Here is a 54,779-nt window from a genome sequence, read left to right on the forward strand (position 1 = left end):
GCTGGGAGGTCTGGGAAGGTTTGCAGGCGCTGCGGATCGACATGGTGGTGCAGCGGGCCGAAGGACGCAGGAAGCGGCTGCTGATTGCCGATATGGATTCAACGATGATCCGGCAGGAATGCATCGACGAGCTGGCCGACGAGGCGGGGGTCGGCGCGCATGTGGCCGGGATCACGGCGCGGGCGATGAATGGCGAGCTGGACTTCGAAGGCGCGCTGCGGGAGCGGGTCGGGCTGTTGAAGGGCCTGCCGGAAGCGGTGATCGGGCAGGTGCTGCGCGACCGGATCACGCTGATGCCGGGGGGGCCGGTCCTGCTGGCGACGATGAAGGCGAACGGGGCTTATGCGGCGCTGGTGTCGGGCGGGTTCACGGCCTTTACCTCGGCGGTGGCGGCGAAGCTGGGGTTCGACGAGAACCGGGCGAACACCCTGCATGTCGAAGGCGGCGCGCTGGTGGGGACAGTGGCCGAGCCGATCCTGGGGAAGGAGGCCAAGCTTCAGGCACTGAGGGAGATCACGTCGCGGATGGGGATCACGCCGGATCAGGCGATTGCCGTGGGTGACGGGGCGAACGACCTGCCGATGCTTCTGGCGGCGGGGACGGGCGTTGCCCTGCACGCGAAGCCCCGGGTGCAGGCGGAATGTGAGGCCCGGGTGAACCACGGTGACCTGACGGCGCTTCTGTACCTGCAGGGGTATGCGCGGGACGATTTCGCGGCGTAGGGTGGGTGGCAACCCACCTTTCGAAGCGGGGGCGGTGGGTTGGCACCCACCCTACAACCCGCCGATGGCGTTGGAGAGGCGGAAGCTGATCGCCTCGGCGATGTGGGGTTTGCGGACAGCTTCGCTGCCGTCGAGGTCGGCGATGGTGCGGGCGACGCGCAGGACCCGGTGATAGCCGCGGGCGGAAAGGCCCATGCGTTCGGCCACCTTGCCGATCAGCGCCTTGCCTTCGGCGTCTGGGGTGGCGTGCTCTTCAAGGGCAGCCCCTTCGAGATCGGCGTTCACGCGCAGGTCGGGGGCGTCGGCGAAGCGGGCGGTCTGCCGGTCGCGGGCCTGGGCGACGCGGGCGGCGATGGTGGCGGAGGCCTCGCCCGACGAGGGCAGATCAAGGTCGGTGAAGGCCACGGGCGGGACTTCGACGCGAAGGTCGAAGCGGTCCATCAATGGCCCCGAGATGCGGCCGAGGTAATCCTCGCCGCAGGCAGGCGCGCGGCCGCAGGCGCGGTTCGGGTCGGAGAGGTAGCCGCATTTGCAGGGGTTCGCGGCGGCGATCAGAAGGAACCGGCAGGGATAGCGGATATGGGCGTTGGCGCGGGCGACGACGACGGTGCCGGTCTCGATCGGCTGGCGGAGGGTGTCGAGGACGGTGCGGGGAAACTCGGGGAACTCGTCGAGGAAGAGGACCCCGTTATGGGCGAGGCTGATCTCGCCGGGTTTCGCCCCGCGCCCGCCGCCGACGATGGCGGCCATGGAGGCGGTGTGATGGGGTTCGCGGAACGGGCGGTCGCGGGAAATACCGCCTCCGGTGAGGAGTCCGGCGAGCGAATGGATCATCGAGGTTTCCAGCGCCTCGGGGGCTGACAGGGGCGGCAGGATACCGGGGAGGCGGGCGGAAAGCATCGACTTGCCGGAGCCAGGCGTGCCGACCATGAAGAGGTGGTGCCTACCGGCGGCGGCGATTTCGAGGGCGCGCTTGGCACGTTCCTGGCCCTTCACCTCGCGGAAGTCGCGAGGGGAGGTGGTGCGGGTGACCTCACCCGCCTCGGCTGGCTGGAGGGGCGCGCGGCCGGTGTAGTGGTGGAGCACATCCGAGAGGGACCCGGCGGCGAGGACCTGGGTCGCGCCGACCCAGGCAGCCTCGGCGCCGGAGGCCTTGGGGCAGAGCAGGGCGCGATCCTCGACCGCTGCGGCCATGGCGGCGGGAAGGGCGCCGGCGACCGGGATCAAGCGGCCGTCGAGCGACAGTTCCCCAAGCGAGACCACGCCTTCGACAGCGTCATGCGGGATGATGTCGAGCGCGGCAAGAAGGGCGACGGCGATCGGCAGGTCGAAATGCGAGCCTTCCTTGGGCAAGTCGGCGGGGGAGAGGTTCACTGTGATCCGCTTGGCGGGAAGCGCGATGGACAGGGCCTGAAGGGCCGCGCGGACGCGTTCGCGCGCCTCGGATACCGCCTTGTCGGGCAGGCCCACGAGGCTGAAGGCGGGCGCCCCGGCAGCGATGGCGCATTGCACCTCGACCAGGCGGGCCTCGACGCCTTCGAAGGCGACGGTGTAGGTGCGGGCGGTCATGCGCCTGCACCTGTGGCGGCCCCCCACCCCCATCCCCTCCCCACGCGGGGGAGGGGAGGTGCCAAATGCCCGGCGTTGATGCGAGGGGAGACGGCGGAGCCTCCGACGGGAATATCTGGGCAGAAAGGAAGGTGCGGGGGGCGCTGCAAAGGCGTTGCGGCGACGTTCCTGCGATCCGACAGCTTCATCCGCCCCACCCGATTCACCTTGGTTAACGGGTAGGGCGGAAAGGTTTACGAGTGGTAAAGCGCCATGAACTGCGGCCAGGCCTCGGGGTCGGCTACGGTCTTGTCGCGGCAGAAGGCGTTGCAGAACCCGAAGCGGCGGCCGTACAGCGCAAGGGCGTGGGTGACGGGTTTGCCGGAATAGGGGCAGGTGGCGTTCTCGGTCTCCAGCCCCTCGACGGCCTGCGCGGGCAGCCGGACCGGGCCGGGCCAGTCACGGCGGGGATAGTCGCGGCGGTAGAACTCCTGGTCCGCGCCGTCGACCATGCCCATCGCGCGCCAGCGGCGGAAGCTGGGGTGAGCGAGGTGGGCGTTGACGTACAGCATCGCCTCGGGCCCGACGGGCAGGTTGTAGGTGGCGATGCGGGTGGCGACAGGGGCGAAGAAGGCGTCGGCGGCGGAATAGGCGCCGCAGAGCCAGGGGGTGGTGGACCCGGTCGTCTGGCGGGCCCAGGACCAGAGGGTTTCCAGGCGTTTGAGGTCGTCCAGCACAGCCTGCGGCGGGTGGCAGTCGGTGTAGCTGACGCGCAGGTTCATCGGGCAATGACTGCGAAGGGCGGTGAAGCCCGCGTGCATTTCGGCTGCAAGGACGCGGGCAGTGGCGCGGGCGTGGGGGTCGGATGGCCAGAGCCCGGCCTCGGGGTGGCGGGTGGCCAGTTCCTCGGCGATGGCGATGGTCTCGGGGACGACGGAGCCATCCGGCGTGCGCATCGTCGGGGCGGTCTTTGCGGGGAAGTAGTCGCGCAGCATCGTTGCGAGTTCGTCGGTGTAGAGCCGGGCGCTGTGGGTCTTCACGGGGATGCCGAAAGCGTCGAAGAAAAGCCAGCCGCGCAGGGACCAGCTGGAATAGGCGCGGTCGCCGATCACGAGATCATAGGTCATGTCTGTTGTCCTTTCCCGGGCATTCAACCGCAGGCGGGCGGCGAAGGAAAACGATGAATTGTGTCGGAGGCAATCACGGCAGGTGATTGATCGCGTGAACCACGGGCGGGTCGAGCGTCAGCCGCGTTACCGACAGGTTGTCGATCCGGTGCGCGAAGGCCTGAAGCGGCGTAAGGCCTCCGGCGCGCTGGAGCGCGGCGAGGATCGGGCCGAAATGCGCGACGACGATGATGTCGGGCGCGGTGCCGTGCAGGCGATCGAGCGCGGCATGGGTGCGGCGCGTCAGCGCGTTCCAGCTTTCGCCGCCGGGGGGGCTGATGTCGCCGGGCTGGTCCCAGAAGGCGCGGATCCGGGCGGGATCCTCGGCCTCGACCTCGGCGAAGCTGCGGCGTTCCCATTGGCCGAAGTGGATCTCGCGGAAGGCGGGGTCGTGGGGCAGGCGGGGCCGGGAATGGAGGGCGTCGGCGGTGGCAATGGCGCGGGCGAGGTCGGAGGAGACAACGGGCGCCTCCGGCGGAAGATGGGCGTTCAGCCGGGCAAGGGCGGCGCCGTCGGAAAGGTCGGCAGCAAGGTCGGTCCAGCCGATCATCGCCTTGGCATGGGTGGGGCCGTGTCGGACGAGCCAGAAGCGGGTCATGCTTTTGCGTGGCATGGACGGGTCACGGCAACTGCCCCTTGAGGACCATGGGCAGGCCCGCGATCACCGTGACGACCAGCCCGGCCTCTGCGGCGAGGCGCTGGTTCAGGCGGCCCTGTTCATCGCGGAAGCGCCGGGCGAGCGCGTTCTCGGGAACAATGCCCCAGCCGGTTTCGTTGCTGACCATGACGACGGGGGCCGCGCAGGCGGAAAGTGCGGTCAGAAGCTCCCCGGTCTTCGCGTTGAGGTCATGGTCGGCAAGCAGATGATTCGTCAGCCAAAGCGTGGCGCAGTCCACCAGCACAACCTCGCCCGGTTCGGCCCTGGCGAGCGCGGCGGCGAGATCCAGCGGGGCCTCGACCGTCAGCCAGTCGGCCCCCCGCTCCTGCCGGTGCCGGGCGATGCGGTCCCGCATTTCGTCATCCCAGGCTTCGGCGGTGGCGATGTAGCGGCGCGGGCTGTCCGAGGCTGTCACCAAACGCTCGGCAAAGGTGGATTTTCCCGATCGCGCGCCACCGATGACAAGGGAAAGGGCAGGAAGTGATCCAGTCACGAAGAAGCCTCGTAAAGAAGGGCAAGAACAGGCGGAAGCGCCGCAGTCAGCCCATCCAGGAGGTCATCATGGCACTTGACGGATACTCTGACCAGACGATGTCGCGCCAGGCGATGAAGGCCGAGCTGCTGGACGCGGAGACCGAGCTTCGTCTCGCCTATGCCTGGCGGGACCACCGCGACGAACAGGCGCTGCACCGGCTGATCACCGCCTACATGCGGCTGGCGATCAGCATGGCGTCGAAGTTCCGCCGCTATGGCGCGCCGATGAACGACCTGATCCAGGAAGCCAGCCTTGGCCTGATGAAGGCGGCGGACAAGTTCGACCCCGACCGTGGCGTGCGGTTTTCGACCTACGCGGTCTGGTGGATCAAGGCCTCGATCCAGGACTACGTGATGCGCAACTGGTCGATGGTGCGCACGGGCTCCACCTCCAGCCAGAAGGCACTTTTCTTCAACCTGCGCCGGGTGCAGGCGAAGCTCGAGCGCGAGGCGAGCCAGCGGGGCGAGACGCTGGACCAGTACCAGCTGCGCCAGATGGTGGCGGCAGAGGTGGGCGTGCCGGTCCATGATGTGGAGATGATGGAAGGGCGGCTCTCCGGTTCGGACTTTTCGCTGAACGCCGCGCAGTCGTCGGACGAGGACGGGCGCGAATGGATCGACGCGCTGGAAGATGAGGGCATGCAGGCGGCCGAGGCCGTGGAAGGCGCGCATGACACGAGCCGTTTGCGCGGCTGGCTGGTCAAGGCGATGCAGCAGCTGAACGCGCGTGAACGTTACATCGTGGCCGAGCGCAAGCTGAAGGACGAGGGCCGCACGCTGGAATCGCTGGGCGAGGAACTGGGCCTGTCGAAGGAACGCGTCCGCCAGCTGGAAGCAGCAGCTTTCGCCAAGATGCGCCGCAGCCTTGAGGGCCAGTCGCGCGAGGTGCTGCATTTCCTGGCCTGAGGCTTGACGCAGGCCAGGGCGGGGCGGATCATCCGGGCAGGGAGGGACCCCCTCTGATGCCCGGGCCCACACTGACTGCCGATCATGTTGCCCGGGTTCACCGGGACATCCCGGACGCCGGGCCGACCCCGGGCGTCGCGCAACAGACCGATGCCGATTACGCGGAATGGGTAGAGCGGACCCTGCGCGACGATCCCTCCCCCGACCGTCCGATCCAGCTTTTCGCCTATGGCTCGCTGATCTGGAAGCCCGAGATCGCCCATCAGGCGGAACGTCCGGCGGTGGCGCGGGGCTGGCACCGGTCTTTCTGCCTGCGGATGAACCGCTTTCGCGGGACGGTGGACCAGCCCGGCCTGATGATGGCGCTGGACCGGGGTGGGCAGTGCCGGGGCGTGATCCTTGAACTCCCGCCCGAGGACCGTGGCCTGCAGCTTGACCGGCTTTTCCGCCGCGAGTTCACAGTGAAGCCGATCAACTCGATGCCGCGCTGGCTGAGGGTGACGACCCCGGACGGACCGATGGTGGCCCTGGGCTTCGTGATGAACCGCGCCTCGCCGTCCTACGCCGGGCGGCTGGCGCCGGAAGAGGTGGCGTGGACGCTGGCCCGGTCCTGCGGGCATTGGGGGACGGGGGCCGAGTATCTCTTGAACACCGTCACGCAGCTTGAGGCGCGGGGCATGCGGGATGCGGGGCTGTGGCGGTTGCAGGCGCTGGTGGCCGCAGAGATCGACCGGATCGCACCGCCCCAAAGCCCGCGCGCTTGAGTTTGGTCCTTCCGGACCCTACACGTTGGGAACGGTTACGGGGGACCTGCCGATGCTGGCGGACAAGCGTGTGCTTCTGATCATCGGCGGCGGGATCGCGGCCTACAAGGCGCTGGACCTGATCCGTCGCCTGCGCGAGCGCGGGGCCTCGGTCCGCGCGGTGATGACGGCGGCGGCGCAGGAGTTCGTGACGCCCCTGTCGGTCGGGGCGCTGACGGCGGACCATGTGTTCACCGACCTCTTCGACCGGCAGGACGAACAGGACGTGGGCCATATCCGTCTTGCGCGCGAGGCCGATGTGATCGTGGTGGCGCCGGCGACGGCGGACCTGATGGCCAAGGCGGCGCAAGGCATGGCGGGCGATCTGGCCGGTGCGGTGCTGCTGGCGACCGATGTGCCGGTGCTGATGGCCCCGGCGATGAACCCGGCGATGTGGGCGCATGCCGCCACAAGGCGCAACCATGCGCGGCTTCTGGCGGATCGCGTGCGGTTCGTCGGCCCGAACCGGGGCGAGATGGCGGAAAGCGGCGAGGCGGGCGAGGGGCGTATGGCCGAGCCGCTGGAAATCGTCGCTGCGGTGGAGGGTGTCCTTGGTGGCGGGCCACTGGCCGGGCGCCATGTGATCGTCACCTCGGGTCCCACGCATGAGCCGATTGATCCGGTACGCTACATCGCCAACCGGTCCTCGGGCGCGCAAGGCACGGCGCTGGCGGCGGCGCTGCGCGATCTGGGCGCGCGGGTGACCTTCGTGACCGGGCCTGCGACCGTGCCGGCACCCGGCGGGGTGGAGGTCGTGCGAGTGGAAACGGCGCGCGAGATGGCCGCGGCGGTCGAGGCGGCCTTGCCTGCCGATGCCGCGGTGATGGCGGCGGCGGTGGCGGACTGGCGGGTGGCCAATGCTTCCGGCCAGAAGATGAAGAAGGACGGATCGGGGAAAGCGCCCGCGCTGGAGTTCGCCGAGAACCCGGACATCCTCGCCACGGTCTCGAAAGGAAAACAGCGGCCGCGCCTGGTGGTCGGCTTTGCCGCTGAGACGACGGATGTGGTGGCCCATGCGACGGCCAAGCGGCAGCGCAAGGGCTGTGACTGGATCGTGGCCAACGATGTCTCGGACGGCACTGGGATCATGGGCGGCAGCGAAAATGCGGTCATCCTGATCTCGGACGAAGGGGTCGAGGCCTGGCCCCGCATGGCAAAGGATGCCGTCGCGCGGAAGCTTGCGGCGCGCATTGCCGAAGCGCTTGCGTGACGCAGGGGTCGGAGCCTCCGGCGGGGATATTTGGGGACGAAGAATGAGCCAAGACATGCGGCCGGTGGTAAGCGTGGTCTGGGAGGACTGGGCGGACCGGTCCCTGCCCTTGCCGACCTATCAGACGGCCGGGGCGGCGGGGGCTGACCTCTGCGCGAACTTCCCGCCTGACCGGCGTGAGGCGGGCCTGACGCTGCAACCGATGGAGCGCGCGATCTGCCCGACGGGCTTGCGCGTGGCGATCCCCGAAGGCTTCGAGATGCAGGTGCGCCCACGCTCGGGCCTCGCTTCGAAGCATGGGATCACGCTGCCGAACACGCCTGGCACCATCGACAGCGACTATCGCGGGCCGCTGGGTGTGTCCCTGATCAACCTGGGGACTACGCCCTATGTCATCCGCCATGGTGACCGGGTGGCGCAGGCCATCGTGGCGCCGGTGGTGCGGGCCGCGTTCGACCTGGTGGAGGTGCTGGACGCGACCGAACGCGGGGATGGCGGCTTCGGGTCGACCGGGCGCGGGTAAGGGCGGGGATGTTCGGGCTTCTTGGACTTCTGACAATCGTGGCGGTCGCCTGGTTCCGCGGCTGGAACCGGCAGTTCGGCTATGCCGCCGCCGCGATCTGGTGGGTAGCGATGCTGCCCGCCTATCTGACCGCCGAGAGCGACCGGGACCCGGCCGGATGGATCAAGTTCTGGGGGGCGGTCGCGGTCATTGGTCTTCTGGCGGTGGGATATGGCGAGGGTGTCCGGCTGCTGAAGGCACGGAAACCCGGCGCAGCGGAACCGCCGAAACCGGCGGCCACGTTCAGCGACGCGGAACTTGGCCGCTATGCCCGCCACATCATGCTGCGCGAGATCGGCGGGCCGGGGCAGAAGCGGCTGAAGGCGGCGCGGGTCCTGGTCATCGGGGCAGGGGGCCTTGGGTCGCCGGCGCTGATGTATCTGGCGGGGGCCGGGGTCGGCAGCATCGGGGTGATCGACGACGATGTGGTCGAAGGGTCGAACCTCCAGCGGCAGATCATCCATGCCGACCAGCGGATCGGGATGCCGAAGGTCTTTTCCGCCGAGATCGCGATGCGCGCGCTGAACCCTTTCATCGAGGTCAGGCCCTACAATCGAAAGCTGACCGAGGCGATCGCCGCCGAGCTGGTGGCCGGGCACGACTTGGTCCTTGATGGGACGGATGACTTCGACACGCGCTACCTGGTGAACAGGGTTGCGGTGGCGGCAGGGGTGCCGCTCATTTCCGGCGCGCTGACGCAGTGGGAGGGTCAGCTTGGGCTTTACGACCCGTCGCGCGGCGGGCCCTGCTATGCTTGCGTCTTTCCCGAACGGCCCGCGCCGGGGCTGGTGCCGAGTTGTGCCGAGGCCGGTGTCGCCGCGCCCCTGCCGGGGATCATCGGGGCGATGATGGCGATGGAGGCGGTGAAGCACCTGACCGACGCGGGCGAGACGCTGCGCGGCCGCCTGATGATCCACGATGCACTTTATGCCGAGACGCGGGTGATCGCCGTCAAGCGGCGCGCGGATTGCCCGGTCTGCGGTGGGGTGCATCAGTGATGCGCTCCGGCGGTACCGTGGCCTAGAGGTCCTTGCAGAGACGCAAGGAGTCGAGGAGCGCCGCGTGGATGTCGCGGCTCGCGACGGCATCGCCCACCTTGTAAAGCCGCAGGCCCTGCCCCGCCAAAGGCTGGGCGGAGGCCTGGAGAAGCGCGTCAAGGTCGGTAACCCCCCGGTTCACCGCATGGGGCTTCAGCGCGTCGAAGAGGGCCGTCATCGGCTCGGTCCCGCATTCCGCGACGACCATGTCGACCTCGCGGACTTGCTCTGGCCCGCCGTATTCGTGGGAAAGCCGGGCTGACAGGCGGTTATCTGCGCGGGTAACCCCGGTCAGGGCGGTGGCGGTGGTCAGGACGACCCCCGCGCGGGCGAGGTTGCCAAGGTAGATCGGGTAGGAGGACCCGCCAAGCTCACGCCCCACCAGCCGGTCGGGGGTGCAGATTTCCACCCTGCAGCCGCGGCGGGTCAGGAATTCGGCCAGCGAGACGGCCTGATGCCCTCCGACCTCGTCATGGATCAGGACATGGCGGCCCGCTTCGGGCGGGCTGGTCAGCGCGTCCCAGCCGGTGGTGACCAGATCGCCGCCGGGGATGTCCTTGCCCTTGGGCAGGCCGCCGGTCGCGTCGATGACGATGTCGGGCGCTTCGGCGAGGATGGTGTCCGCCTCGGCCCAGCAGTCGTAACGAATGTCGACGCCGAGGTGAGCAAGCTCGGCCGCCAGCCAGTCCGCGATCCCGGCAAGGTCGCGCCGCCAGGCGGCCTTCTCGGCGAGGCGGATCTGGCCGCCCAGACGGCCTGTCGCCTCCATCAGCGTGACATGGTGGCCGCGAAGCGCCAGAACGCGTGCCGCCTCCATCCCCGCCGGGCCGCCGCCGGCGACGACGGCACGAAGGCGGACGGGCGCGGGCGCGATCTCATGCGGCAGCCAGGTCTCGCGCCCCGTGGCGGCGTTGTGGAGGCAGACGGCGTCCTTGCCGGAATAGACCCGGTCGATGCAGTAGGCCGCGCCCACGCAGGGGCGGATGCGGTCCTCTTGCCCCGCCAGCGCCTTCCGCACGATCGCCGGGTCGGCGATATGGCCGCGCGTCATACCGACAAGGTCGACCGCCCCGCTTTCCACCGCATGGGCGGCGGTGCCAAGGTCGGTGATGCGGGTTGCATGCAGGACCGGCAGGCCGATCCTGTCGCGGAAGGCCTTTGCCATCTGCATCCAGGGCGCAAGCGGAAGAGCCATGCCGGGGATCACCTGGGCGATGGAGGCATTGGTTGCCCCGCCCGGGCCGATCAGGTTCACAAGGTCGATCAGCCCTTCGTCGCGGGCCGCCATGGCCACGGCCAGGCACTCCGCACCGTCCGGCCCGCCTTCGCTGCTTTCGTCCGGGCTCATCCTGAGCGAGACAATGAAATCCTCCGGCCCGGCGGCCCGGACGCCGCGCAGGATCTCCATCAGGAAGCGCATCCGGTTTTCCAGCGTCCCGCCCCATTGGTCCTCGCGCCGGTTGGCGGCAGGTGAGAGGAACTGTCCCGGCAGGTGCGAGGTGACGAAGACCTCACACCCGTCAAGGCCCCCCTCGGCGCAGCGGCGGGCGGCGGCGGCATAGTCGGCAAGGACGCGCGCGATGTCTTCCTCCTCCATCGCGCGGGGCATGGCGTGGTGGGCGGGGTCGCGGATGGCCGAGGGCGCAATGGGGGCAATCCAGTCGCCCGCGTCCCAAGCGGTGCGGCGGCCCATATGGCTGATCTGGCACATCAGGGCCGCGCCATGGGCATGGATGCGGGCGGCGAAAGCCTGGAAATGCGGGATGATCCGGTCGTTTGATACGTCGATCTGCCCGTAGATCGAGGTGACGTCGCCCGAAACGATGGACGAGCCCCCGAACATCGTCAGGCCGATGCCACCCCGTGCCTTGGCCTCGTGATAGGCCTGATAGCGGGGGCCGGGCAGGCCGCCCTCGGCATAGCCGGGGGCATGGGCGGTGCTGGCGATGCGGTTCTTCAGGATCCGCCCGCGCAAGGTGAGGGGCTGGAAAAGCGGGCGCAGTCCGGCGCGGACCTCAGGCATCCAGCGCCCCGCCCTCTTCCTTCCGGCGGGCGACGAAGGCGGCCATTGCCTCGATCCGCGCGGGGTCGACCGGGGGCGGCTGGTAGGTGTCGAGGAGCGCCGTCATCGTCTCATGCGCGCGGGTCAGCGCCTGCCGCGACCCCGCAGCCGTCCAGGCCCCGAAGTTCGACCAGTCGGACAGAAGCGGCACGTAGAATTCGCTGGTATAGCGCGCCATCGTATGGGCCGCGCCGAAGTAATGCCCGCCGGGGCCGACCTCACGCACTGCGTCAAGGCCGAGGCTCGCATCATCCACCGTCACCCCGGAAAAGGCTGCGTTCAGGCCCTGCAGGATTTCCGCGTCGATGATCATCTTTTCCGGGCTGGCCGAGAGCCCGCCCTCCAGCCAGCCGGCGGAATGCATCACGATGTCGGCCTGACCAAGCTTGGCCCCCATCAGCGCGAACATCGTCTCATAGACCGCCTGCGCGTCCGGCGCGTTCGAGGCGTTGCCTCCGGACGACCGGTAGGGCACGCCGTAGAACCGGGCCAACTGGCCCGAGATCACGGCGGCCTTGAAATACTCCGGCGTTCCCATCGCGGGCGCCCCAGTCCGCATGTCGACGTTCGAGGTATAGGCGCCATAGATCACCGGCGCGCCGGGCCGCACCATCTGGGCAAAGACAGTGCCCGCCAGCGCCTCGGCATTCTGCTGGGCGATGGCCCCGGCCAGCGTGATCGGGGCCATGGCACCGGCCAGCGTGAAGGGCGTGAAGCAGACGCATTGGTTGGCTAGCGCCATCTCGATCAGCCCGTCCAGCATCGGCGCGTCATAGCGCAGGGGGGAGGAGGAGTTGACCACGGTATAGCACTGCGGGCCCGCGTGAAGCTGCTCCTCGGTCAGCCCGCGGCCCAGCTTGATGAGTTCCAAGGCGTCAAGGATGCGGGTCGCACCCAGGCAATAGGGGTGAAAGACCTTGTCGGTCAGCGTCAGGTAGTCAGTGATGCAGTCAAGATGCCGGGTCGCGGCGGGCAGGTCCTGCGGTTCGACCGGATAGCCGCCGTAGAAGCTGATGACGTTCAGGCTTTGCCCCAGCTTGACGAAGCGGCGGCAGTCTTCCTGCGTGCCGGGGCGGCGGCCACCCGCAAGGTCGTTCACCTGCGGGGCCGAGGAGACGCAGCCCCAATGCGTGAACCCCTGGCCGATGGGCAGGTCCTTCGCCGGATCGCCCGCGCGTAAGGTAAAGCTCTGCGGGGCCTTCGCCACCATCGCCATCACCAGCGCCCGGTCAAAGCGCAGACGCTCGGGTTCCGGCCCCGGTGTCGCCCCTGCGGCAACCGCGATGGCGCGGGCGCGGGGGGAGAGGAAATCCATCCCGATTTCTTCAAGGATCGTCAGCGAGGCCTCGTGGATGCGCTCCAAGGCGGCGTCGCTGGCCATGGCAAGCGGCGGGGTGGCATGGCGGGGGCTGCCCCAGGGCGCCTGCGGGATGCGCGCGGCGGCGGTGCGGGCGGTCGACTGGGCCTCGCGGCCCCGGCGGCGGGGGGTGTCCATCACATCTCCCACGGGAAATTGTCCAGCCGCACCGGGCCATCGCGGGTGATCAGCACCTGGGTTTCCAGCTTGATGCTTTCGGTTCCGGGGGCGGCGATCAGGCTTTCGACGCAGACGACCATGTTTTCATGGAACTGCCCGCGCAGGTCGCCAAAGCTGCCATCGACATCGACATGCAGGGGCACCACCGGCCATTCGTCGACAAGCCCCACACCGTGGATCGCCAGCGAATAGCGGAAGGGCTGGTGCTTTTCCGGGATCTTCCAGCTTTTCGCGTTGAACTCGGCAAAGGTCATGTCGGCGCGCAGGATCTCGGTGTTCTGCTGGATCTGGTCCAGTGCCATCCGGTAAAGCCCGCGCTGGGTCGCGGTCATCGGGACATGGCCGCAGGTCCAGGACCGGCTGAGGTCGGCGCAATAGCCGTAGGGACCGATCATGTCGGTGTCAAAGCTGATCATCTCGCCCGCCGCGATCACGCGGTCAGAGGCCTCCTGATACCAGGGGTTGGTGCGCGGGCCAGAGGAGAGGAGCCGCGCCTCGAACCATTCGCCGCCGGACCGGATGTTCTCGTGGTGAAGCTCGGCCCAGATCTCGTTCTCGGTCACGCCCGGCTGGCTTGCGGCATGCATCCGCCACATGCCGCTTTCGGCGACACGGATCGTCCAGCGCATGAGCTCGATTTCCTCGGGCGATTTCAGCGACCGGGCCTTTTCGGCCAGTTCCTGACCGTCGATCACCTCGATCCCCAGCGCCTCCAGCGCGCGAAGGCCAAGGGGATCGAGCTTGTCGGCCGCGATGCGTCGGTTGCCCCCGCCGTGTTCCCGCAGAAGCGCGTCGATCTCGGACGCCCACAGCCGCGCGCGCGCCTGAACCTCGCTGTCCGAGATCATGTAAAGCCAGGTCGTGGCATTGCGCACCTCGTCCACCCCGGCGCCGTTCCGCACCATGTGGCCCGAGCCCTTGTATTCATGCGCGATGGCCGGGCCTTCGCCGAACAGAAGGGCATAGCGCGTCGCCTCGCGCGTCGACCAGATCTGCATGTTGGTGTAGTCGAAGGCATAGCGGATGTTGATCGGCGAATACATCAGCATCGCCGCGCAGTCATGCGCCACCACCTGCTCGCGCATCCGCCTCAGCCGCCAGGCGCGGGCCTTGTCTACGACCGATTGCGGGATCGGCGATTTCAGGGGCTTGCCGAAGGCGTCGATGTTCAGGAACGACCGTTTCAGCCCGTCGCTGAGTTCAGGGATCACGTCTCCAGTCTGCGGCAGATGATCGTCCACCTTCTGTCTCCCCTCCCGTCGTTGCTTGGGAAGGGTAGGAATTGACGTGCTTGGCCTCAAGGCCAGAAAAACTGCATCAGGGCCAGAAAAATTATGGCCTTTTGCGGCTACCCGTCCAGCCGCCCCGCCAGGTCACGCAGGGCCGCGACCAGGCTCGCCAGGCGTTCCTTGCGGCGGGCCGACCGTGGCGTGACGATGCAATAGGCCCGCGGCATCGGCATGCGGCCGGGGAAGGGCGCGACGAGGCGGCCCTCGCGCAGCGGCCCGGCGGCAAGGGACATCTGGCCGAGGGCGACGCCCATCCCGGCCAGTGCCATGTCGATCGCCAGTGCCGGCATGTTCGCCGCCGGGCCGACGCCCGGGCGGGGCTGGCGGGGCTGGCCGGTGTGGGCGAACCAGTCGGCCCAGGTGGGATAGGCCCAGAAACTGGGGCTCCACCAGGTGTGGATCAGGGCCTCATCCGGAAGGTCCTGCGGGGCCCCGCCCGCAAGCCCGATCCGCCGGGCGACCTCGGGCGTGCAGACCGGGGTCAGCCGGTCGGTGAAAAGCGCGCGCGAGTCATGGTGGGGGTAAAGGTGGTCGCCGTAAGTGATCCGGAGATCGACCCCGCGATCCTCGAAATCCACCGGGTCGGGTTCGGCCCGGAACTCGATCCAGCTGTCCGGGACACGGGCCGAAAGCTCGGCAAGGTGGAGGGCGAGCCAGCGGTGGGCGAGCGAGTTGATGCAGCTGATCACGATCCGCGACCGCGCCTCGCGCTTCTCGACATGATCGGCGGCGGATTGCAGGGTGGAAAGGGCGGCGGAGCAGTCGGCGAAGATGGCCGCGCCGACCTCGGTCAGCTCAACCCCGCTGGGGAGACGGTGGAAGAGGGCGGCCTCGTAGAACGCTTCCAGCTTGCGGATCTGCAGGCTGACGGCGGCGGCGGTGACGCCCAGCTCCTGCGCGGCGGCAGCAAAGCCGCCGTGGCGGGCGCTGGCCTCGAAGGCGCGGATGGCGTTCAGGGGCGGCAGGCGTCTGGGCATGGCTAGCCCTTCACCACCCCGTTCGCCCGCGCCACGAAATCGGTCAGGTGGGGCACGTAATCCTCCGGTCCCGCGCCGCCCTGGGCCACGGCGGCGGCAAAGCTGTTCTTCGCGGCGCTGGCCATCGTGGTGGTGACAGTGGCGGCGTTGGCCATCGATTCAAGGTAGCGGAGGTCCTTGTAGGCGTTCGTGAGGGTGAAGCGGTGCGCCTCGCGGTTCCCTTCCAGGGCGTAGCCCATGAAGGTCTGGTAGAACCCGCAGTCCATCCGTCCCCCACGGATCACAGAGTCGAAGGTCGCGGTGGAGATGCCGACCTTCGACGCCAGGGCCAGCGCCTCGGCATAGATCGCGGCGTAGCCGAGAGAGAGGAAGTTGTTGAGAAGCTTCATCCGGTGGCCGTCGCCGACCCGGCCGATATGGACGATCTTCCCGGCCCAGGTGGCGATGACGGGCTGGATGCGTCGAAACACCCCCGGTTCCGCCCCGACCATGCAATCGAGCGTCCCGGCCCAGGCCTCTTTCGGGGTGCGCGAGAGGGGGGCGTCGGCGAAGTGGACACCCCTTTGGCCAAGGTCCGTGGCGAGGCGCTCGGTTACCGTGGGGTCGGAGGTGGAGCAGTCGACGATCACCGTGCCGGGCTTGAGATGCGGGGTCATCCGGGCGACCGCCTCGGCCACCTGGGGCGAGCCGGGGAGGGTCAGGAAGATGATCGTCGACCGGGCGGCAAGGTCTTCGATCGCCGCCTCGGTGGCGCCGCGCTGGATCAGGTCATCGACGGGCGCGCGGTTGCGGTGGGCGGTGACGGTGAGGGGGTAGCCCTTCTCGACGATGTTCTTGGCCATGCCGTGGCCCATCAGGCCGGTGCCGATGAAGCCGATGTGTTCCTGGGTCATGGGGGTCTCCTTTGCCGGGAAAGTTGGCGCAGGGGGCGCGGCTTGGCAATCCCGGGCTGCGGGCGGGAGGGGGAGGGGAGGGGCTGACCACAGTGGTCAAAATCGGACAATTTAGTGATTACAATGGGTTGTGCGTGGGCGTTAGGGGTTTGTTAAGAGGTGGTAATGAGGTACGTGGCCCGACCCGCCGGTGGTGCGCCCGACTGAGGGTGGGCGGGGCCTTTCGTTTCACAGGAGTGCTGGGACAGGTGGAGCCGTCTGCAATTAGGCAAGGATTGCGGTTTGGTTGGCAGGGCATGGGTCCCCGCTTTCGCGGGGATGACAGGAGCGCGGGGTGACGGCGGATATCGCCGGGGTGGCGGGGGAGAGAGTCGGGCTGAAGCCCGACCTACGCCCTCGGGGTGGGGGCTGTTGACTCCCCCGGGTTTGTGTCTATAAGCCGCGCAGTCCCGGAAGCGATTCCGGGGCTTTTCATTGGTGTTGGTGGCTTCCGCAAGGAATGACCTGTCGTCCCGGATCACGTCCGGGAAGAGGACAACGCCCTTCAGAAACGCATGAAGGAGATCAGCGGTGACCAAACGCACCTCTGCCAAATACAAGATCGACCGCCGGATGGGCGAGAACATCTGGGGCCGTCCGAAATCCCCGGTCAACAAGCGCGAATACGGCCCGGGCCAGCACGGCCAGCGCCGCAAGAACAAGCTTTCCGACTTCGGCACGCAGCTGCGCGCCAAGCAGAAGCTGAAGGGCTATTACGGCGACCTGACCGAAAAGCAGTTCCGCAAGATCTATGCCGAGGCCGAGCGCGTGCGCGGCGACACCGGCGAGATGCTGATCGGTCTTCTCGAGCGCCGTCTGGATGCGGTGGTCTACCGCGCGAAGCTCGTCCCGACCATTTTCGCCGCCCGCCAGTTCGTGAACCATGGCCATGTGCTGGTGAACGGCAAGCGCGTGAACATTGCCTCCTACCGCGTGGCGGAAGGCGATGTCATCTCGGTCCGCGAGAAGTCGCGCCAGATGGGCCTGATCCTGGAAGCGATCGCGCTGACCGAGCGTGACGTGCCGGATTACCTGGAAGTCGACCACAACAAGATGACCGCGAAGTTCGTCCGCACCCCGGGCTTGGGCGACGTGCCCTATCCGGTGCAGATGGAACCGAACCTGGTCGTCGAATACTACGCCAAGAACTGATCTGTTGCGGTGCGCTGTAGCGCACCCTACGATCCCGGGGCCGCGCCGCAAGGTTGCGGCCCTTTTGATTTTTTGCCCGCGGGGTAGGCATGACCGAGAAGCAATCCGTCGAAGCCCGGTTCGAGAAGGGGCTCTTCGCCAGCCGCTGGCTGATGGCGCCGATGTACCTTGGGCTGGCGGTGGCGCTTGGGATGCTGACCATCATCTTCCTGAAGGAGCTGATCTACTACATCCCGCAGGTGCTGGAGATGTCGGCGGAGAAGATGATCCTTGTGGCGCTGACGCTGATCGACCTGACGCTGGCGGCGAACCTTCTGTTGATCGTGATGTTCTCTGGCTATGAAAGCTTCGTGTCGAAGTTCGATTTCGACGCGGGCGCGGACCGGCCGGGCTGGATGGGCAAGGTCGATTTCGGCGGGCTGAAGATGAAGCTGGTCGCGAGTATCGTGGCGATCTCGGGGATCCATCTTCTGAAACGGTTCATGGAGATCAGCGACCTGGATACTGCGACCACCTTTGGCGAGACCGAGATGTACTGGCTGGTGGTCATCCACCTGACCTTCGTCGTCTCGGGCGTCCTGCTGGCGCTGATGGATTGGCTGCAGGCGCGGTCCTACAAGTAGGGAGGCGACGATGACGCATCTGGTGCACGCCCGGATCGAGGGCGCGCTGGTCATGATCGGTTTCGGCTCGATCGGGCGCGGGGTGCTGCCGCTGATCGAACGCCATATCGGCTTTGACCGGGCGCATTTCACGGTGATCGAGCCGGCCGAGGACTATGCCCATATCCTGCGGGATTACGGGATCCGGCATCTGCCCGTCGCGCTGACGGAGGGGAACTTCGCCGAGGTGCTGCGGCCGCTGTTCCCGCAGGGGCGGGGGATGATCGTCAACCTCTCGGTCGACGTGGATTCGATCGAGCTGATGAAGCTCGCGCAGGAGATGGGGGTTCAGTACATCGACACGGTGGTGGAGCCCTGGCCGGGGTTCTACTTCGGGTCAAGCCTGCCGAATGCGGACCGGACGAACTATCCCCTGCGTGAAAAGGTGCGGGCCCTGGGCAAGACCTATGTCGGCGGGCCGACGGCGGTAAGCTGCTGCGGGGCGAACCCGGGGATGGTGTCCTGGCTTTTGAAAGAGGCGCTCTTGCGGCTGGCGGCGGATACCGGCGTGGCGGCCGATCCGAAATCGCGCGAGGATTGGGCGCGGCTGATGCAGGGGCTGGGGGTCAAGGGCATCCATGTGGCCGAGCGCGACACACAGGTTTCGGCGCAACCGAAGCCGCCGGGGGTGTTCGTGAACACATGGTCGGTCGATGGGCTTCTGTCCGAAGGGTATCAGCCTGCGGAGCTGGGCTGGGGCACGCATGAGAAGAAGCTGCCGCCCCACGGCCACGCCTTCGACCACGGGCCGGGCTATGCGATCTGGATCGACCGGCCGGGTGCCGACACGCGGGTGCGGAGCTGGTGCCCGGATGTGGGCCCGCAGTTCGGTTACGTCATCACCCATAACGAGGCGCTGTCGATCCCCGACTACTACACGGTCTGGGAGGGGGGCAAAGCGGTCTATCGTCCGACCTGTCACTATGCCTATCACCCCTGCAACGACGCGATCCTGAGCTTGCACGAGATGAACGGGGCGGGGCAGCGCCAGCCGGATCAGCATATCCTTACGGTGGACGAGATCGTCTCGGGCGGGGATGACCTTGGGGTGCTTATCTACGGCCACGCCAAGGGGGCGATGTGGTATGGCTCGCGCCTGTCTTGCGAGGAGGCGCGGCGGCTGGCGCCCTATCAGAACGCGACGGGGATGCAGGTGACGAGTGCCGTCTTGGCAGCGATGGTCTGGGCGGTGGAGAACCCGAACGCAGGCTTTGTCGAGGCGGACGAGATGGACCATGTCCGCTGCCTTGAGGTGCAGCGACCGTATCTGGGGCAGATCGCCTGCCATTACACCGACTGGACGCCGCTGCAGAACCGGATCAACCGCTTCGCCGAGGACCGCGACGAGGACGACCCCTGGCAGTTCACGAACTTCCTTGCGGTCTGAGGTCCGGGCTGCCTTGGCCTTTCGTCCGGGTTGAACCCTCTGGCCATGCGCGGCTTTGACGGGTAAACGGGGCGGGACTCCGGGGGCCAGAATGAACGACCAGATCAAGCCGCAGCCAGGCATCCTTGACATCGCCCTTTACGAGGGCGGCAAGGCGCATGTCGCGGGCGTGGCCAATGTGGTCAAGCTGAGCTCGAACGAGAACCCGTTCGGGCCGTCGGACAAGGCGAAGGATGCCTTTTCGCGCACGGTCCATTCGCTGCACCGCTACCCCGTCACCGACCACGCCGACCTGCGGGCCGCGATTGCGGAAGAGCATGGGCTGGACGCGGGCCGGATCATCTGCGGGGCGGGATCGGACGAGATCATCACTTTCCTCTGCCAGGCCTATGCCGCGCCGCGCGATGAGGTGGTCTTCACCGAGCACGGGTTCCTGATGTACCGCATCTCGGCGCTGGCGGTCGGGGCGACGCCGGTCGAGGTGCCGGAGCGCGAGCGCACGGCGGATGTCGATGCGATCCTCGAGGCCTGCAATCGCCGGACGAAGCTGGTCTTCATCGCCAATCCGAACAACCCCACGGGGACGATGGTTTCGGCGCCCGAGATCGCACGGCTGGCCGCCGGGCTGCCGCCGCAGGCGCTGCTGGTTCTGGACGGGGCCTATGCGGAATATGTCGAGGGCTATGACGGCGGGGCGGCGCTGGTGGACGGGCGCGACAACGTGGTGATGACGCGCACGTTTTCGAAGATCTACGGGCTGGGGGGCCTGCGGATCGGCTGGGGTTACGGGCCGCGCCATGTGATCGACGTCCTGAACCGGATCCGGGGGCCGTTCAACCTGTCGACGACGCAGCTGGAGACGGCAGAGGCGGCGGTGCGGGACCGCGACCATGTGGCGCGCTGCCGGGCCGAGAATGCGCGGATGCGGACCTGGCTGGCGGGGGCGCTGGGCGAGCTGGGCGTGCCATCCGACACCTCGATGGCCAACTTCATCCTGGCGCGGTTCGCGAGCCAGGAAGAGGCCGAGGCCTGTGACGCGTTCCTGCAATCGCAGGGCCTGATCGTGCGGCGGGTGGCGGGCTACAAGCTGCCGCATTGCCTACGGATCACCATCGGGGACGAGGCCGCCTGCCGGCAGGTCGCCCATGCCGTGGCGCAGTTCAAGGGTGTGAAATGATCTACGGTCGCGTCGCGCTGATCGGCCTGGGGCTGATCGCCTCGTCCATGGCGCATGCCATGCGGGCGGGTGGGCTGGCCGGCGAGATCGTGGGCTTTGCGAAGTCGCCCGAGACCCGGGCGGTGGCGAAGGAACTGTTCTGCGACCGGGTGACCGAGACGGCGGCCGAGGCGGTCAGGGATGCGGACCTTGTGGTCCTGTGCGTGCCCGTTGGCGCGATGGGGGTGCTGGCCGAGGCGATCGGCCCGCACCTGAAGCCGGGTGCTGTGGTTACGGATGTCGGGTCGGTGAAGCAGGCGGTGGTCGATGCGGTGGCGCCGCACCTGCCGGAGGGCGTCCACTTCATCCCCGGCCACCCGCTGGCGGGGACGGAGTATTCCGGGCCGCGGTCGGGCTTTGCGACGCTGTTCCAGAACCGCTGGTGGCTTCTGACGCCGCTGCCGGGCACCGACGAGGCCGAGATCGCGCGGCTGGAGAGCCTTCTCAAGGCGATGGGCGCGAATGTCGACCGGATGGACGTGGCGCGGCATGACCTTGTGCTGGCGGTCGTCAGCCATACGCCGCACCTCATTGCTTACACCATGGTCGGGGTGGCGGATCACATGCGGCGGGTGTCGCAGTCCGAGGTCATCAAGTATTCGGCCAGCGGCTTTCGCGACTTTACCCGGATCGCGGCCAGCGACCCGACCATGTGGCGCGACGTGTTCCTGACCAACAAGGACGCGGTACTGGATATCCTTGGCCGCTTTGCCGAAGAGCTCTTCACCCTTCAGCGGGCGATCCGGATGGGGGATGGCGACCACCTGCACGCCTATTTCACCCGCACCCGCGCGATCCGGCGGGGGATCATCGAGGCCGGGCAGGACACGGCGGCCCCCGATTTCGGCCGCGCGCCGGTGAAGGAGGGCTAGGCCGGTGCTGCGGGTCGTCGCGTTTCTTCTGTGCTGGGCCGCCACAGGGGCCATGGCACAGGACGTGACCTCGTCGCCCCGCCCGCCCGCGAATCCGCTGGCGAAACCTGCCGAAGCAGCGGTGACGGTTGCCACCTCGGAGACACCTGCGGCTCCGGCGGCAGAACCCGCACCCGCGCCGGTCGCTGCCGCCACCTTGCGCCCAAAGGCCCGGCCGGCCGCGCTTGTGGCTGCGGTCGCCGCCCCTGCGGAACCTGAGGCTGAGGCAGCGGTCGTCGCCGTTGCCGCCGAACCGGCGCCGGAGGGTGCGCTGGTTCGGTCGCTGCGCCCCGAGCCCCGTCCGCGCGGGCTGGAACGCCGGATTGCGGCGCTTGCCGCCTCGGCCCCGGCGGCGGGGCTCGACCTGTCGTCGAACCCCGGTGGCGCGGACGTGGACCTTGCGGCGGTCGAGCCGCCCACGGCAAGGGAGCGCCGGAAGAAAAAACGCGAGGCCGCCTCGATGAAGGGGGCGGTCTGCGGTGTGCCCGGAATAAAGGGCGAGGAGATCAAGCGCATCTCCTCGAAGGTGAAGGGCTGCGGGGTGGAAGACCCGGTTGCTGTCACCTCGGTTTCGGGCGTGCGGCTGAGCCAGACCGCGACGGTCGATTGCAGCATCGCCAAGGCGCTGAATTCATGGGTGGATGAGGTGGCCCAGCCCGCCTTCGACGGCAAGCTGGTGGAGCTGCGGATCGCAGCGCATTACATCTGCCGCAGCCGCAACAACAAGAGGGGCGCGCCGATCAGCGAGCATGGCAAGGGCCGGGCGGTCGATATTTCGGCCTTCGTCCTGTCGAACGGCAAGGTGCTGACGGTTTCGGACAACTACAACCGGTTGCTCCGGCGCATCTACAAGGCGGCATGCCCCTATTTCCGCACGACGCTCGGCCCAGGGTCGGACGGATATCATGAGGATCACTTCCACTTCGACACCTCGGCCAGAAGCGGTGGGTCCTACTGCCGGTAGGTGGCGTCAGCCGCTCGGGGGGATCAGCACCGGGGCCGGACCCAGCGGGATCGGGCCGAAGGACATCCATCCGTCCTGAAGGATGAGCGGGATTTTCAGCACCTCCGGGTCGCCGGTCTGGCGGGCCAGGCCTTCCAGCATCGTCTCGGCGGTGCGGGCGAGTTGCGGCCGGACCGTGCCGGAGGCGACAAGGATCGGCATCACCGTCCGCCAGTTCGCTATGGTGAAGTTGATCCGCCCTGAAGCGAGGCCCTGCTCGTCGGGGGCGATGCTGCCGTCGGCGGTCAGCGTGACCTCGCCCCAGTTGAGGCCAAGGTCCGAAAGGGTGAGGGCGGCAAGGCGGGGTTGGGTTTCGGCCACGTGCCGGTCAAGGGAGGCAGTCAGGGTGGCGGTCGCGCGGAGGCGGACTTCGGAGATCTGGGCGGGAAGCGCACCATCCGGGGCGATCTGGCGCAGAAGGGCCGGATCGGGGGCAAGTCCGGCGATGTCGGCGGCGAGGTCGTAGGCGTTGGGCGTACCGGTGGCCGCGCCGAGGGACAGGACGGCCTTGTCGATCCCGTAGGTCCAGCCAAGGGACGAGGCCGCGGCAAGGGGGCCGGATTCCACGATCGCCATGGCCAGTGGCACGTCAAGCGTGGGGCGTGCGCGGAGGCTGGCGCGAAAGCCTTCGGAAGTGACGGTGATCTCTTGCCCCGGCAGCGTGACCGTCTGTTCGGGCGGCAGGGCGGCGATGATGTGCCAGGGCTTCCAGGTCATGGCGAAGACCTGGGCAAAGGGGGCCTGCCAGCCGATGCCGCTGGCGGGATCGGCAAAACGGATGCCCTCGGCTGTGAGGTCGAAGCGGTTGGGAAAGCCTGCCACGGAGAGGTCCGAGGTTTCGGCCGTGATCCCGTTTGCGGCCTGGGCAGCGATCCAGTCATTCGCGGCGCCGCGCAGGAAGGAAGAACCGACGAACCAGTAGCCGGACCAGAGGGCGGTCAGCGTGACGAGAAGGAAGAGTAGCTTGCGCATGCCGCGGCCCTTTTCTTTGCCCTTTCTGCGGTGTTTACAGGTCCGGAAAGGCAAGGGCCAGTGCAAGCGCCGGAGATGGACGGATCACTTTGGGTTTTCGGCTACGGGTCCCTGATCTGGGACCCGGGTTTTCCGGTCGCCGAGCAGCGGATCGGGCGGGTGGAGGGCTGGCACCGCAGCTTCTGCATGCGGTCGATCCATCACCGCGGGACGGTGGAGCGGCCCGGCCTGGTCCTGGCCCTTGACCGGGCCGAGGGGGCAAGCTGCCTGGGCGTTGCCTTCCGCGTGGCCGAGGGTGCCGAGACAACGACCATCGCTGCCCTGCGGGAACGCGAGCTTGTATCGTCGGCCTATCTGGAGACGAGGGTGGCGGTCGAGACGGACAGTGGGAGTCTTGAGGCGCTGGTCTATGTGATCGACCCGCACCATGTGCAGTATTGCCGCATCGACCTCGACGAGCAGGCCAGGATCATCGCCAGCGCGTCGGGCGGGCGCGGGGCGAACCGGGATTACCTCTGGTCGACCGCCGCGCATCTGGCAGAGCTTGGCATCGCCGACCCGGACCTTGAATGGCTCGCGCAGCGGGTGCGGGCGCTGACCTGAGCTTTTGCTTGGCAGATACAATGGGCCTGCTACCATGGCGCAAGGCAGGAACAGAAGGACGGCATGTCCCAGGCGGAATCCATCGGAACCACGGTCGGCACAACGTTCAGTCAGCCGATCCGCGCCATCACCACGATGCTCCTCGTCTGTGCCCTGGTCGGCGCGGGGGCCTGGCTGATCCATGGCCAGATCATCGACATCCTGCGCACCAACACGCTTCTGAACGGACTCATTGCCTTTGTCTTCGTGATCGGGGTGCTGACCTGTTTCTGGCAGGTCTGGATTCTGGCGCAGTCGGTCTACTGGATCGAGAACTTCGTGCGGGGCACGCCCGGGGCCGCTGCCGAGACGCCGCCGCGCCTGCTCGCGCCCCTCGCAGCCCTTCTGCGGTCGCGCACGGCGCGGATGTCGATTTCCGCCTCGTCCTCGCGGTCGATCCAGGAGTCGGTCACGCAGCGGATCGACGAGGCGCGGGATATCACCCGCTATCTGATCAACCTGCTGGTCTTCCTTGGCCTTCTGGGCACCTTCTGGGGTCTGGCGACGACCGTCCCGGCGGTGGTCGAGACGATCCGGTCGCTGGCCCCGCAGGAAGGGGAAAGCGGGCTGGATGTCTTCGGTAAGCTGATGGGGGGCCTTGAAAGCCAGCTGGGCGGGATGGGGACGGCGTTTTCCTCATCGCTTCTCGGGCTGGCCGGATCGCTGGTGCTGGGGCTTCTTGAGCTGTTCGCCGGGCACGGGCAGAACCGGTTCATCCGCGAGCTGGAGGAATGGCTGTCCTCGATCACCCGGATCGGGATCGCGGGCGATGGCGACGGGGGCGACCAGAGCGGGCTTGCGGCCTTTGCCGACCAGATCGCCGTGCAGGTGGAGCAGTTGCAGCTTCTGACCATGCAGTCCGAAGCCGCGCGGGCGGTGACGGATGCCCGCATCGCCGAGCTTGCCGCCGCGATGGAGCGGCTGGCCGAACGGATCGAGGCAGACCGCGCCCAGGCCGCGACCGAGAAGGGGCAGTCCACTGCGCTGAAGCGGCTGGCCGAGGCGCAGGCCGCCTCGCTGGACCGGATCGCGGAGGGGCAGGACAAGGTGCTGGTGGCGCTGGCTGCGGGCGAGGGTGGCGGGCAGACCGATGCCGAAAGCCGGATGCGCCTGCGGTCGATCGATGTGCAGCTTCTGCGGATCCTGGAAGAGATGTCGGCCGGGCGGCAGGAAACCCTTGCCGACCTGCGCGCCGACATCGCCGGACTGACGGCGGCGATCCGGCAGTTGAGCCGCACGACGGCGGGGCGATAGGCCATGGCTCGCGCGCAGCGCCGGGACAGCTCGCTTATCTGGCCCGGGTTCGTCGATGCAGTGACGACGCTTCTGATGGTGCTGATGTTCGTCCTGACCATCTTCACCGTGATGCAGTCGATCCTGCGCGACGAGATCACCACGCAGGATACCGAGCTGGACGAACTGTCGGCCCAGGTCGCTGATCTTGCCGGTGCACTGGGGCTGGAGCGGACGCGGGCGGCGAACCTTGAGGCGGATATCGCAAGCCTGCGGGCCGGGCTGGCGGCGGCACAGGCGGATGGCGAGGCGAAGGCGGGCATCATCGCAACGCTGACGGCCGACCTTGCGGCGCGCGAAGGCGAACTGGCGGCGGCGACCAGCCGGATCACCGATTTCGAGGCGCAGGTAGCGGCCCTGCTGGTCGAGCGCGACACCGCGCGGGGGCAGGCGGCGGACCTGACGGCAACGGTGGCCGAACTTGAGGCTGCCCAGGCCAAGCTCGTCAGCGAAGCCGAGGCGATGACGCTCGCCCTTGCCAAGGCGAGGGATGAGATCGACGCCGGGGCGGAAGCGGCACGGCTGGCGGCAGCACGGCGCGAGGCGCTGGAGGCGCTGGTCGCGGACCTGCGGACGCGTGAGGCGGCGGGGGCCGCGGCGCTGAACGAGGCGAAGGAAGCCGTGTCCGAGGCCGAGGCCGCGCGGCTGGCCGATGCGGCCGCGCTGGCCGCGCTGCGTGAGCGGCTGGCCACATCGGACACCGAGCTGACGGCGATGACCCTGGCGCTGGAGGCCGAGCGGAAGCGGGCGGAAGAGACGCTGACCCTTCTGGCCGCCGCGCGGCTGGCGGCTGAAACGGGTCAGACGGAAAAGGATGCGGCGGTCGCCGAAGCCGAACGGCTGCTTCTGGCCGAACAGGAAAAGGCCCTGGCGGCGGCGCGGGAGGTCGAGCTGCTGAACCAGCAGGTCGCGGCCCTGCGCGCGCAGCTGGGCAGCCTGCAACAGGTCCTGGACGAGGCCGAAGCGCGGGATGCAGCGGCGCAGGTGCAGATGGAAAGCCTGGGGTCGGACCTGAACGCGGCCCTTGCGCAGGTCGCCTCGGAACAGCGCCGCCGGGCCGAGCTTGAGGCGGCCGAGGCAGCGCGGCTGGCGGCCGAAAACCGCGATCTGGCGCGCTTCCGGTCCGAGTTCTTCGGCGAGTTGTCCGCCCTTCTGGAAGGGCGCGAGGGTGTGCGAGTGGTGGGCGACCGCTTCGTCTTTTCCTCGGAGGTCCTGTTCAACCCCGGTTCGGCCGATCTGGCGCCGGAAGGGCAGGCGCAGATTGCCAGCGTCGTGCGGACGCTGGACGAGGTGCGCCAGAAGATCCCGCCCGAGATCGACTGGATCATCCGGGTGGACGGCCATACCGACAACGTGCCGCTTTCGGGCGGCGGTGCCTTTGCCGACAACTGGGAACTGAGCCAGGCACGGGCGCTGTCGGTCGTTCGCTTCATGCAGGATGAGCTTGGGTTCCCGCCTGATCGGATGGCGGCGACAGGCTTTGGCGAATACCGCCCGGTGGCGGTGGGCGACGACGAGGCATCGCGCGCCCAGAACCGGCGGATCGAATTGAAGCTGACCGAGCGGTGACAAGCGCGCAAGCCTGACCGTGCCCTGCGCTTCCGACACCCTTGCGGTCGATGTCACCGGGACGGCCCGTGCGGACCGTGAGAGGCGGAGGGTCGTGCTTACCTCGGAGGGCGAGGTTGGCCTTTTGGTGGCGGGGGCGTTTCCGGCCCGGCAGGCTTGGGAGAGGCCGGTGAGGACTCTTGCCCGGGTGCTGATCGTGCCCGGGTGACACGCGCCGGAACATTCCCGGCGGAGACAGGTTCAGAAACGGCAATGCGACCTGTTGGAGATCGCCATGCCTGCCGACCCTGGTCCTGCCCAAACCCCCGCCCCTGCCACCAAGCGCAATTCCGATGGCTGGCATGATCGTCTGACGGCCGCTGAGAAACGGTTCTTCAAGATGAACCCAAGGTCGCGCGAGCTGGCCATGGACTGCGGAGCGGGGATCGTCCTCGGGCTGGGGATCGGGCTTGCGATCGGCCTGGCCATCGAAAGTATCGGCGCGGGGATCGGCACCGGGCTTGCCTTCGGCATCGCCATCGCCGTCCTGACCGGGCAGCGCTGAACGGCCGGCTGATTTCCCAGCCGGCCATCCGGTTTTTCAGGCGCTTACTCTGCCGTCAGAAGCGGTGGCTTCTGCCCAGTGAGGCGGGGTTTCGCGGGTTCCTCGATGTCGAGCACGATTGCATCGTCCTTGACCTGGACGCGGACCACGCCGCCCTTCACCAGCCGGCCGAAGAGAAGCTCTTCCGCGAGCGGCTTCTTGATGTGTTCCTGGATCACGCGGCCAAGTGGACGTGCGCCCATCTTGTCGTCGTAGCCTTTGTCGCCCAGCCAGAGCGCGGCCTCAGGCGAAAGCTCGATATGGACGCCGCGGTCCATGAGCTGGGCTTCCAGCTGGAGGACGAACTTCTCGACCACCTGCAGGATGATCTCCTTGCCCAGGGGGGCGAAGTTGATCACCGCGTCCAGACGGTTGCGGAATTCCGGCGTGAAGGTCCGCTCGATCGCCGCGGTATCTTCGCCCGTCCGACGTTCGCGGCCAAAGCCGATGGCCGCCTGCGACTGTTCACGCGCGCCCGCGTTCGAGGTCATGATCAGGATCACGTTGCGGAAATCCACCGTCCGGCCATTGTGGTCGGTGAGTTTCCCGTGGTCCATCACCTGAAGGAGGATGTTGTAGACATCCGGGTGGGCCTTTTCCATTTCGTCCAGGAGCAGCACCGAATGCGGGTGCTGGTCGATGGCATCGGTCAACATGCCGCCCTGGTCAAAGCCGACATAGCCGGGCGGGGCGCCGATCAGTCGGCTCACCGCGTGTTTCTCCATGTATTCCGACATGTCGAAGCGGATCAGCTCCACGCCCAGGCTGGAAGCGAGCTGCTTGGCGACCTCGGTCTTGCCGACGCCTGTCGGGCCGGCGAAGAGGTAGTTTCCGATGGGCTTTTCCGGTTCGCGCAGGCCCGCGCGGGCGAGTTTGATGGCCGAGCACAGCGCCTCCACCGCCTTGTCCTGGCCGAAGACGACGCGCTTCAGCGTCTTTTCAAGGTCGCGCAGGGTTTCGGCATCGTCCTTCGACACGGTCTTCGGGGGGATGCGGGCGATCTTGGCCACGACAGCCTCGATCTCCTTCACGCCAAGCGACTTCCGGCGCTTCGATTCCACGACAAGGTGCTGGGCCGCCCCGGCCTCGTCGATCACGTCGATGGCCGAGTCGGGAAGCTTGCGGTCATGGATGTAGCGCGCGGCCAGTTCCACCGCCGACTTGATCGCGTCGTTGGTGTATTTGAGGTCGTGGTGTTCCTCGAAATGCGGCTTCAGACCCATAAGGATCTTGATCGCGTCGGGCACCGAGGGTTCGTTCACGTCGATTTTCTGGAAGCGGCGGGAAAGGGCGCGGTCCTTTTCGAAGTGCTGGCGGAATTCCTTGTAGGTGGTCGATCCCATGCAGCGCAGCTTGCCGCCCTGCAGCGCGGGTTTCAGTAGGTTCGACGCATCCATAGCGCCGCCACTGGTCGCACCAGCGCCGATCACGGTGTGGATCTCGTCGATGAAGAGGATCGCGTCGGGGTGATCCTCAAGCTCTTTCACCACCTGCTTCAGGCGTTCCTCGAAGTCGCCGCGATACCGGGTGCCGGCGAGCAAGGCACCCATGTCGAGGCTGAAGATCGTGGCCTTGGACAGGACCTCGGGCGTTTCGCCCAGCACGATCTTGCGGGCCAGACCTTCGGCGATGGCGGTCTTGCCGACGCCGGGGTCGCCCACCAGAAGGGGGTTGTTCTTGCGGCGACGGCAGAGGACCTGGATCGCACGCTCAACCTCGGCCTCGCGGCCGATGAGCGGGTCAACGTCGCCCTTCCGCGCCTTCACGTTCAGGTCGACGCAGTATTTGGACAGTGCGGATTCCTTCGCCTCGCCGGCTTCGGCCTTCGGCGTTTCCTGCTGTTCGTCCGCGCCCTGCACGGGCCGCGCCTCACCATAGGACGGGTCCTTCGCCACGCCATGGGCGATGAAGTTGACCGCGTCGTAGCGGGTCATGTCCTGTTCCTGCAGGAAGTAGGCAGCGTTCGATTCGCGTTCGGCGAAGATCGCGACAAGGACATTCGCCCCTGTCACTTCGGTCCGGCCCGAGCTTTGCACATGGATCGCGGCGCGCTGGATCACGCGCTGGAAGGCGGCGGTTGGCACGGCCTCGGACCCCTCGACATCGGTGACGAGGGTGGAGAGATCATCGTCGATGAAATCGGTCAGGGTCTTGCGAAGCTCATCCAGATCCACGGCGCAGGCCTTCATCACCCGCGCGGCGTCCGGTTCGTCGATCAGCGACAGAAGGAGGTGTTCCAGCGTCGCAAGCTCGTGCCGGCGCGAGTTGGCCAGCGCAAGCGCCGAGTGGATGGCTTGTTCGAGCGTTGTCGAAAACGATGGCACGTGCGTGCTCCTGTCCTGCGGGGCGGGAGGGGGCGGTGGCCCGATCCAACCGTGGCCTCATATGCTTAAAGTTCGGTTTTCCGCGCCGCACTTCAAGCGCAATCTTCAAGATTTCGGGGTTTCCACCCGGTCATCACACCATTTGTGATAGGGTAGCCTCAGAACTTGTCTTTTCTGGCCCGGATTTCGGCGAAAACGGTGGCGTCGTCGGCATCGGGCAAGCCGACAGCGGCTTTCAGCGCGGGAAGACGCGCCCGGAGGAAGGGGTTTGTGTCAAGCTCGGTCTGCAGCGGGACCGGCACGGTCGGCGTGCCTTGGGCGCGGTGTGCGGCGACCTCGGCTACCCGGGAGATAAGCTTGTCATTGCCGGGTTCAAGGGTGAGTGCGAAGCGCAGGTTCGATGCGGTGTATTCGTGGCCCGAGCAGATGATCGTGTCCGGCGGCAGGGCGGCGAGTTTCGACAGGCTGTCCCACATCTGCCGGGCTGTGCCCTCGAAAAGCCGCCCGCAGCCGCCTGACATCAGGCTGTCGGCGGTGAAGGCAAGGCCTGCGGAGGGGATGTGAAAGGCGATGTGGCCGACGGTGTGGCCGGGAACGTCGATCACGCGGACATGCTCGCCACAGATGGACAGGGGGTCGTCTTCGGTCAGGGTGATGTCCAGTCGGGGCAGGCGGTGCGTGTCGGCGGCGGCGCCATGGACGCGCGCGCCGGTGGCGGCACGAAGCGTATCGACGCCCTGGATATGGTCGTCATGGTGATGGGTGATGAGGATGTCGGACAACGTCCAGCCCCGCGCCTTCAAGGCTTCAAGAATGGGCGCAGCGTCGGGCACATCGACGCAGGCGGTCTGGCCGCGGGCGGCGTCGTGCACGAGGTAGGCGTAGTTGTCGGTGAGGCAGGGAATCGTCACAAGCTCGAGCGGCATGGTCTTCGGGCCTTTCCGGGGTATGATGGCGGGAAGGATTGACCGGGGAATGGCCGACCGCAATGCACCTTGATGTGCTTGACCTGCGAAACTTCTACTACCGCACGCAACTGGGCCGGGTGGCGCAGCGGGCGATCCGGGATCAGGTGGTCAAGCACTGGCCGCCGGGACCGGGGCAGACCGTGGCGGGCTTTGGCTTCGCCGTGCCGCTTCTGCGCCCCTATCTGGCCGAAGCGCGGCGGGTCGTGGGGCTTATGCCGGGGCCGCAGGGGGTGATGCCCTGGCCCGCGGGAATGGAGAATGTCAGCGTCCTTTGCGAGGACACCGCCTGGCCCCTGCCGACCGGGCTGGTGGACCGGCTGGTCCTGATGCACGGCCTCGAGACGTCAGAGAACCCCTCGGCCGTGCTGGAAGAGGCGGGGCGGGTGCTGGCCCCCGGGGGCCGGGCGCTGATCATCGTGCCGAACCGGTCCGGGCTTTGGGCGCGGAGCGATGTCACCCCCTTCGGATTTGGCCGGCCCTACTCGGTGGCCCAGCTTGAGGCGCAGCTTCGCCGCCACGGGTTTACCCCCGAACGCAGCCAGTCGGTCCTTTTCGCCCCACCTGCCGCGACCCGATTCTGGCTGCGGACTGCGGACTTCTGGGAGGCGATCGGACGGCGAATCCCCTGGCTTGTCGGTGGGGTACTGATGGTCGAGGCGTCGAAGCAGGTCTACGCCCCCACGCGGGGTGGGCTGGGGGCTGCCGTGCGGCGCCCGCTGAAGGTCCTTGAAGGGGTCGGCAAGGGCGCACCGGAACCGGCGATGAACCGGCACTGAGCAGCTTGGCGATGTGACCCGGATGCCGCAGCGCAGCGCCTGCGGCGACTTGCCCGGATGTTTACGCAATCAAGCCCCTCGAAAGGGCCAGCAACCCGGTTGCGGGGTAGGAACGGCTCTGCTAAGGACGCCCGCGACGGATGGCTGACGCCATGGCCGAGGGGGTCGTGGTGTGTGCCGAAGGATCGCCTGGTTCGCACAAGAGCCCAGGGCATCAGACAACGGAAGGGATGACGTGTCAGAACCGGCTTCGATCTCTCTGGGCATTGCCTCGCGCTACGCATCGGCCTTGTTCGAACTGGCCAAGGACGACAAGGCGCTGAAGGCGCTGGAAGCCGATACGACCGCATTGTCCGAAACGCTTGCTGCCAGCGCGGACCTGCGCGCCATGATCGCCTCGCCGGTGATCAGCCGCGAGGATCAGGGCAAAGCCATCTCGGCGATTGCCGCGAAGATGGGCCTTGGCGCGCTGATGGCGAACACGCTTGCGCTGATGGCCGACAAGCGGCGCCTCTTCGTGCTGCCGCAATTCCTGACCGCGCTGACCGACCTGATCGCCGCCGAGAAAGGCGAAGTGACCGCCGAGGTCACCGCCGCCCGCGCGCTGTCGGCTGCACAATCGAAGAAACTTGCCGAGACGCTGAAGGCCCGCGTCGGCAAGACCGTGAAACTGAAAACCACCGTCGATGAATCCCTTATCGGCGGTCTAGTCGTCAAGCTGGGCTCGACCATGATCGACACGTCGGTCAAGGCAAAGCTCGCGGCCCTGCAAAATGCAATGAAAGAGGTTGGGTGATGGGAATCCAGGCTGCTGAGATCTCTGCGATCCTGAAAGAGCAGATCAAGAACTTCGGCAAGGATGCGGAAGTGGCCGAAGTCGGTCGCGTGCTGTCGGTCGGCGACGGGATTGCCCGTGTGCATGGCCTTGACAACGTGCAGGCCGGCGAGATGGTCGAATTCCCCGGCGGCATCCGCGGGATGGCCCTGAACCTCGAAGTCGACAACGTAGGCGTCGTGATCTTCGGTTCGGACCAGGACATCAAGGAAGGCGACACGGTCAAGCGCACCAAGTCCATCGTGGACGTGCCGGCCGGTGACGGGCTTCTGGGCCGCGTCGTCGACGCGCTGGGCAATCCGATCGACGGCAAGGGCCCGATCAAGGCGGCCGAGCGCCGCGTGGCCGACGTGAAGGCCCCCGGGATCATCCCGCGCCGTGGCGTGCACGAGCCGATGGCAACCGGTCTCAAGGCCGTGGACGCGATGATCCCGATCGGCCGCGGCCAGCGCGAACTGATCATCGGCGACCGCCAGACCGGCAAGACCGCCGTGGCACTCGACACCATCCTGAACCAGAAGGTCTACAACGAGGCCGCGGGTTCCGACGAATCGAAGAAGCTCTACTGCATCTATGTCGCCGTCGGCCAGAAGCGCTCGACCGTCGCGCAGTTGGTGAAGAAGCTGGAAGAGACCGGCGCCATGGCCTACACGGTCGTCGTCGCCGCCACTGCTTCGGACCCGGCCCCGATGCAGTTCCTCGCCCCCTTCTCGGGCACCGCGATCGGCGAATACTTCCGTGACAACGGCCGCCACGCGCTGATGATCTACGATGACCTTTCGAAGCAGGCCGTGGCCTACCGCCAGATGTCGCTGCTGCTGCGCCGTCCGCCGGGACGCGAGGCCTACCCGGGCGACGTGTTCTACCTGCACTCGCGCCTTCTGGAGCGTTCGGCCAAGCTGAACGCCGACTTCGGCTCGGGCTCGCTGACCGCGCTGCCGATCATCGAAACCCAGGCCGGCGACATCTCGGCCTATATTCCGACGAACGTGATCTCGATCACCGACGGGCAGATCTTCCTGGAATCGGAACTTTTCTACCAGGGCATCCGTCCGGCCGTGAACACCGGTCTGTCGGTGAGCCGCGTGGGGTCCTCGGCCCAGACCTCGGCGATGAAGTCAGTCGCGGGCAAGGTGAAGCTGGAACTGGCGCAGTACCGCGAAATGGCGGCCTTCGCGCAGTTCGGCTCGGACCTTGACGCCTCGACCCAGCAGCTTCTGAACCGCGGTGCGCGCCTGACCGAGCTGATGAAGCAGAACCAGTATTCGCCGCTGACCAACGCGGAAATCGTCTGCATCATCTTTGCCGGCACCAACGGCTATCTCGACAAGTTGGCCGTTAAGGACGTGGGCCGGTTCGAGGCGGGCCTCCTGCAGCACCTGCGCACCAAGGGAAAGGCGCTTCTGGAGGATCTCACCAAGAACGACCGCAAGGTTGCCGGTGATCTGGAAAAGGCCATCCGCGCGGAACTCGACGCCTTCGCCAAAGACTTCGTCTGAGCGCCCCTGAAGGAGTAGGCAGATGCCCAGCCTGAAGGCACTCAAGAACCGGATCGGAAGCGTCAAGAACACGCGGAAGATCACGAAGGCGATGCAGATGGTCGCCGCGGCCAAGCTGCGCCGCGCGCAGGAGGCCGCCGAGGCCGCCCGGCCCTTTGCCGAGCGGATGACGGCGGTGATGTCGGCCCTTGCGGCCGGCGTCGGCACCGGCGAAGGCGCACCGAAGCTTCTCGCCGGGAACGGCCGGGACCAGGTGCACCTCTTGGTCGTGATGACCAGCGAACGCGGGCTTTGCGGCGGCTTCAACTCGTCGATCGTCAAGCTGGCCCGGTCGCGGGCGGCTGAACTGGTGGCGCAGGGCAAGACGGTGAAGATCCTGACCGTCGGCAAGAAGGGCCGCGAACAGCTCAAACGTGACTGGGCGCAGACCTTCGTCGGCCATGTCGACCTCAGCGACGTCAAGCGCGTGGGCTATGGCAACGCGCAAGGCATCGCCCGGCAGGTCACGGCGGCGTTCGAGGGTGGCGAGGCGGATGTCGTCACCATCTTCTACAACCGCTTCCAGTCGGTGATCAGCCAGATCCCGACGATGCAGCAGGTGATCCCGGCCAAGTTCGAAGGCACCGGCACCACGGCGCTTTACGACTACGAACCCTCGGAAGAGGCGATCCTGGCCGACCTTCTGCCGCGCGGTGTGGCGACGCAGATCTTCACGGCTCTTCTGGAAAACGGCGCCAGCGAACAGGGCGCGCGGATGTCCGCGATGGACAATGCGACCCGCAACGCCGGCGACATGATCAACAAGCTGACGATCCAGTACAACCGGAGCCGTCAGGCCGCGATCACCAAGGAACTGATCGAGATCATCTCGGGTGCCGAGGCGCTGTAACGAATGATCCCGCAACCGACATATGTTCAGAACGAGGACGAGAGCGATCTCATGTTCTCTGTCTGCTCGCTGGTGCGGGATCAGGACCAGTACGACCGACTTCTGGAAAGCTTCGCGACGTTCGGGTTCACGTCCGAGAACTCGGAGTTTCTTGCCGCGGACAATCGCAAGGGCAACCAGTTCGACGGGTTCAGCTGGCACAAGCACATGTGGCCGAAGTGCCGCGGGCGCTATGTGATCTTCTGCCACCAGGACGTGGAACTGATCGGCGCCGGCTATGACGATCTGGTCGCGCGTCTGGAAGAACTGGAAGCAAAGGACCCGCAGTGGCTGGTCGCGGGGAATGCCGGATGCATCTGGCGTCCGCTCGATCATTCGAAGACGGCGGTTGTCCTGCATATCAGCGATGTCTTCGGGGACAACCGTGGCGGCAGCAACGGTCTGCCGGCGCGGGTCGAGACGCTGGACGAGAACTTTCTGGTCATGCGGCGGCTGCGGCCGGTCCTTAACTCATACGACATGCAGGGGTTCCACTACTACGGGCCTGATCTGTGCTTTCAGGCCGAGTTTCTGGGTGGCCGGGCCTATGCGATCGATTTTCACCTGCGGCACCACGGCAGGGCGATGCGCGACGAGGCCTTCGACCGCCTCCGTCAGGCATTCATACAGAAATACCGGCGCTGGTTTCCGGGTCGGATCGTGCATTGCACGACCGGCCGGATAGCCCTTGGCGGCGGATGGTTCGACGCCCGGTAGGTCCGGGCACCAGGAAGATCACGGTCCGGCCGACCCGGACCAATGGAAACAAACGAAACGAGGCTTATGACAATGGCAAAATCCCCCTCCAAGGCTATGGGCAAGGTGACCCAGGTCATCGGCGCCGTCGTGGACGTGCAGTTCGAAGGTGCGCTGCCGGCGATCCTGAACGCGCTCGAGACCGACAACAACGGCAAGCGGCTGGTGCTGGAAGTGGCACAGCACCTTGGCGAGAATACCGTGCGCACCATCGCGATGGACGCGACCGAAGGCGTCGTGCGCGGGGCCGCGGTGACTGACCTGGGCGCACCGATCTCGGTTCCGGTCGGTGACGGCACGCTGGGCCGCATCGTCAACGTCATCGGCGACCCGATCGACGAAAAGGGCCCCGTGGTCCACAAGGAAAAGCGCGCCATCCACCAGCCTGCCCCGGACTTTGCCGACCAGGCCACCGACGCGCAGATCCTCGTCACCGGGATCAAGGTCATCGACCTGCTGGCGCCCTATTCCAAGGGCGGGAAGATCGGTCTCTTCGGCGGCGCCGGCGTGGGCAAGACGGTTCTGATCCAGGAACTGATCAACAACATCGCCAAGGTGCACTCGGGCTACTCGGTCTTCGCCGGTGTGGGCGAACGGACCCGTGAGGGGAACGACCTCTACCACGAATTCATCGAATCCGGCGTCATCAACATCGACGACCTGGAAAAGTCGAAAGTGGCCCTTGTCTACGGCCAGATGAACGAGCCCCCGGGGGCGCGTGCCCGCGTGGCGCTGACCGGCCTGACCCTGGCCGAGCAGTTCCGTGACCAGTCGGGGACGGACGTTCTGTTCTTCGTCGACAACATCTTCCGCTTCACCCAGGCGGGTTCGGAAGTGTCGGCCCTTCTGGGCCGTATCCCGTCGGCTGTGGGTTACCAGCCGACGCTGGCCACCGACATGGGTGCCCTGCAGGAACGCATCACCTCGACCAAGGGTGGATCGATCACCTCGGTGCAGGCGATCTACGTTCCGGCCGACGACCTGACCGACCCTGCGCCGGCCACGTCCTTCGCCCACCTCGACGCGACGACCGTTCTTTCCCGCGCGATCTCGGAACTCGGCATCTACCCGGCCGTGGACCCGCTGGACTCGACCAGCCGGATCCTCGACCCGCAGGTCGTGGGGCAGGAACACTATGACGTCGCCCGTTCGGTGCAGGGGATGCTGCAGCGCTACAAGTCGCTGCAGGACATCATCGCCATCCTCGGGATGGACGAACTTTCGGAAGAGGACAAGCTAACCGTGGCCCGCGCCCGGAAGATCCAGCGCTTCCTTTCCCAGCCCTTCGACGTGGCGCAGGTCTTCACCGGCTCGCCGGGCGTGCAGGTGCCGCTGGAAAAGACCATCGCCTCCTTCAAGGCCGTGGTTGCCGGCGAATACGACCACCTGCCGGAAGCCGCCTTCTACATGGTCGGCGACATCGACGAGGTGAAAGCCAAGGCCGCCAAGCTTGCCGCGGCAGCGGCATAAGGGGGCGTGATGGCAGGTTCACTGCAATTCGACCTCGTCAGCCCCGAACGGCGCCTCGCGTCGTTCCCGGCGACCGAGGTCCAGATCCCCGGCGCAATGGGCGACATGACGGCGATGGAGGGGCATGCCTCGACCATCACCAGCCTGCGCCCCGGCATCCTGCGGGTCGTGGCTGCCGAAGGGACCAAGTCCTTCGCGGTGACCGGCGGCTTCGCCGAGATCAGCGCCTCGGGCGTGTCGGTGCTGGCTGAACAGGCGGTTCCGCTGGAAGAGCTGACCCCGGCGGCGCTTGATGCCCTGATCGCTGACGCGTCCGCCGCCCTCGTGGCGGCTGCGGACAAGGACAGCGCCGACAAGACGCTGGCCGATCTTCAGGCGATGCGGGCTTCTGCCGGACACTGACCGGCGTGCCACGAAAGCGATGCGGCCCCGGGGTTTCCGGGGCCGTTTGCTTTTGCATGGCCGCGTCGAACGTCTGCACTAACGAACGGCGGGTCAGCTGCGCTGGTAAAGGCCTTCGTAGATCGGGACCAGCGTGTCGGTCTCGAAGAGCGACGACACCGACATGCCGCCCCAGATGTTCAGGATCGCCTGCGCGAACATCGGCGCTGTCGGCACGATGCGGATGTTCTTCGCGGCCTTCACCTTCTCGGTCGCCTCGATCGAGTCGGTGATGACCAGGGATTTCATCACCGATTTCTCCACCCGCTCCACCGCCGGGCCGGACAGGACGCCGTGGGTGATGTAGCTGTGCACCTCGGTCGCCCCGGCCTCCATCAGCGTCTCGGCCGCCTTGCAAAGCGTGCCGGCCGTGTCGCAGATGTCATCGACGATGATGCATTTGTGGCCCTTCACGTCGCCGATGACGGTCATGCCCGCCACCTCGCCCGCCTTCTCGCGCCGCTTGTCGACGATGGCGAGGGGGGCGCCGATCCGGGTGGCAAGCTCACGCGCGCGGGCCACGCCGCCGACGTCCGGCGAGACGACCATCAGGTCCTGCATCTGGCCCTTGAAGTGGTGCTCGATGTCGAGGGCAAAGACCGGCGCGGCGTAAAGGTTGTCCACCGGGATATCGAAGAAGCCCTGGATCTGTGCGGCATGCAGGTCCAGCGTCAGCACCCGGTCCACCCCCGCCTGGGTGATGAGGTTCGCGACCAGCTTGGCGGAAATCGGCGTGCGGGCCTTTGCGCGGCGGTCCTGGCGGGCATAGCCGAAGTAGGGGATCACCGCGGTGATGCGGCTGGCCGACGACCGGCGCAGCGCATCGACCATGATCAGAAGCTCCATCAGGTTGTCGTTTGCCGGGTTCGAGGTCGGCTGGATGACATACATGTCCTCGCCCCGAACGTTCTCGAACACCTCGACGAAAATCTCCTGGTCGTTGAACCGTTCGACCCGCGCATCGACCAGGTTCACGCTCATCCCCCGGTGCATCGACATCCGCCGGGCGATGGACTTCGCAAGTGGAAGGTTGGCGTTTCCGGCGATCAGCTTCGGTTCGGTGACGGCGGGCATGGGGGCTCCGGATGACGGATTCGTGACGTGGCACGGGCTTATCACCCGGTGCTGCAGTTGCAAACCGGCCCTGCGCTGGAGGATGAGAAAAACCTCTGGTCAGAAGGCGTTCAGGAACCGGTCGACATCGGCCTCGGTCGTCGACCATGAGGCGACGAGGCGGGCCTTCTCGCGCCCTTCCGGCGCCGGAAATCGGTAGAAATGCGCGCCTGCGGCCTCCAGCCGGTCATGGTGGCCGGCGGGCCATTCGGGGAAGAGCATGTTGGCGTCCGCCGGGGGCACATGGGCCTGCCGGTCGCGCAGGCCCGCGACCAGCCGCTGCCCCATCGCGTTGGCCTGCGCGGCAAGGCGCAGCCAGAGGCCGTCGGTCAGGTAGGCCTCCATCTGCGCCGAAAGGAAGCGGTGTTTGGAAAAGAGGTGCCCACCCCGCTTGCGGCGCAGTTCCAGCTCCCACGCCTTCTGGGGCTTGAAAAGGACCACGCCTTCGACCCCAAGGCAGCCGTTCTTGGTGCCGCCAAGGGAAAGGACGTCGATCCCCGCCTTCCAGGTCATCTCGGCCGGAGTGGCCTTCGTCGTAACCAAGGCGTTGGCAAACCGCGCGCCGTCGAGGTGGCAGGGGATGGCCTTGGCCTTTGCGAGGGCCGTCAGGGCGACGATCTCGGACGGGGTGTAGACGGTTCCGGCTTCGGTGACGTTGGTAAGGCTCAGCATTCCGCGCTGGACACCGTGGACGCCGCTTTCGCCGGTGGTGGCAAGGGCCCGGGCAAAGGCCTCCGGGGTGATCTTGCCATGTTCGCCCGGGATCAGGACCAGCTTGGCACCCGAGTAGAACTCGGGCGCGTTGCATTCGTCCTCGGCGATATGGGCGTGCTGGTGGCAGAAGACCCCGTCCCATGGCTGGACGTGCGTGGCGATCGCAAGGGCATTGGCGGCGGTGCCGGTGGCGACAAGGCGAACCTCCGCCTCGGGCGCTTCGAAGAGGTCGCGGACCAGTTCCGTGACACGCGCCATTGCGGCATCGGCGCCGTAGGAGCGTTCGTAACCGTCATTGGCCTTGAGAAGCGCGGCCATGATCTCGGGCGCTGCCCCAGAGGTGTTGTCGGAGGCAAAGCGCATCAGGGGGTTTCCTCGATCAGGTAGTCTTCCCAGTCGTCTTCGGGGACTTCGGTTTCCGGAATGGTGATGCCCTTGATCGAATTGCCCGAGGTATGGGTGCTGTTCGGATCGCCGGTGACCAAGGGATGCCAGTCAGGCAATTTCTTCTTCTGATACAGCAGCTTGTAGGCGCAGGTCGCGGGCATCCAGTAGGCGATCTTCGGCAGGGTCTTCGGCGTCAGGACCACGCATTCAGGCACATGCTTCTTGCGGTTAGGATAGTCCATGCACTGGCAGGTCTCACCATCCAGAAGGCGGCAGGCAATGCGGGTATAGGCGACCTCGCCGGTGTCTTCATACTCCAGCTTGTTAAGGCAGCACTTGCCACAGCCGTCGCACAGGGCCTCCCACTCCTGCTGGGTCATCTTGGCCAGGGGAACGGTTTCCCAGAAGCGGGGACGGAGCGCGGTCATGTCGCGGCCAGGATGGCGCGGGCCTTCGCGCTGTCGGCGTCCATCTGGGCGATGAGGGCGGGCAGACCGTCGAACTTCATCTCGGGGCGAAGGTAATCGACCAGTGCGATGGAAAGGTGCTGGCCGTAAAGGTCACCCTTGAAGTCGAAGATGAAGGTTTCAAGGTTGGGGCGGTTGGTGCCGAACATGGGCCGGACCCCAAGGCTGGCGACCCCGTGGTGACTGCCTTTCTGTGGCCCGGTCAGGATGTCCACAAGGACGGCATAGACCCCGAGTTTCGGCAGGTGCAGCCCGTCGACCGACATGTTCGCGGTGGGGTAGCCAAGATCGCGGCCCCGCTTGTCGCCATGCAGGACCTCACCCTCGATCCGGTGCCAGTGGCCCAGCATCGCGGCGGCGTCACGGGGGCGGCCTTCAGAGAGAGCACGGCGGATGTTGGTGGAGGAGATCTCGGCCCCCGCATCGGTCACAAGTGGCACGATGGTGGTGCGGATCCCCCTTTCCGCGCAGAGGGTTGCAAGGTCCCCCGCGGTGCCCTTGCGGCCCTTGCCAAAGCAGAAGTCGGCCCCCACCACGACATGCGCGACACCAAGACCCTCGTGGAGGACCTGATCGACGAAGCCTTCCGGTGACAGCCCCGCAAGGGTCGCGTCGAAGGGCAGCTGGAAGAGATGCTCGACCCCCAACCGCGCCAGCCGGTTGGCCCGCGCCTCGGCGTTCATCAGGCGGAAGGAGGGCGTTTCGGGCGCGAAGAACTGGCGGGGGTGGGGTTCAAAGGTGACGATGCCAAGCGGGCCATGGCCGCGCGCAAGGTCGATCACCGACTGGTGGCCGCGATGGATGCCGTCGAAATTGCCCATGGCGACCGAGGTGCCACGGGTGGACGGGTCAAGTCCATGCCATTGAAAATGCTGCAGCATCCTGCCCTTTGCGGGCCTCAGAACGCCCGTTTCCCGTCAGTCGAACTTGCGGCTGGGCGCGAGAACCAGCGCCTCGCCCTTCAGGACAACGGTTTTACCGACTGCGGCCTGGGTTTCAAGGGTCACCCGGCGTTTGGCGTGGTCGATGGCGGTGACGGTCACCTCGGCGCGGACGGTGTCGCCGGGGCGCACAGGGGCCATGAAGCGGAGGCTTTGACCGAGGTAGACGGTGCCGTGACCTGGAAGCTGTTCGCCGATGACGGCCGAGATCAGGCCGGCGGTCAGCATGCCGTGGGCGATGCGGCCTTCGAAGATCGTGTCCTGGGCGTAGGAATCGTCAAGGTGGACGGGGTTCCGGTCGGTGGAGACTTCGGCAAAAAGCTCGATATCACGGTCGGTTACGGTCTTCGACAGGTGCCGGGACATGCCGATCTCGATGTCTTCGATGCAGATGGTGCCGCGGGGCATGTTGTCCAGCATGATGGTCGAATCCCCTCCTCCGGGTGGGGTAGCGTTACCACATGCTGCAGCGCAGCGCAATCGGCTGCGCAACTTTTGAACAAAATGGGATGAAAAAGGATACTAAAGTTGCGAAGATGATACGCTAGCGCAGGCGGCCCATGGCAAAGGTCGGGGACATCTCTTGCGCCGCAAGCCAGCTGTCGAGCAGGCCAGCGTCCGGGTTTTCGACGTCCGGCCCGAATTCCTCGGCCGCGAGGCCGCCGGTGATGAAGAGCGTATCCAGCCCCTCACCCATCCCGCCGCGGATATCGGTGGCGATCCCGTCGCCGATGCAGAGGATCTGGGGATCGGACACCCCGCTTTCGGTCAGGCGGCGGCGGGCGAGGTCGTAGATCGGCGGGTGAGGCTTGCCGAAGTAAAGTGCCACGCCGCCCATCTGTTCATACATCTCTGCCAGCGCCCCGGCGCAGTAGAGCCGCTTGTCGCCCAGGTCGACGACGATGTCAGGGTTGGCGCAAAGCATTGGCAGTCCCAGCGTTTTTGCCATCAGGAGCGAGGCGCGGTAGTCATCGGGCGTCTCTAGCAGGTCGTCCTTCAGGCCGGTGCAGACGATCCCTTGCGCCTCGGGCAGGGGGACACGGTGGATCACCGGCTGGGTCAGGGCGTAGTCGCGCAAATCCTCGGCGAAATCGGTGAAGAAAACCTCATCCTTCGGCGCGCCGATGTGGTGGACCATCTGGCCGACGGCGCCGGACAGCATGCCCATCTGCGCCGCATCGCCCGAGGTGACGACGATGTCGTAAGCGTCCTTCGGGACCTTCAGACCCTGCAACTGCTTGACAACGCTGGCTTTCGGGCGCGGCGCGTTGGTCAGGAGAACGACCTTGCCGCCCGCCTTGCGGAAGGCCTGCAGGGCCGCCACCGCCTCGGGATAGGCGATCTTGCCGTTGTGCAGGCACCCCCAGAGATCGCAGAAGACCGCGTCATAGCGGCCCGAAAGGTCGGCGAGGGAGCGGATGATCTCGGTCATTCGGGCGTCCTTCCGGCGGCAGAACCTGCTGTCTTCTTTCCGTCTTCCTTGCGTCTTCCTTCCGTCTCTACGCGCGCAGAGACGGAAGAAACGCAACGCCCCGCCCGCCTCAGAGTTTCAGGGCGGGGATAATCTGCTTCTTGCGGCTCATGATACCCGGAAGGACCACGGTGTCACCCGTGACCTTCGCGCCGAAGGAGGCCTCGGCCAACTGCTTCACGAGGTCGTTCGGGACGAGAAGGGTCGCCTCTTCCTTGATGATGTCGACGACGAAGAGCAGGACCTGGTCGGCCCCGTCCTCTTTCGCCACATCCACCATCGAGCGCATCAGGCTGTCCTTGCGGTCAAGGACGACCTTGGGCGCAGTGGTCTCGAGCACCGAGACGCGGAGTTCCTTCCCGGCGACGTTGTATTCCTTGGAGTCCATCCGCAGAAGCTCGGCGTCCGAGAAGGCCGAGACGTCGGACTTGGCCTCGAACATCTTCGACGCAAGCTCGGGGATCGAGACGCCAAGGTCGGCGGCGAGTTTCTCGGCCACGGCCTTGTCGGTGGGCGTGGTGGTGGGCGAGCGGAATTCCAGCGTGTCGGAAAGGATGCAGGAGAGCATCGCGCCCTTGATCTCACGCGGGAGGCCCGCGACGTCGGCGCCCATGATGTCATGCATCACGGTCGCGGTGCAGGCGAGGGGGCGCATCACGATGGTGATGGGCGACTTGGTCTTGAGGCCGCCGACCAGCATGTGGTGGTCGATGATGGCCTTGATGTTGGCGTCGTTGATCGAGGGCGGCAGTTCGGCCGGGTTGTTGGTGTCGACGATCATCACGTCCTGGCCGGGTTCGACATCGGCGATGATCGCGGGTTTCTCAAAGCCCCAGTGCTTCAGGACGAAGGCGGCCTCGGTATTCGGCTCGCCCAGAAGGCGCGGCTCGGCCGGGGCGTTGCGGCGGTTGGTCAGATACCAGGCCCAGACGATGGCCGAGAGGGTGGCGTCGGTGTCGGGGGATTTGTGGCCCAAGACGAGGGTGGTCATGAAAAATGCCCTTGGTAGGTTGTCGGAGTCGCGCGCGGTATAGGCGAGGGCGGAATGATTGTCACGCGGGCAGGGATGTGGCACTCTGGCAGCCTTGGCAGAGGAGTCTTCGTGTCATGGACCTGACCGTCTGACGCCCCGGAGGGGGCGGTGAGCGGGGGCTGAGGCCCCGGAGCAAGCCCTGAGCCAAGGAGTACCCTGAGAATGGACAAGGCAGTTTCGGCCTAAGGGCCGGTCGTGGCCGGGTTTCGCGCCTGGCTGAACCTTATCTTCAAGACAGGGGCAGATCATGCCGACGAAGAAGACTGGAAAACCCGCCATGGCGGGACTGAAGCCGTTGCCGAAGGCCAAGGGGTTCGATCCCGCGGCCTTGCGGGGCGGGAAAGGGCCCGCCGAGCCGAAGCTGGTGCCGAAGCGCGGGCTGGTCCCGGGCAAGGGCGGGCACCGCTAGACGCGGGGTGACGGGTCGCTCATCAAGCCCTTGCGGGCTTTCTTCGCCGGGGTCGCGCGCCTTGCGAAGACCGACCGGAGGGGAGGGATGAGCTGCCCGTCAGTCGTAGAAGGCCGGTGCTTTCCGAAGCTCCGGCCACTGCGCGGGCTCGTGGCCGTAGATCAGGAAGCCGGGCAGGCCCAGAAGGCGATTGGCAGAGGTTTTCGCGCTTGCCGGGTCCTCGGCGTCGGCGAAGTCTTCATCCGGTTCCGATGCGCGGTTGATGGCATCGGCGGCGAGGATCACCGGGCCGGAGTGCGGCAGGTCGAGGATCGCCGAGAGGTGTCCCGGCGTGTGGCCGGGCGTGGGGATGAGGGTCAGCCCCTCACAGACCGGGGTGTCGGCGTCGATCAGGTGGTAGCGGGCCTTCGGCCAGTCCAGAGGTCGGGCGGTGCCGAAGTAGCTGGGTGCTGGGTCGCTGCGTTCGCGGGCAGTCATCACGATCGGCGCATGCGTGAAAAGATGCAGCGCGCCGACGTGGTCGATATGGCCGTGGGACAGGATCGTCAGCGTGATGTCCCGGGGCTCAAGGCCAAGGGCGGCGAGTGCGCCCTCGGCGGTCTGGTCGGGCCGGAAATCGATGAGGCGACCGAAGCCGGGAAGGCCGTCCCGTTCGGCGCGCGCGGGGTCGGTCAGGTATTCGGGCGGAAAGCCGGTGTCGAAGAGGATGCGGTCGCCCCGGTCGGTTTCCATCAGGTAGGCGGGGATGCCGATGATCCGCTCGCCGCCCCGGACCTCGAAAAGGCCGAGGTCGAGGATGGTGAGGCGGGTCAGACGGCCGGGAAGGAGGGCCGGAGGCAGGATCACAGCGGCAATTCTTCCAGGGTGAAGCCTTCCTTCTGCAGAAGGTTCAGGACGCCGTCCTCCCCCGACAGGTGGAGGGCACCGAAGGCGGCGAAGACCGGGCCATCGGCGGCGGCCTGTGTCAGCACCGGAATCCAGGCACGGTTGCGGGCGGACATCAGGAGTTCCTCCATGCGGGCGAATTCGGCCTCGATCCGTTCGGGCGTGTAGCCGGGCAGGCGGAGGCTTTCGTCGCGCATGTATTCCCAGATCATCCGGCTGGTCCCGGAAAAGTAGCTGTCGGCGAGAGTGGCGAAGTAATCCTCGGCCCGGTCTTCGACTGCGAGGGTCGAATCGATCATGGCGACGAGCTCGTCTTCGGACATCGCGCCGAAGAGCGTGAAGATGGTGTCGAAGGGTTCGAGCGCCCGGACGGGCACCCCGGCGGCAAGGGCGGTGTCGATGACCATGCCGTCAAGACCCTTGGGATCGGTCATCTGGGCAATGGCGCAGGGCGGAATGGCCAGCATCACCGCGACATACCAGGGCTGGAACTTGGCGGACATGAAGGATGGAACTCCGCGTGCCGAAAGGGCGGCGCTGAGCTTGTCCCAGGTGTCGGGCGGCAGGCGTTCGAGGAGCGTCGGGCCTTCGGTGATCATCATGACCCCGGGGTCGCTGGCGATACGATCCAGAAGAGCCGCTTCCTCGTCCGGCCCGGCCTCGACGAGGACGGTGGCGGCCGAAGTAATGGCGGGTGTGATGGCCTCAAGGGTCGCTGAATGGCGCGGGTCGTCGAAGTGGTAGGTGCCGATAATGGTAATGACCTCATCCCCCCGGGTTGCCCGCCAGTGGTTGCCGCGCGGGAAGGGCACGGCATCGGCGGCGGCGGTGATCGCGGCCAGCCGGTCGGGGTCCATGCTGGCAAAGAGGTTCTCGCCCGCGCATTGGGCGCGGAGCGGAGCGGGAAGGAAGGTCAGGGTCAGGAAAAGGAATGTCAGGAAGCGGGTCATCGGAGCTTTCGCAGGGGAGCCAGGGGTACGGCGCATCGTGGCAGGTGGACCGGAAAAGGCAATTCGAATTGCCGTGTGCGGGTGTTGACAGCGAAGCGGGCATCACCTACCTGAGGCGTCGTTAGCACTCGGACATCCTGAGTGCTAATCAAGTTCAAACCTGGAAACTCAAGGGAGTACCCCAGATGGCTTTCAAACCGCTGCATGACCGTGTGCTGGTCAAGCGTGTCCAGTCCGACGAAAAGACCAAGGGCGGGCTGATCATCCCCGATACCGCCAAGGAAAAGCCCGCCGAGGGCGAAGTGGTCTCTGTCGGCGAAGGGGCGCGTAAGGATTCGGGCGAGCTGATCGCGCCGTCGGTGAAGGCGGGCGACCGCATCCTGTTCGGCAAGTGGTCGGGCACCGAAGTGACCCTGAACGGCGAAGAGCTGCTGATCATGAAGGAAAGCGACATCCTCGGGATCATTTCCTGAGGACGGTGCGCTTTAGCGCACGCTACGCAATCCACAACCCATTCTAGGAGCTACGCAAAATGGCTGCAAAAGACGTCAAGTTCGACACCGACGCCCGCGACCGCATGCTGCGCGGCGTCAACATCCTTGCTGACGCGGTGAAGGTGACCCTCGGCCCGAAAGGCCGCAACGTCGTGATCGACAAGTCCTTCGGTTCGCCCCGCATCACCAAGGACGGCGTGACCGTCGCCAAGGAAATCGAGCTGGCCGACAAGTTCGAGAACATGGGCGCGCAGATGGTGAAGGAAGTCGCTTCCCGCACCAACGACGAAGCCGGTGACGGCACCACCACCGCGACCGTTCTGGCCCAGGCGATCATCCGCGAAGGCATGAAGTCGGTCGCCGCCGGTCTGAACCCGATGGACCTGAAGCGCGGGATCGATCTTGCGACCGCCAAGGTCGTCGAGCAGATCAAGGCGATGGCCCGTCCGGTCAAGGACAGCGCCGAAGTCGCGCAGGTCGGCACCATCTCGGCCAACGGCGAGGCTGAAATCGGCCGCCAGATCGCGGAAGCGATGCAGAAGGTCGGCAACGAGGGTGTCATCACCGTCGAAGAGAACAAGGGCCTGGAGACGGAAACCACCGTCGTCGAGGGCATGCAGTTCGACCGCGGCTACCTGTCGCCCTACTTCGTGACCAACGCAGACAAGATGGTCGCGGAACTGGAAGACGCCTTCATCCTGCTGCATGAGAAGAAGCTCTCGTCGCTGCAGCCGATGGTTCCGCTGCTGGAGGCGGTGATCCAGTCGCAGCGTCCGCTGGTGATCGTGGCTGAGGACGTGGAAGGCGAGGCCCTGGCCACGCTGGTCGTCAACAAGCTGCGTGGCGGCCTGAAGATCGCGGCCGTGAAGGCCCCGGGCTTCGGCGACCGTCGCAAGGCCATGCTGCAGGACATCGCGATCCTGACCGGCGGCCAGGTGATCTCGGACGACCTCGGCATGAAACTTGAGAACGTCGGGCTCGACATGCTGGGCCGCGCGAAGAAAGTCATCATCAAGAAGGATGACACCACGATCATCGACGGCCATGGCGACAAGGCCGAGATCGAGGCCCGCGTCGGTCAGATCCGCGCGCAGATCGAGGAAACCACCTCGGACTACGACCGCGAGAAGCTGCAGGAGCGTGTCGCGAAGCTGGCGGGCGGCGTTGCCGTCATCCGCGTCGGCGGCATGACCGAAGTCGAAGTGAAAGAGCGCAAGGACCGCGTTGACGACGCCCTGAACGCGACCCGCGCGGCCGTGCAGGAAGGTGTCATCGTCGGTGGTGGCGTTGCCCTCGTCCAGGCTTCCAAGGGTCTGGACGGCCTGAAGGGTGCCAACAGCGACCAGGACGCCGGTATCGCCATCGTCCGCCGCGCGCTGGAAGCGCCGCTGCGCCAGATCGCCGAGAATGCCGGCGTTGACGGTGCCGTGGTTGCCGGCAAGGTCCGCGAGTCGAAGGACACCTCGTTCGGCTTCAACGCCCAGACCGAAGAATATGGCGACATGTTCAAGTTCGGCGTGATCGACCCGGCGAAAGTGACCCGCACCGCGCTGGAAGATGCGGCGTCGGTCGCCTCGCTTCTGATCACCACCGAGGCGATGATCGCCGACCGTCCCGAGCCGAAAGCTGCCCCGGCGATGCCGGGCGGCGGCGGCATGGGCGGGATGGACTTCTGATCCATCCGGTCATGGACTTCGGGAAAGGGCGCCTGCGGGCGCCCTTTTCTTTTCGCGCTGTGCTATGCTGAACCCGGATGAGGATGGGGGCAGCCATGGCACAGCTGGACTTCTTCTACTTCTTCGGCAGCGGTTACGCCTATCTGTCGGTACTGCGGATCGCGGAATTGGCGGAAAGAAAGGGTGTCACCGTCTACTGGCGACCCTTCAACGTCCGCCCCCTGATGCGCGAGAACAATGTGATGCTGCGCGATGAAGCGCAGAAGGTGCGCTACCTGTGGCGCGATATCGAACGGCGGGCGGCGCTGCATGGGCTGCCCTTCGTGAAGCCGCCGCTCTGGCCGACCGAGCCTGACCTTCTGGCCAGCCGCGTCGCGATGGTCGCCGCCGAAGAGGGCTGGGTGGAGCCCTACACTTTGGAAAGCTTCCGTGCCTGGTATCTGGAAGGCCAGCCCCTTGGCACGGTCGAGAGCCTTGGCCTCATCCTGCCGCGCGTCGGCCAGGACCCGTTGCGTGTTCTGGCGCTGGCAGAGCGGCCCGAGTCGTCCGCGCGGCTGGAGGCAGAGACCGAGGCTGCGCGCAGGCTGGGTGCCTTCGGTTCGCCGACCTTCGTGGCCGGGGAGGAACTCTTCTGGGGCGACGACCGGCTGGAAGAGGCGCTGGACTGGGCAGCCGGTCGCCACCCGGCGCAGGGGCGCTGACGGGCCGGGGCTTGCCTTGACGGAGAGTGGCGTCCCATTCTGGTTGGCATGCGCCTGTTCCTGCTCACCGCCCTGACGATGCTGGCCTTCGCGGGCAACTCTGTCCTGAACCGCTGGGCGGTGGGGCTGGGGCATATCGGTGCGGTGGAGTTTGCGGTGATCCGGTTGCTGGCTGGGGCCGCCATGCTGACGGTGCTGGTCCTCTGGCAGCGGGGTGGGTTGGGTTGGCCGGGGTGGCGTGGCAGGTTGGCGGGGGGCCTGGGGCTTTCGGCCTATCTCCTGGGGTTTTCGCTGGCCTACCGGGGGATCGATGCCGGGACCGGCGCGCTGGTCCTGTTCGGTGCGGTGCAGGTGACGATGTTCGTCGGTGCTCTGCTTTCGCGTGAGGTGGTTCCGGTGCGGCGTTGGCTGGGGGCTGGGCTGGCGCTGGGAGGGCTGGCGCTGATCGCGGCACCGGGGGCAGTGGCGTGGGTGCCGCTTGTGCTGATGGTGGTCGCGGGGGTCGGCTGGGGCATCTATTCGCTGGCCGGTCGCGGGGCGGCGGATCCCCTGGCGGCGACGGCGTGGAATTTCGTGCTGTCGGTGCCGCTGGTCCTGCCCCTGGGGTTGGCGATGGGGCTGGAGGTGCCGGGGGCGAAGGGGGTGATCCTGGCCGCGGTATCGGGGGCGGTGACCTCGGGCCTTGGCTATGCGCTATGGTATGCCGTCCTGCCACGCCTTGGCGCGGCGCGGGCGGCGGTGGCGCAGCTGACGGTGCCGCTGATCGCGGCGCTGGGGGGCGCGCTGCTTCTGGCCGAGGTGCCGGGGATGCGGTTCTGGCTGGCGAGCCTGCTGGTGCTGGGTGGCGTTGCGCTGGCGAGCCTCCCTTACAGGGGTTTGACCAGGCGTTCGATCCAGTGACCCGTGGTGCCGTCCTGCCGGCGGAGGCCGGTGGGCGTGAAGCCTTCGCGCAGCCAGAAGGCGCGGCCGCGCGGGTTGGCGTCCAGGACGGCAAGGAACAGCCGGGGGGCGTGGTGCTTTCGGGCCAGCATCTCGATGTGGGCGAGGAAGGCCTTGCCGTGACCCGCGCCCTGCGCCCAGGGGCCGATGAGCATCAGGCCGAGGTAGGCGTCATTCGGGTCCGGAAAACCGTAGGACAGTTCGGCAACGCCGGAGAGGCGCTGGTTGACGAACAGGCCCAGCCGGTCGCTTTGCGCCGGGTCGCAATTCGGGGGGGCGTCGGTGAAGAAATCGGAGGCTTGGTCATTCGCGTTCAGGCGGCCTTCGGCCATGAGCCAGTAGTCCGGCGCCTCGCGGTAGAACTGCGCGACGAGCGCGGTTTCGGAGGGGAAAAGCTCACGGATCCGCACGGGCGATCCTGACCACTTCAAGCTCGACCGCGGCGGAGGGGCGTTTCCACGTGACCACGTCGCCGGCTCGCGCGCCAAGAAGGGCGCGGGCAAGGGGAGAGGTCGGGGCGATACGGTGGCGGGTGGCGTCGGCCTCGTCCTCGCCGGTGATTTCGTAGGTGGTTTCCTTGCCGTCCTCGTCGGCCACCGTGACGGCAAGGCCGAAGGCGACCTCGGTCAGGTCGTGGTCGGCGGGGTCGATCACGACGGCGGCCTTGAGGCGCGCCTCGAGCCAGCGGATGTCGCGCATCGCGGCGGCTTCGGGCAGCTTGTCGAGGCGGTCTGGGCGGGCTTTCAGGGCCTGAAAGTCGGCCTGGCGGTTAGAGAGGGCGGAGCGGAGGGCGGCAAGGCCGCGCGGGGTGATGAGGTTCGGGCCGGGAGGAACGGGACGTTCCGGCAGGTCGGGGCGGTCGGACCCGGCATCTTCGTTGACGAAAGCGTGGCTCATTTCAGGATCGTCTCAAGCGGGTCGTAATGCGCGGCCTCGGCGCCCCATGCGACGGCGGGCAGGCTGTCGGGCTTGAAGCGGATGTGACCGGCGTCGAGTTCGGCGCGGGCGAAGAAGCGGCGGTCGGTGACGACGCCTTCGGGGTCGGTCCAGCTGTCGGACAGGGTGCCGTCGGCGATGGTGCAGCGGAAGAAGAGGTCGATCTGGTGAAAGCCGGTGTCGGGGTCGTGGAATTCGTTGACGAGGGCGGGCAGGCCGACGTTGACGCGAAGCCCGGTTTCCTCATGCACCTCGCGGGCGAGGTTATCGGGGATGGACTGGCCAGCCTCGCACCCCCCTCCGGGGGCGCACCAGAGGCCAAGGCGCGCACCGGGGTAGGCGTTGACGAGAAGGAGCCGGTCCTGGTGCAGGATCAGCGCGCGGGCGGCGATGCGGGGGCGTAACCGGGCCGGTGTCATGGGACGAAGCCTGTGACGTAGCGTCAGGATTGTCCAGCCTGATGCAGTCTGCCCTTGCCCTGCGGGCGGCACGGGCGGAACATCGGGACATGTGGCTGAACGACCGCCTTTCCCGCTTCCGACCCGCCGCCCCCGCGACCGAGGAAGGTGCGGCCGGACGAGAGGCCGTGGTGCTGCTGCACGGGCTGGCGCGGACGGATGCCTCGCTTGCGCCGATGGCGATGGCGCTGAAGGCGGCGGGGTACCGGGTGATCAACTGGTCCTACCCGTCCACCAAGGCGACGCCGGAACAGCTGGTCGCTTCGGTCGCGCGGGCCGAGGCCAAGATCGGGCGGGCGCGGGTGCATTTCGTGACCCATTCAATGGGCGGGATCCTACTGCGCGACTGGCTGACGCGGCAGCGCCCGGCCGAGATGGGGCGGGTGGTGATGCTGGCCCCGCCGAACCACGGGTCGGAACTCGTGGACAAGATCGGCGACAACCCGGTCTTCGAATGGGTGAACGGCGAGGCGGGCAAGACCCTGGGCACGGGGCCTGAGAGCTGGCCGAACAGCCTGCCGGGCGCGGACTATCCGCTGGGGATCATCGCGGGGACCTTGTCGGTCAACCCGGTGGCCAATGCGATGCTGCCTGGGCCGAACGACGGCAAGGTGACGGTGGAAAGCACCAAGCTTGAGGGGATGGACGACCATCTGGTGCTGCCGGTCACGCATACCTTCATGATGATCAACCCCCTCGTCATCCGGCAGGTCATCACCTTCCTGCGCACCGGGCGCTTCGATCACGCGCTGACGCTGGCCGATGTCGTCAAGCAGACGTTGCAGGCGGTTCAGTCGCAGGGGTGACGACCTCGGGCGAGCCGGTATCGCTGCGGCCTTCCCGCTGGGCCTGCCGCGCCTCGCGCGCAAGGGATTCGAACCGGGTGCGGAACGCCTCGAGCGCCTTTTCGTCCAGCTCTTCAAGGTCCAGCAGCGCGTTGTGTGCGCCCTTCGTCGCACGGATCAATTCGTCCAGTTTCAGCTGCATCGCCACGGTGTCGCGGTTCTGGGTGTTCTGGATCAGGAACACCATGAGGAAGGTCACGATCGTCGTACCGGTGTTGATGACCAGTTGCCAGGTGTCGGAATAGCCGAAGATCGGGCCGGTGATCAGCCAGACGACGATCGTCGCCAGTGCAAGCAGGAAGGTGACCGGTCTGCCGGTGATCTGGGCGATCCAGCGGGCGGCGCGGGTGTAGATCGAGGCTTTGTCGGCCATGCTATCCTCGGGCAGATGTGCAAGATTCAGTATAGCGCAGATCGCCGGCACAAGCGCTGACGTCGGTCATGGCGGAGGGGAATGCTCGTCGATGCCTTCGGCACTCCTCGCTGCGACGAGAAGCCGAAGGCGCGCGAGGAGCGTCAGGGGCGCTGGATGCGGTTCACGTGGCCCATCTTGCGGCCCGGGCGGGGGGCGCCCTTGCCGTAGAGGTGGAGCTGCGTGTCGCGGGCCTTCAGAAGCTCTGGCACGCGCAGGACGTCGTCGCCGATCAGGTTCTCCATCACCACGTCGGCATAGCGGTGGCCGTCGCCAAGGGGCAGGCCAGCCACGGCCCGGATGTGCTGTTCGAACTGGTCGACCGTGCAGCCGGCTTGTGTCCAGTGGCCGGAGTTGTGGACGCGGGGGGCGATCTCGTTCACCAGAAGGCCGCGGGGGGTGACGAATAGTTCCACCCCCATCACGCCGACATAGTCGAGCGCGTTCAGGATGCGGGCGGCGATCAGGACGGCGTCGCTGCGCTGGCCGGGCGAGAGGCGCGCCGGGACCGTGGTGGTGCGGAGGATGCCCTCGCGGTGGACATTCTCACCCGGGTCGAAGCAGGCGACCGCGCCGTCAAGGCTGCGGGCGGCGATGACGCTGACCTCGCGGTCGAAGGCGACGAAGCCTTCGAGGATCGAGGGGGCGCCGTTCATTGCGGCCCAGGCGGCGGGGATTTCGGCCTCGGCCTCGAGCTTGACCTGGCCCTTGCCGTCATAGCCGAGGCGGGTGGTCTTGAGGATCGCGGGCAGGCCGAGACTGTCGGCGGCGGCGTGGAGGTCGGCTTCCCCGTTCACGGCAGCCCAGGTGGCGGTTTGCAGGCCGAGGTCGTTGAGGAAGGATTTTTCGGCGATCCGGTCCTGGCTTACGGCCAGCGCACGGCGGTTCGGGCGGATGGGTTTCAGCGATTCCAGAAGGTCGAGCGCCGAGGTCGGGACATTCTCGAATTCGTAGGTGATGACATCGACGGCGGTCGCAAAGGCGCGGAGGGCGGCTTCGTCTTCATAGGTGGCGGTGGTGACGGTATGGGCCACGTCGCCCGCCGGGGCGGCCCCCGGTTCATAGATGTGGCAGCGGTAGCCGAGGCGGCTGGCGGCGACCGATAGCATGCGGCCAAGCTGCCCGCCACCGAGGATGCCGATGGTCGCCCCTTGGGGAAGTTCAGTCATCGGACGGCTCCTCGGGGATCGAGGCCGACAGGGCCTCGCGCCAGGCATCAAGACGGGCGGCGATGGCGGGGTCGGAGGTCGCAAGGATCGCGGCGGCCATCAGGCCCGCGTTGGCCGCACCGCCGATGGCCATTGTGGCGACCGGGTAGCCCCTGGGCATCTGGAGGATGGAGTAGAGCGAATCCACGCCGGAAAGCGCCTTGGTCTGCACTGGCACGCCGATGACCGGGACGCGGGTCTTCGAGGCCATCATGCCCGGCAGGTGTGCCGCCCCCCCGGCCCCGGCGATGATGACCTTGAGGCCCCGCGCGGCGGCGGTCTTGCCGTAGTCCCAAAGCCGGTCGGGCGTGCGGTGGGCGCTGACGATCTTCGTCTCGTAGGGAATCCCGAGTTCATCGAGGATTTCGGCGGCGGCCTTCATGGTGGGCCAGTCGCTTTGCGACCCCATGATGATCCCGACCTCTGGCATGGCGCATCCCTTCATCCTGAAGCCCCCGGTTATACGACGGACGGGGGGGCGGGCAAGGGCGGGTCAGTCCGTTGCCCAGGGCCCATGCGGAAGGGGGAGGCCGTCCAGTCGTTCAAACCCGTGGAGACCGAAGAAATCGCGCTGGCCCTGGATCATGTTCGCGGTACCCCGCGCGGTGCGCATCAGGTCGAACCATGCGAGGCCGGCGGCGAGGGCGGGCAGGGCATGGCCGTGCAGCGCCCCCGTCGCAGCGACAAGACGCAAGGCGGGCAGGCAGCGGGTGAGTTCTCCTGCAAAGCGCGGAGCAAGAATCAGGCTGCGGGCCGCGTCGTCCTCAAGCGCCTGCGCCATGTGGTCCAGCATGGTCGAGCGTATGATGCACCCGGCCCGCCAGACGCGGGCGATGGCGGGCAGGCGCAGGTTCCAGCCGAAGGCAGGCCCGGCGGCTGCAATCATCCCGAAGCCCTGCGCGTAACAGATTATCTTGCCGGCGGTCAGGGCGTCCCCAAGCTGGCGGGCGTTCAGGGTCCAATTGGGTGGCAGGCGCGCCGGACCGGGGCCATGCAGGGCCTCACCTGCCTTGCGTTCGTCGATCCGGGAAGAAACGTTGCGGGCGGCAACGGCGGCCTCGATGACCGTGATCGGCGCGGCGAGGTGCTGTGCCTCGATCACCGTCCAGCGCCCGGTCCCTTTCTGCCCCGCCTTGTCGAGGATGACGTCCAGAAGGGCGCCCCCGGTCACCGGATCGGTCGCGGCGGCGACCTGGGCGGCAACGTCGATCAGGTAGCTTTGCAGGATGCCTCGGTTCCAGTCTTCGAACACCTTTGAAATCTCTGCCGCCTCCATCCCCAGGCCGTCGCGCAGGATGCCGTAGACCTCGGCGATCATCTGCATGTCGGCATACTCGATGCCGTTGTGGACGGTCTTGACGAAATGCCCGGCCCCCGCCTCGCCCATGTGGTCGGCGCAGGGCGTGCCGT

At 66.9% G+C, this 54,779-nt stretch carries 57 protein-coding genes (2 of these 57 cut by a window edge); 29 read left to right on the forward strand and 28 right to left on the reverse strand.

The features are described 5' to 3' along the window. Positions 1-722 carry the 3' portion of a phosphoserine phosphatase SerB gene (serB, locus tag AC2D9V_RS07990; RefSeq protein ID WP_484713536.1) on the forward strand. The gene continues 154 nt to the left of window position 1, outside the view, so 722 of the gene's 876 nt are visible here — the last part of the coding sequence; the start codon falls outside the window, past its left edge; its stop codon occupies positions 720-722. Positions 723-773: 51 nt separating this feature from the next. On the opposite strand, the gene AC2D9V_RS07995 is transcribed toward serB, so the two are convergent. From AC2D9V_RS07995 to cobU, 4 genes are all read right to left on the reverse strand, one after another. After that, positions 774-2,291 (reverse strand): YifB family Mg chelatase-like AAA ATPase, encoded by a 1,518-nt coding sequence (locus AC2D9V_RS07995; protein ID WP_484713537.1) that lies wholly within the window; start codon positions 2,289-2,291, stop codon positions 774-776. Positions 2,292-2,524: 233 nt separating this feature from the next. After that, on the reverse strand, positions 2,525-3,397 hold the full coding sequence (locus AC2D9V_RS08000) for a glutathione S-transferase N-terminal domain-containing protein (RefSeq protein WP_484713538.1): 873 nt from the start codon (positions 3,395-3,397) through the stop codon (positions 2,525-2,527). A gap of 73 nt (positions 3,398-3,470) precedes the next feature. Further along, complete coding sequence (locus AC2D9V_RS08005) at positions 3,471-4,034, reverse strand: histidine phosphatase family protein (protein WP_484714471.1); 564 nt, start codon at positions 4,032-4,034, stop codon at positions 3,471-3,473. A 22-nt stretch (positions 4,035-4,056) separates the two neighbouring features. Then, on the reverse strand, positions 4,057-4,587 hold the full coding sequence (gene cobU, locus AC2D9V_RS08010; protein WP_484713539.1) for a bifunctional adenosylcobinamide kinase/adenosylcobinamide-phosphate guanylyltransferase: 531 nt from the start codon (positions 4,585-4,587) through the stop codon (positions 4,057-4,059). A 68-nt stretch (positions 4,588-4,655) separates the two neighbouring features. Here cobU and AC2D9V_RS08015 point away from each other — a divergent pair, with 68 nt between their 5' ends. The 5 genes from AC2D9V_RS08015 to AC2D9V_RS08035 are packed head-to-tail and all read left to right on the forward strand — an operon-like array spanning position 4,656 to position 9,107. Then, a complete protein-coding gene (locus AC2D9V_RS08015; protein WP_484713540.1) occupies positions 4,656-5,534 on the forward strand; it encodes an RNA polymerase factor sigma-32 in 879 nt (292 codons plus the stop codon). Between the two features lie 56 nt (positions 5,535-5,590). After that, positions 5,591-6,298, forward strand: coding sequence for a gamma-glutamylcyclotransferase (locus tag AC2D9V_RS08020; RefSeq protein WP_484713541.1), 708 nt, complete (start codon positions 5,591-5,593; stop codon positions 6,296-6,298). A 52-nt stretch (positions 6,299-6,350) separates the two neighbouring features. Then, complete coding sequence (gene coaBC / locus AC2D9V_RS08025) at positions 6,351-7,547, forward strand: bifunctional phosphopantothenoylcysteine decarboxylase/phosphopantothenate--cysteine ligase CoaBC (RefSeq protein WP_484713542.1); 1,197 nt, start codon at positions 6,351-6,353, stop codon at positions 7,545-7,547. Between the two features lie 55 nt (positions 7,548-7,602). Continuing rightward, entirely contained in the window at positions 7,603-8,070 is a 468-nt protein-coding gene (dut, locus tag AC2D9V_RS08030; protein WP_484714472.1) for a dUTP diphosphatase, read from the forward strand. Between the two features lie 8 nt (positions 8,071-8,078). Then, entirely contained in the window at positions 8,079-9,107 is a 1,029-nt protein-coding gene (locus AC2D9V_RS08035) for a HesA/MoeB/ThiF family protein (RefSeq protein ID WP_484713543.1), read from the forward strand. Between the two features lie 22 nt (positions 9,108-9,129). On the opposite strand, the gene AC2D9V_RS08040 is transcribed toward AC2D9V_RS08035, so the two are convergent. From AC2D9V_RS08040 to AC2D9V_RS08060, 5 genes are all read right to left on the reverse strand, one after another. Beyond that, positions 9,130-11,169: an oxidoreductase gene (locus AC2D9V_RS08040; protein WP_484713544.1), complete on the reverse strand. Its 2,040-nt coding sequence runs from the start codon at positions 11,167-11,169 to the stop codon at positions 9,130-9,132. Further along, positions 11,162-12,703: a trimethylamine methyltransferase family protein gene (locus AC2D9V_RS08045; protein WP_484713545.1), complete on the reverse strand. Its 1,542-nt coding sequence runs from the start codon at positions 12,701-12,703 to the stop codon at positions 11,162-11,164. Before AC2D9V_RS08045 ends, AC2D9V_RS08040 begins: the two co-directional genes overlap by 8 nt. Next, a complete protein-coding gene (locus tag AC2D9V_RS08050; protein ID WP_484713546.1) occupies positions 12,703-13,986 on the reverse strand; it encodes a M24 family metallopeptidase in 1,284 nt (427 codons plus the stop codon). Before AC2D9V_RS08050 ends, AC2D9V_RS08045 begins: the two co-directional genes overlap by 1 nt. A 107-nt stretch (positions 13,987-14,093) precedes the next feature. Beyond that, complete coding sequence (locus tag AC2D9V_RS08055) at positions 14,094-15,011, reverse strand: LysR substrate-binding domain-containing protein (RefSeq protein ID WP_484713547.1); 918 nt, start codon at positions 15,009-15,011, stop codon at positions 14,094-14,096. Between the two features lie 2 nt (positions 15,012-15,013). Then, positions 15,014-15,904, reverse strand: coding sequence for an NAD(P)-dependent oxidoreductase (locus tag AC2D9V_RS08060; protein ID WP_484713548.1), 891 nt, complete (start codon positions 15,902-15,904; stop codon positions 15,014-15,016). A 570-nt stretch (positions 15,905-16,474) separates the two neighbouring features. On the opposite strand from AC2D9V_RS08060, the gene rpsD reads away from it, so the two are divergent. The 6 genes from rpsD (at position 16,475) to AC2D9V_RS08090 (ending at position 22,235) form a co-directional block, all read left to right on the forward strand. Continuing rightward, a complete protein-coding gene (gene rpsD / locus AC2D9V_RS08065) occupies positions 16,475-17,095 on the forward strand; it encodes a 30S ribosomal protein S4 (protein WP_484713549.1) in 621 nt (206 codons plus the stop codon). Between the two features lie 89 nt (positions 17,096-17,184). Continuing rightward, positions 17,185-17,718, forward strand: a complete 534-nt coding sequence (locus AC2D9V_RS08070) for a TIGR00645 family protein (protein WP_484713550.1) — start codon at positions 17,185-17,187, stop codon at positions 17,716-17,718. A gap of 10 nt (positions 17,719-17,728) precedes the next feature. Continuing rightward, a complete protein-coding gene (locus tag AC2D9V_RS08075) occupies positions 17,729-19,144 on the forward strand; it encodes a homospermidine synthase (RefSeq protein ID WP_484713551.1) in 1,416 nt (471 codons plus the stop codon). A gap of 91 nt (positions 19,145-19,235) precedes the next feature. Then, entirely contained in the window at positions 19,236-20,321 is a 1,086-nt protein-coding gene (hisC, locus tag AC2D9V_RS08080; protein ID WP_484713552.1) for a histidinol-phosphate transaminase, read from the forward strand. Further along, positions 20,318-21,232, forward strand: a complete 915-nt coding sequence (locus AC2D9V_RS08085) for a prephenate/arogenate dehydrogenase family protein (RefSeq protein WP_484713553.1) — start codon at positions 20,318-20,320, stop codon at positions 21,230-21,232. Before hisC ends, AC2D9V_RS08085 begins: the two co-directional genes overlap by 4 nt. Positions 21,233-21,236: 4 nt before the next feature. Beyond that, entirely contained in the window at positions 21,237-22,235 is a 999-nt protein-coding gene (locus AC2D9V_RS08090) for an extensin-like domain-containing protein (RefSeq protein ID WP_484713554.1), read from the forward strand. 6 nt (positions 22,236-22,241) lie between these two features. On the opposite strand, the gene AC2D9V_RS08095 is transcribed toward AC2D9V_RS08090, so the two are convergent. Continuing rightward, on the reverse strand, positions 22,242-23,246 hold the full coding sequence (locus AC2D9V_RS08095; RefSeq protein ID WP_484713555.1) for a DUF2125 domain-containing protein: 1,005 nt from the start codon (positions 23,244-23,246) through the stop codon (positions 22,242-22,244). A gap of 75 nt (positions 23,247-23,321) precedes the next feature. Here AC2D9V_RS08095 and AC2D9V_RS08100 point away from each other — a divergent pair, with 75 nt between their 5' ends. From AC2D9V_RS08100 to AC2D9V_RS08115, 4 genes are all read left to right on the forward strand, one after another. Continuing rightward, positions 23,322-23,849 (forward strand): gamma-glutamylcyclotransferase, encoded by a 528-nt coding sequence (locus AC2D9V_RS08100; protein ID WP_484713556.1) that lies wholly within the window; start codon positions 23,322-23,324, stop codon positions 23,847-23,849. A gap of 63 nt (positions 23,850-23,912) precedes the next feature. Next, complete coding sequence (locus AC2D9V_RS08105; protein WP_484713557.1) at positions 23,913-25,142, forward strand: biopolymer transporter ExbB; 1,230 nt, start codon at positions 23,913-23,915, stop codon at positions 25,140-25,142. 3 nt (positions 25,143-25,145) lie between these two features. Continuing rightward, the gene (locus AC2D9V_RS08110) at positions 25,146-26,750 is read left to right on the forward strand and encodes a peptidoglycan -binding protein (protein WP_484713558.1); all 1,605 of its coding nucleotides are present in this window, start codon (positions 25,146-25,148) and stop codon (positions 26,748-26,750) included. Between the two features lie 274 nt (positions 26,751-27,024). Continuing rightward, positions 27,025-27,294, forward strand: coding sequence for a hypothetical protein (locus AC2D9V_RS08115; RefSeq protein WP_484713559.1), 270 nt, complete (start codon positions 27,025-27,027; stop codon positions 27,292-27,294). 44 nt (positions 27,295-27,338) lie between these two features. Here AC2D9V_RS08115 and clpA read toward each other — a convergent pair whose 3' ends face one another. Continuing rightward, on the reverse strand, positions 27,339-29,657 hold the full coding sequence (gene clpA, locus AC2D9V_RS08120) for an ATP-dependent Clp protease ATP-binding subunit ClpA (protein WP_484713560.1): 2,319 nt from the start codon (positions 29,655-29,657) through the stop codon (positions 27,339-27,341). Between the two features lie 158 nt (positions 29,658-29,815). After that, positions 29,816-30,583 carry a hydroxyacylglutathione hydrolase gene (gene gloB / locus AC2D9V_RS08125; RefSeq protein WP_484713561.1) on the reverse strand — a complete coding sequence of 256 codons (768 nt, stop codon included), beginning with the start codon at positions 30,581-30,583 and terminating at the stop codon, positions 29,816-29,818. A 62-nt stretch (positions 30,584-30,645) separates the two neighbouring features. Here gloB and AC2D9V_RS08130 point away from each other — a divergent pair, with 62 nt between their 5' ends. The 7 genes from AC2D9V_RS08130 to AC2D9V_RS08160 all read left to right on the forward strand — a co-directional run bounded on the left by AC2D9V_RS08130 (position 30,646) and on the right by AC2D9V_RS08160 (position 37,291). Next, positions 30,646-31,401, forward strand: a complete 756-nt coding sequence (locus tag AC2D9V_RS08130; protein WP_484713562.1) for a class I SAM-dependent methyltransferase — start codon at positions 30,646-30,648, stop codon at positions 31,399-31,401. A gap of 235 nt (positions 31,402-31,636) precedes the next feature. Continuing rightward, positions 31,637-32,197, forward strand: a complete 561-nt coding sequence (locus AC2D9V_RS08135; protein ID WP_484713563.1) for a F0F1 ATP synthase subunit delta — start codon at positions 31,637-31,639, stop codon at positions 32,195-32,197. After that, positions 32,197-33,735 carry a F0F1 ATP synthase subunit alpha gene (gene atpA, locus AC2D9V_RS08140; RefSeq protein WP_484713564.1) on the forward strand — a complete coding sequence of 513 codons (1,539 nt, stop codon included), beginning with the start codon at positions 32,197-32,199 and terminating at the stop codon, positions 33,733-33,735. The genes AC2D9V_RS08135 and atpA overlap by 1 nt, the downstream gene beginning before the upstream one ends. 22 nt (positions 33,736-33,757) lie before the next feature. Then, positions 33,758-34,624 (forward strand): F0F1 ATP synthase subunit gamma, encoded by an 867-nt coding sequence (locus tag AC2D9V_RS08145; protein WP_484713565.1) that lies wholly within the window; start codon positions 33,758-33,760, stop codon positions 34,622-34,624. A 3-nt stretch (positions 34,625-34,627) separates the two neighbouring features. Continuing rightward, on the forward strand, positions 34,628-35,380 hold the full coding sequence (locus AC2D9V_RS08150; protein ID WP_484713566.1) for a hypothetical protein: 753 nt from the start codon (positions 34,628-34,630) through the stop codon (positions 35,378-35,380). Between the two features lie 72 nt (positions 35,381-35,452). After that, entirely contained in the window at positions 35,453-36,889 is a 1,437-nt protein-coding gene (gene atpD, locus AC2D9V_RS08155) for a F0F1 ATP synthase subunit beta (protein ID WP_484713567.1), read from the forward strand. A 9-nt stretch (positions 36,890-36,898) separates the two neighbouring features. Then, a complete protein-coding gene (locus AC2D9V_RS08160; protein ID WP_484713568.1) occupies positions 36,899-37,291 on the forward strand; it encodes a F0F1 ATP synthase subunit epsilon in 393 nt (130 codons plus the stop codon). Positions 37,292-37,384: 93 nt separating this feature from the next. On the opposite strand, the gene AC2D9V_RS08165 is transcribed toward AC2D9V_RS08160, so the two are convergent. From AC2D9V_RS08165 to AC2D9V_RS08195, 7 genes are all read right to left on the reverse strand, one after another. Then, positions 37,385-38,404 carry a ribose-phosphate pyrophosphokinase gene (locus tag AC2D9V_RS08165; protein WP_484713569.1) on the reverse strand — a complete coding sequence of 340 codons (1,020 nt, stop codon included), beginning with the start codon at positions 38,402-38,404 and terminating at the stop codon, positions 37,385-37,387. A 99-nt stretch (positions 38,405-38,503) separates the two neighbouring features. After that, positions 38,504-39,520, reverse strand: coding sequence for a threonine aldolase family protein (locus AC2D9V_RS08170; RefSeq protein WP_484713570.1), 1,017 nt, complete (start codon positions 39,518-39,520; stop codon positions 38,504-38,506). Continuing rightward, positions 39,520-39,972, reverse strand: a complete 453-nt coding sequence (locus AC2D9V_RS08175; RefSeq protein WP_484713571.1) for a YcgN family cysteine cluster protein — start codon at positions 39,970-39,972, stop codon at positions 39,520-39,522. The genes AC2D9V_RS08170 and AC2D9V_RS08175 overlap by 1 nt, the downstream gene beginning before the upstream one ends. After that, entirely contained in the window at positions 39,969-40,892 is a 924-nt protein-coding gene (locus AC2D9V_RS08180) for a bifunctional riboflavin kinase/FAD synthetase (RefSeq protein WP_484713572.1), read from the reverse strand. The genes AC2D9V_RS08175 and AC2D9V_RS08180 overlap by 4 nt, the downstream gene beginning before the upstream one ends. Positions 40,893-40,928: 36 nt before the next feature. Next, a complete protein-coding gene (locus AC2D9V_RS08185; protein ID WP_484713573.1) occupies positions 40,929-41,372 on the reverse strand; it encodes a MaoC family dehydratase in 444 nt (147 codons plus the stop codon). Between the two features lie 124 nt (positions 41,373-41,496). Then, positions 41,497-42,384, reverse strand: a complete 888-nt coding sequence (locus AC2D9V_RS08190) for a TIGR01459 family HAD-type hydrolase (RefSeq protein ID WP_484713574.1) — start codon at positions 42,382-42,384, stop codon at positions 41,497-41,499. Between the two features lie 109 nt (positions 42,385-42,493). Beyond that, on the reverse strand, positions 42,494-43,414 hold the full coding sequence (locus tag AC2D9V_RS08195) for a manganese-dependent inorganic pyrophosphatase (protein WP_484713575.1): 921 nt from the start codon (positions 43,412-43,414) through the stop codon (positions 42,494-42,496). 289 nt (positions 43,415-43,703) lie between these two features. Here AC2D9V_RS08195 and AC2D9V_RS08200 point away from each other — a divergent pair, with 289 nt between their 5' ends. Further along, positions 43,704-43,865: a hypothetical protein gene (locus AC2D9V_RS08200; protein WP_484713576.1), complete on the forward strand. Its 162-nt coding sequence runs from the start codon at positions 43,704-43,706 to the stop codon at positions 43,863-43,865. A gap of 99 nt (positions 43,866-43,964) precedes the next feature. Here AC2D9V_RS08200 and AC2D9V_RS08205 read toward each other — a convergent pair whose 3' ends face one another. Then, positions 43,965-44,711, reverse strand: a complete 747-nt coding sequence (locus AC2D9V_RS08205; protein WP_484713577.1) for an N-acyl homoserine lactonase family protein — start codon at positions 44,709-44,711, stop codon at positions 43,965-43,967. Further along, on the reverse strand, positions 44,708-45,700 hold the full coding sequence (locus tag AC2D9V_RS08210) for a TraB/GumN family protein (protein ID WP_484713578.1): 993 nt from the start codon (positions 45,698-45,700) through the stop codon (positions 44,708-44,710). Before AC2D9V_RS08210 ends, AC2D9V_RS08205 begins: the two co-directional genes overlap by 4 nt. 185 nt (positions 45,701-45,885) lie before the next feature. Here AC2D9V_RS08210 and AC2D9V_RS08215 point away from each other — a divergent pair, with 185 nt between their 5' ends. From AC2D9V_RS08215 to AC2D9V_RS08230, 4 genes are all read left to right on the forward strand, one after another. After that, entirely contained in the window at positions 45,886-46,173 is a 288-nt protein-coding gene (locus tag AC2D9V_RS08215) for a co-chaperone GroES (protein WP_484713579.1), read from the forward strand. A 59-nt stretch (positions 46,174-46,232) separates the two neighbouring features. Then, positions 46,233-47,870 carry a chaperonin GroEL gene (gene groL / locus AC2D9V_RS08220; protein ID WP_484713580.1) on the forward strand — a complete coding sequence of 546 codons (1,638 nt, stop codon included), beginning with the start codon at positions 46,233-46,235 and terminating at the stop codon, positions 47,868-47,870. A gap of 95 nt (positions 47,871-47,965) precedes the next feature. Next, complete coding sequence (locus AC2D9V_RS08225; RefSeq protein WP_484713581.1) at positions 47,966-48,571, forward strand: DsbA family protein; 606 nt, start codon at positions 47,966-47,968, stop codon at positions 48,569-48,571. A 48-nt stretch (positions 48,572-48,619) separates the two neighbouring features. Continuing rightward, positions 48,620-49,471: a DMT family transporter gene (locus tag AC2D9V_RS08230; RefSeq protein ID WP_484713582.1), complete on the forward strand. Its 852-nt coding sequence runs from the start codon at positions 48,620-48,622 to the stop codon at positions 49,469-49,471. On the opposite strand, the gene AC2D9V_RS08235 is transcribed toward AC2D9V_RS08230, so the two are convergent. The 3 genes from AC2D9V_RS08235 to AC2D9V_RS08245 are packed head-to-tail and all read right to left on the reverse strand — an operon-like array spanning position 49,438 to position 50,865. Next, positions 49,438-49,920, reverse strand: coding sequence for a GNAT family N-acetyltransferase (locus AC2D9V_RS08235; protein ID WP_484713583.1), 483 nt, complete (start codon positions 49,918-49,920; stop codon positions 49,438-49,440). The two genes, AC2D9V_RS08230 and AC2D9V_RS08235, sit on opposite strands and share 34 nt — an antisense overlap. Further along, the gene (locus AC2D9V_RS08240; protein WP_484713584.1) at positions 49,907-50,407 is read right to left on the reverse strand and encodes a GreA/GreB family elongation factor; all 501 of its coding nucleotides are present in this window, start codon (positions 50,405-50,407) and stop codon (positions 49,907-49,909) included. The genes AC2D9V_RS08235 and AC2D9V_RS08240 overlap by 14 nt, the downstream gene beginning before the upstream one ends. After that, positions 50,404-50,865: an NUDIX domain-containing protein gene (locus tag AC2D9V_RS08245; RefSeq protein ID WP_484713585.1), complete on the reverse strand. Its 462-nt coding sequence runs from the start codon at positions 50,863-50,865 to the stop codon at positions 50,404-50,406. The genes AC2D9V_RS08240 and AC2D9V_RS08245 overlap by 4 nt, the downstream gene beginning before the upstream one ends. Before the next feature lie 41 nt (positions 50,866-50,906). On the opposite strand from AC2D9V_RS08245, the gene AC2D9V_RS08250 reads away from it, so the two are divergent. Beyond that, positions 50,907-51,710, forward strand: a complete 804-nt coding sequence (locus AC2D9V_RS08250) for an esterase/lipase family protein (RefSeq protein ID WP_484713586.1) — start codon at positions 50,907-50,909, stop codon at positions 51,708-51,710. Here the strand turns inward: AC2D9V_RS08250 and AC2D9V_RS08255 are convergent. The 4 genes from AC2D9V_RS08255 to gndA all read right to left on the reverse strand — a co-directional run. Beyond that, the gene (locus AC2D9V_RS08255; protein WP_484713587.1) at positions 51,673-52,122 is read right to left on the reverse strand and encodes a low affinity iron permease family protein; all 450 of its coding nucleotides are present in this window, start codon (positions 52,120-52,122) and stop codon (positions 51,673-51,675) included. The genes AC2D9V_RS08250 and AC2D9V_RS08255 overlap by 38 nt on opposite strands. Positions 52,123-52,265: 143 nt before the next feature. Beyond that, positions 52,266-53,330: a 5-(carboxyamino)imidazole ribonucleotide synthase gene (locus AC2D9V_RS08260; RefSeq protein WP_484713588.1), complete on the reverse strand. Its 1,065-nt coding sequence runs from the start codon at positions 53,328-53,330 to the stop codon at positions 52,266-52,268. After that, a complete protein-coding gene (gene purE / locus AC2D9V_RS08265; protein ID WP_484713589.1) occupies positions 53,323-53,799 on the reverse strand; it encodes a 5-(carboxyamino)imidazole ribonucleotide mutase in 477 nt (158 codons plus the stop codon). Before purE ends, AC2D9V_RS08260 begins: the two co-directional genes overlap by 8 nt. A 63-nt stretch (positions 53,800-53,862) precedes the next feature. Next, positions 53,863-54,779, reverse strand: partial view of an NADP-dependent phosphogluconate dehydrogenase gene (gene gndA / locus AC2D9V_RS08270; RefSeq protein WP_484713590.1) — the 3' portion only. The gene runs 496 nt beyond the window's last position; only the last 917 of its 1,413 coding nucleotides appear in the window; its start codon lies beyond the right edge, outside the window; the stop codon is at positions 53,863-53,865.

Source organism: Tabrizicola sp. T46, from assembly GCF_057219895.1.

Bases quoted from the DNA above. Each gene is read 5' to 3' on its own strand.
- AC2D9V_RS08195 (WP_484713575.1), bottom strand. From the start codon at position 43,414: ATGACCACCCTCGTCTTGGGCCACAAATCCCCCGACACCGACGCCACC.
- AC2D9V_RS08185 (WP_484713573.1), bottom strand. From the start codon at position 41,372: ATGCTGGACAACATGCCCCGCGGCACCATCTGCATCGAAGACATCGAG.
- AC2D9V_RS08200 (WP_484713576.1), top strand. From the start codon at position 43,704: ATGCCGACGAAGAAGACTGGAAAACCCGCCATGGCGGGACTGAAGCCG.
- gloB (WP_484713561.1), bottom strand. From the start codon at position 30,583: ATGCCGCTCGAGCTTGTGACGATTCCCTGCCTCACCGACAACTACGCC.
- atpD (WP_484713567.1), top strand. From the start codon at position 35,453: ATGGCAAAATCCCCCTCCAAGGCTATGGGCAAGGTGACCCAGGTCATC.
- AC2D9V_RS08150 (WP_484713566.1), top strand. From the start codon at position 34,628: ATGATCCCGCAACCGACATATGTTCAGAACGAGGACGAGAGCGATCTC.
- AC2D9V_RS08060 (WP_484713548.1), bottom strand. From the start codon at position 15,904: ATGACCCAGGAACACATCGGCTTCATCGGCACCGGCCTGATGGGCCAC.
- AC2D9V_RS08180 (WP_484713572.1), bottom strand. From the start codon at position 40,892: ATGCTGCAGCATTTTCAATGGCATGGACTTGACCCGTCCACCCGTGGC.
- AC2D9V_RS08110 (WP_484713558.1), top strand. From the start codon at position 25,146: ATGGCTCGCGCGCAGCGCCGGGACAGCTCGCTTATCTGGCCCGGGTTC.
- AC2D9V_RS08045 (WP_484713545.1), bottom strand. From the start codon at position 12,703: ATGGACACCCCCCGCCGCCGGGGCCGCGAGGCCCAGTCGACCGCCCGC.
- AC2D9V_RS08215 (WP_484713579.1), top strand. From the start codon at position 45,886: ATGGCTTTCAAACCGCTGCATGACCGTGTGCTGGTCAAGCGTGTCCAG.
- AC2D9V_RS08055 (WP_484713547.1), bottom strand. From the start codon at position 15,011: ATGCCCAGACGCCTGCCGCCCCTGAACGCCATCCGCGCCTTCGAGGCC.
- hisC (WP_484713552.1), top strand. From the start codon at position 19,236: ATGAACGACCAGATCAAGCCGCAGCCAGGCATCCTTGACATCGCCCTT.
- dut (WP_484714472.1), top strand. From the start codon at position 7,603: ATGCGGCCGGTGGTAAGCGTGGTCTGGGAGGACTGGGCGGACCGGTCC.
- AC2D9V_RS08230 (WP_484713582.1), top strand. From the start codon at position 48,620: ATGCGCCTGTTCCTGCTCACCGCCCTGACGATGCTGGCCTTCGCGGGC.
- AC2D9V_RS08145 (WP_484713565.1), top strand. From the start codon at position 33,758: ATGCCCAGCCTGAAGGCACTCAAGAACCGGATCGGAAGCGTCAAGAAC.
- AC2D9V_RS08020 (WP_484713541.1), top strand. From the start codon at position 5,591: ATGCCCGGGCCCACACTGACTGCCGATCATGTTGCCCGGGTTCACCGG.
- AC2D9V_RS08105 (WP_484713557.1), top strand. From the start codon at position 23,913: ATGTCCCAGGCGGAATCCATCGGAACCACGGTCGGCACAACGTTCAGT.
- AC2D9V_RS08210 (WP_484713578.1), bottom strand. From the start codon at position 45,700: ATGACCCGCTTCCTGACATTCCTTTTCCTGACCCTGACCTTCCTTCCC.
- AC2D9V_RS08075 (WP_484713551.1), top strand. From the start codon at position 17,729: ATGACGCATCTGGTGCACGCCCGGATCGAGGGCGCGCTGGTCATGATC.
- AC2D9V_RS08115 (WP_484713559.1), top strand. From the start codon at position 27,025: ATGCCTGCCGACCCTGGTCCTGCCCAAACCCCCGCCCCTGCCACCAAG.
- coaBC (WP_484713542.1), top strand. From the start codon at position 6,351: ATGCTGGCGGACAAGCGTGTGCTTCTGATCATCGGCGGCGGGATCGCG.
- AC2D9V_RS08005 (WP_484714471.1), bottom strand. From the start codon at position 4,034: ATGACCCGCTTCTGGCTCGTCCGACACGGCCCCACCCATGCCAAGGCG.
- atpA (WP_484713564.1), top strand. From the start codon at position 32,197: ATGGGAATCCAGGCTGCTGAGATCTCTGCGATCCTGAAAGAGCAGATC.
- AC2D9V_RS08000 (WP_484713538.1), bottom strand. From the start codon at position 3,397: ATGACCTATGATCTCGTGATCGGCGACCGCGCCTATTCCAGCTGGTCC.
- AC2D9V_RS07995 (WP_484713537.1), bottom strand. From the start codon at position 2,291: ATGACCGCCCGCACCTACACCGTCGCCTTCGAAGGCGTCGAGGCCCGC.
- AC2D9V_RS08175 (WP_484713571.1), bottom strand. From the start codon at position 39,972: ATGACCGCGCTCCGTCCCCGCTTCTGGGAAACCGTTCCCCTGGCCAAG.
- AC2D9V_RS08240 (WP_484713584.1), bottom strand. From the start codon at position 50,407: ATGAGCCACGCTTTCGTCAACGAAGATGCCGGGTCCGACCGCCCCGAC.
- AC2D9V_RS08035 (WP_484713543.1), top strand. From the start codon at position 8,079: ATGTTCGGGCTTCTTGGACTTCTGACAATCGTGGCGGTCGCCTGGTTC.
- AC2D9V_RS08100 (WP_484713556.1), top strand. From the start codon at position 23,322: ATGGACGGATCACTTTGGGTTTTCGGCTACGGGTCCCTGATCTGGGAC.
- AC2D9V_RS08015 (WP_484713540.1), top strand. From the start codon at position 4,656: ATGGCACTTGACGGATACTCTGACCAGACGATGTCGCGCCAGGCGATG.
- AC2D9V_RS08255 (WP_484713587.1), bottom strand. From the start codon at position 52,122: ATGGCCGACAAAGCCTCGATCTACACCCGCGCCGCCCGCTGGATCGCC.
- AC2D9V_RS08170 (WP_484713570.1), bottom strand. From the start codon at position 39,520: ATGCGCTTTGCCTCCGACAACACCTCTGGGGCAGCGCCCGAGATCATG.
- AC2D9V_RS08225 (WP_484713581.1), top strand. From the start codon at position 47,966: ATGGCACAGCTGGACTTCTTCTACTTCTTCGGCAGCGGTTACGCCTAT.
- purE (WP_484713589.1), bottom strand. From the start codon at position 53,799: ATGCCAGAGGTCGGGATCATCATGGGGTCGCAAAGCGACTGGCCCACC.
- AC2D9V_RS08040 (WP_484713544.1), bottom strand. From the start codon at position 11,169: ATGCCTGAGGTCCGCGCCGGACTGCGCCCGCTTTTCCAGCCCCTCACC.
- AC2D9V_RS08160 (WP_484713568.1), top strand. From the start codon at position 36,899: ATGGCAGGTTCACTGCAATTCGACCTCGTCAGCCCCGAACGGCGCCTC.
- AC2D9V_RS08130 (WP_484713562.1), top strand. From the start codon at position 30,646: ATGCACCTTGATGTGCTTGACCTGCGAAACTTCTACTACCGCACGCAA.
- AC2D9V_RS08070 (WP_484713550.1), top strand. From the start codon at position 17,185: ATGACCGAGAAGCAATCCGTCGAAGCCCGGTTCGAGAAGGGGCTCTTC.
- AC2D9V_RS08190 (WP_484713574.1), bottom strand. From the start codon at position 42,384: ATGACCGAGATCATCCGCTCCCTCGCCGACCTTTCGGGCCGCTATGAC.
- AC2D9V_RS08250 (WP_484713586.1), top strand. From the start codon at position 50,907: ATGCAGTCTGCCCTTGCCCTGCGGGCGGCACGGGCGGAACATCGGGAC.
- AC2D9V_RS08165 (WP_484713569.1), bottom strand. From the start codon at position 38,404: ATGCCCGCCGTCACCGAACCGAAGCTGATCGCCGGAAACGCCAACCTT.
- AC2D9V_RS08245 (WP_484713585.1), bottom strand. From the start codon at position 50,865: ATGACACCGGCCCGGTTACGCCCCCGCATCGCCGCCCGCGCGCTGATC.
- AC2D9V_RS08095 (WP_484713555.1), bottom strand. From the start codon at position 23,246: ATGCGCAAGCTACTCTTCCTTCTCGTCACGCTGACCGCCCTCTGGTCC.
- AC2D9V_RS08085 (WP_484713553.1), top strand. From the start codon at position 20,318: ATGATCTACGGTCGCGTCGCGCTGATCGGCCTGGGGCTGATCGCCTCG.
- AC2D9V_RS08260 (WP_484713588.1), bottom strand. From the start codon at position 53,330: ATGACTGAACTTCCCCAAGGGGCGACCATCGGCATCCTCGGTGGCGGG.
- groL (WP_484713580.1), top strand. From the start codon at position 46,233: ATGGCTGCAAAAGACGTCAAGTTCGACACCGACGCCCGCGACCGCATG.